General features: G+C 36.9%; 47 protein-coding genes, 2 tRNA genes and 3 pseudogenes (1 of these 52 running past the window's edge). 20 read left to right on the forward strand and 32 right to left on the reverse strand.

The genetic code is table 11. From position 1 onward, the window contains the following. A partial coding sequence (locus ACFINX_RS05560) for a tail protein X (RefSeq protein WP_375668459.1) occupies positions 1–192 on the forward strand: 192 nt, incomplete at its 5' end. Continuing rightward, on the forward strand, positions 189–1,493 hold the full coding sequence (locus ACFINX_RS05565) for a contractile injection system protein, VgrG/Pvc8 family (protein WP_375668460.1): 1,305 nt from the start codon (positions 189–191) through the stop codon (positions 1,491–1,493). The genes ACFINX_RS05560 and ACFINX_RS05565, both read left to right, overlap by 4 nt. A gap of 38 nt (positions 1,494–1,531) precedes the next feature. Here the strand turns inward: ACFINX_RS05565 and ACFINX_RS05570 are convergent, their stop codons facing one another. Then, complete coding sequence (locus ACFINX_RS05570) at positions 1,532–1,855, reverse strand: type II toxin-antitoxin system PemK/MazF family toxin (protein WP_375668468.1); 324 nt, start codon at positions 1,853–1,855, stop codon at positions 1,532–1,534. Next, positions 1,855–2,079 carry an antitoxin MazE family protein gene (locus ACFINX_RS05575; protein WP_012230987.1) on the reverse strand — a complete coding sequence of 75 codons (225 nt, stop codon included), beginning with the start codon at positions 2,077–2,079 and terminating at the stop codon, positions 1,855–1,857. The genes ACFINX_RS05570 and ACFINX_RS05575 overlap by 1 nt, the downstream gene beginning before the upstream one ends. A 143-nt stretch (positions 2,080–2,222) precedes the next feature. Here ACFINX_RS05575 and ACFINX_RS05580 point away from each other — a divergent pair, with 143 nt between their 5' ends. The 4 genes from ACFINX_RS05580 to ACFINX_RS05595 are packed head-to-tail and all read left to right on the forward strand — an operon-like array spanning position 2,223 to position 3,450. Further along, a complete protein-coding gene (locus tag ACFINX_RS05580) occupies positions 2,223–2,885 on the forward strand; it encodes a lysozyme (protein WP_375668461.1) in 663 nt (220 codons plus the stop codon). Next, positions 2,882–3,109 carry a hypothetical protein gene (locus ACFINX_RS05585; protein ID WP_375630023.1) on the forward strand — a complete coding sequence of 76 codons (228 nt, stop codon included), beginning with the start codon at positions 2,882–2,884 and terminating at the stop codon, positions 3,107–3,109. Before ACFINX_RS05580 ends, ACFINX_RS05585 begins: the two co-directional genes overlap by 4 nt. Then, positions 3,042–3,245 (forward strand): hypothetical protein, encoded by a 204-nt coding sequence (locus ACFINX_RS05590; protein WP_375630024.1) that lies wholly within the window; start codon positions 3,042–3,044, stop codon positions 3,243–3,245. The genes ACFINX_RS05585 and ACFINX_RS05590 overlap by 68 nt, the downstream gene beginning before the upstream one ends. Next, on the forward strand, positions 3,238–3,450 hold the full coding sequence (locus ACFINX_RS05595) for a hypothetical protein (protein ID WP_375618855.1): 213 nt from the start codon (positions 3,238–3,240) through the stop codon (positions 3,448–3,450). The genes ACFINX_RS05590 and ACFINX_RS05595 overlap by 8 nt, the downstream gene beginning before the upstream one ends. Before the next feature lie 130 nt (positions 3,451–3,580). Here ACFINX_RS05595 and ACFINX_RS05600 read toward each other — a convergent pair. From ACFINX_RS05600 to ACFINX_RS05615, 4 genes and pseudogenes are all read right to left on the reverse strand, one after another. Further along, a pseudogene (locus ACFINX_RS05600) lies at positions 3,581–4,755 on the reverse strand (tyrosine-type recombinase/integrase). Positions 4,756–5,297: 542 nt separating this feature from the next. Next, on the reverse strand, positions 5,298–6,224 hold the full coding sequence (locus tag ACFINX_RS05605; protein WP_375668462.1) for an outer membrane protein: 927 nt from the start codon (positions 6,222–6,224) through the stop codon (positions 5,298–5,300). Between the two features lie 560 nt (positions 6,225–6,784). Continuing rightward, on the reverse strand, positions 6,785–7,057 hold the full coding sequence (locus tag ACFINX_RS05610; protein WP_375612155.1) for a hypothetical protein: 273 nt from the start codon (positions 7,055–7,057) through the stop codon (positions 6,785–6,787). Beyond that, positions 7,051–9,426, reverse strand: a complete 2,376-nt coding sequence (locus ACFINX_RS05615) for a mechanosensitive ion channel domain-containing protein (RefSeq protein WP_375646841.1) — start codon at positions 9,424–9,426, stop codon at positions 7,051–7,053. Before ACFINX_RS05615 ends, ACFINX_RS05610 begins: the two co-directional genes overlap by 7 nt. A gap of 180 nt (positions 9,427–9,606) precedes the next feature. On the opposite strand from ACFINX_RS05615, the gene ACFINX_RS05620 reads away from it, so the two are divergent. The 4 genes from ACFINX_RS05620 to ACFINX_RS05635 all read left to right on the forward strand — a co-directional run bounded on the left by ACFINX_RS05620 (position 9,607) and on the right by ACFINX_RS05635 (position 15,409). After that, positions 9,607–9,984 carry a hypothetical protein gene (locus ACFINX_RS05620; RefSeq protein WP_375668463.1) on the forward strand — a complete coding sequence of 126 codons (378 nt, stop codon included), beginning with the start codon at positions 9,607–9,609 and terminating at the stop codon, positions 9,982–9,984. 91 nt (positions 9,985–10,075) lie between these two features. Beyond that, positions 10,076–12,589 carry a protein translocase subunit SecD gene (gene secD, locus ACFINX_RS05625; protein ID WP_375620802.1) on the forward strand — a complete coding sequence of 838 codons (2,514 nt, stop codon included), beginning with the start codon at positions 10,076–10,078 and terminating at the stop codon, positions 12,587–12,589. 99 nt (positions 12,590–12,688) lie between these two features. Then, positions 12,689–14,440, forward strand: coding sequence for a YbaL family putative K(+) efflux transporter (gene ybaL, locus ACFINX_RS05630; RefSeq protein WP_375613485.1), 1,752 nt, complete (start codon positions 12,689–12,691; stop codon positions 14,438–14,440). A 15-nt stretch (positions 14,441–14,455) separates the two neighbouring features. After that, on the forward strand, positions 14,456–15,409 hold the full coding sequence (locus ACFINX_RS05635) for a YbhN family protein (RefSeq protein WP_375613484.1): 954 nt from the start codon (positions 14,456–14,458) through the stop codon (positions 15,407–15,409). A gap of 1,101 nt (positions 15,410–16,510) precedes the next feature. On the opposite strand, the gene ACFINX_RS05640 is transcribed toward ACFINX_RS05635, so the two are convergent. Further along, positions 16,511–16,586: transfer RNA gene (locus tag ACFINX_RS05640), tRNA-Lys, on the reverse strand. Positions 16,587–17,022: 436 nt separating this feature from the next. Here ACFINX_RS05640 and ACFINX_RS05645 point away from each other — a divergent pair. After that, positions 17,023–18,591, forward strand: a complete 1,569-nt coding sequence (locus ACFINX_RS05645; protein WP_375612149.1) for a TerC family protein — start codon at positions 17,023–17,025, stop codon at positions 18,589–18,591. 529 nt (positions 18,592–19,120) lie between these two features. On the opposite strand, the gene ACFINX_RS05650 is transcribed toward ACFINX_RS05645, so the two are convergent. The 5 genes and pseudogenes from ACFINX_RS05650 to ACFINX_RS05670 all read right to left on the reverse strand — a co-directional run bounded on the left by ACFINX_RS05650 (position 19,121) and on the right by ACFINX_RS05670 (position 23,157). Next, on the reverse strand, positions 19,121–19,345 hold the full coding sequence (locus ACFINX_RS05650) for a hypothetical protein (RefSeq protein ID WP_375668469.1): 225 nt from the start codon (positions 19,343–19,345) through the stop codon (positions 19,121–19,123). A gap of 213 nt (positions 19,346–19,558) precedes the next feature. Continuing rightward, positions 19,559–19,804 (reverse strand): hypothetical protein, encoded by a 246-nt coding sequence (locus ACFINX_RS05655; RefSeq protein WP_375612148.1) that lies wholly within the window; start codon positions 19,802–19,804, stop codon positions 19,559–19,561. Positions 19,805–21,385: 1,581 nt separating this feature from the next. Beyond that, positions 21,386–22,005: pseudogene (locus tag ACFINX_RS05660) on the reverse strand (hypothetical protein). 377 nt (positions 22,006–22,382) lie between these two features. Continuing rightward, a complete protein-coding gene (locus ACFINX_RS05665; protein WP_375613483.1) occupies positions 22,383–22,550 on the reverse strand; it encodes a hypothetical protein in 168 nt (55 codons plus the stop codon). 530 nt (positions 22,551–23,080) lie between these two features. Continuing rightward, positions 23,081–23,157: transfer RNA gene (locus tag ACFINX_RS05670), tRNA-Arg, on the reverse strand. A gap of 263 nt (positions 23,158–23,420) precedes the next feature. Here ACFINX_RS05670 and ACFINX_RS05675 point away from each other — a divergent pair. Both ACFINX_RS05675 and ACFINX_RS05680 read left to right on the forward strand, forming a co-directional pair. Next, the gene (locus ACFINX_RS05675) at positions 23,421–24,194 is read left to right on the forward strand and encodes an NAD kinase (RefSeq protein ID WP_375612145.1); all 774 of its coding nucleotides are present in this window, start codon (positions 23,421–23,423) and stop codon (positions 24,192–24,194) included. Between the two features lie 145 nt (positions 24,195–24,339). Next, positions 24,340–25,743, forward strand: coding sequence for a DEAD/DEAH box helicase (locus tag ACFINX_RS05680; RefSeq protein WP_273790690.1), 1,404 nt, complete (start codon positions 24,340–24,342; stop codon positions 25,741–25,743). Between the two features lie 59 nt (positions 25,744–25,802). Here the strand turns inward: ACFINX_RS05680 and gltX (ACFINX_RS05685) are convergent, their stop codons facing one another. From gltX (ACFINX_RS05685) to ACFINX_RS05715, 7 genes and pseudogenes are all read right to left on the reverse strand, one after another. Continuing rightward, positions 25,803–27,176 carry a glutamate--tRNA ligase gene (gene gltX, locus ACFINX_RS05685; protein WP_273790689.1) on the reverse strand — a complete coding sequence of 458 codons (1,374 nt, stop codon included), beginning with the start codon at positions 27,174–27,176 and terminating at the stop codon, positions 25,803–25,805. Between the two features lie 10 nt (positions 27,177–27,186). Next, positions 27,187–28,848, reverse strand: a complete 1,662-nt coding sequence (locus tag ACFINX_RS05690; protein ID WP_375668470.1) for an NAD+ synthase — start codon at positions 28,846–28,848, stop codon at positions 27,187–27,189. A gap of 123 nt (positions 28,849–28,971) precedes the next feature. Beyond that, positions 28,972–30,348 (reverse strand): annotated as a pseudogene (locus tag ACFINX_RS05695) (class II 3-deoxy-7-phosphoheptulonate synthase); the annotation flags it as partial. A 68-nt stretch (positions 30,349–30,416) separates the two neighbouring features. Then, a complete protein-coding gene (gor, locus tag ACFINX_RS05700) occupies positions 30,417–31,808 on the reverse strand; it encodes a glutathione-disulfide reductase (RefSeq protein ID WP_375620794.1) in 1,392 nt (463 codons plus the stop codon). 203 nt (positions 31,809–32,011) lie between these two features. After that, a complete protein-coding gene (locus ACFINX_RS05705; protein WP_375612140.1) occupies positions 32,012–32,581 on the reverse strand; it encodes a DUF2059 domain-containing protein in 570 nt (189 codons plus the stop codon). Positions 32,582–32,687: 106 nt separating this feature from the next. Continuing rightward, complete coding sequence (rpiA, locus tag ACFINX_RS05710; RefSeq protein ID WP_375613478.1) at positions 32,688–33,392, reverse strand: ribose-5-phosphate isomerase RpiA; 705 nt, start codon at positions 33,390–33,392, stop codon at positions 32,688–32,690. 482 nt (positions 33,393–33,874) lie between these two features. Continuing rightward, positions 33,875–36,133 carry a ComEC/Rec2 family competence protein gene (locus ACFINX_RS05715; protein WP_375668464.1) on the reverse strand — a complete coding sequence of 753 codons (2,259 nt, stop codon included), beginning with the start codon at positions 36,131–36,133 and terminating at the stop codon, positions 33,875–33,877. A 111-nt stretch (positions 36,134–36,244) separates the two neighbouring features. On the opposite strand from ACFINX_RS05715, the gene gltX (ACFINX_RS05720) reads away from it, so the two are divergent. From gltX (ACFINX_RS05720) to ACFINX_RS05750, 7 genes are all read left to right on the forward strand, one after another. Continuing rightward, the gene (gene gltX / locus ACFINX_RS05720; protein WP_375613476.1) at positions 36,245–37,675 is read left to right on the forward strand and encodes a glutamate--tRNA ligase; all 1,431 of its coding nucleotides are present in this window, start codon (positions 36,245–36,247) and stop codon (positions 37,673–37,675) included. A gap of 261 nt (positions 37,676–37,936) precedes the next feature. Continuing rightward, the gene (gltA, locus tag ACFINX_RS05725) at positions 37,937–39,232 is read left to right on the forward strand and encodes a citrate synthase (protein ID WP_375612136.1); all 1,296 of its coding nucleotides are present in this window, start codon (positions 37,937–37,939) and stop codon (positions 39,230–39,232) included. Between the two features lie 707 nt (positions 39,233–39,939). After that, on the forward strand, positions 39,940–40,692 hold the full coding sequence (locus tag ACFINX_RS05730; protein WP_375612135.1) for a transporter substrate-binding domain-containing protein: 753 nt from the start codon (positions 39,940–39,942) through the stop codon (positions 40,690–40,692). 463 nt (positions 40,693–41,155) lie between these two features. Continuing rightward, a complete protein-coding gene (locus ACFINX_RS05735; protein WP_375612134.1) occupies positions 41,156–41,908 on the forward strand; it encodes a transporter substrate-binding domain-containing protein in 753 nt (250 codons plus the stop codon). A gap of 79 nt (positions 41,909–41,987) precedes the next feature. After that, the gene (locus ACFINX_RS05740) at positions 41,988–42,710 is read left to right on the forward strand and encodes an ABC transporter permease (RefSeq protein ID WP_375612133.1); all 723 of its coding nucleotides are present in this window, start codon (positions 41,988–41,990) and stop codon (positions 42,708–42,710) included. Further along, a complete protein-coding gene (locus tag ACFINX_RS05745; RefSeq protein ID WP_375612132.1) occupies positions 42,707–43,414 on the forward strand; it encodes an ABC transporter permease in 708 nt (235 codons plus the stop codon). Before ACFINX_RS05740 ends, ACFINX_RS05745 begins: the two co-directional genes overlap by 4 nt. 79 nt (positions 43,415–43,493) lie before the next feature. Next, positions 43,494–44,267, forward strand: a complete 774-nt coding sequence (locus ACFINX_RS05750; protein WP_375612131.1) for an amino acid ABC transporter ATP-binding protein — start codon at positions 43,494–43,496, stop codon at positions 44,265–44,267. A 20-nt stretch (positions 44,268–44,287) separates the two neighbouring features. Here the strand turns inward: ACFINX_RS05750 and lpxB are convergent, their stop codons facing one another. The 13 genes from lpxB to ACFINX_RS05815 form a co-directional block, all read right to left on the reverse strand. Continuing rightward, entirely contained in the window at positions 44,288–45,484 is a 1,197-nt protein-coding gene (gene lpxB, locus ACFINX_RS05755; RefSeq protein ID WP_375612130.1) for a lipid-A-disaccharide synthase, read from the reverse strand. Further along, positions 45,477–46,349 (reverse strand): LpxI family protein, encoded by an 873-nt coding sequence (locus tag ACFINX_RS05760; protein WP_375612129.1) that lies wholly within the window; start codon positions 46,347–46,349, stop codon positions 45,477–45,479. Before ACFINX_RS05760 ends, lpxB begins: the two co-directional genes overlap by 8 nt. Positions 46,350–46,351: 2 nt before the next feature. After that, entirely contained in the window at positions 46,352–47,176 is an 825-nt protein-coding gene (gene lpxA / locus ACFINX_RS05765; protein WP_375609506.1) for an acyl-ACP--UDP-N-acetylglucosamine O-acyltransferase, read from the reverse strand. 24 nt (positions 47,177–47,200) lie between these two features. After that, a complete protein-coding gene (gene fabZ, locus ACFINX_RS05770) occupies positions 47,201–47,668 on the reverse strand; it encodes a 3-hydroxyacyl-ACP dehydratase FabZ (RefSeq protein ID WP_375612128.1) in 468 nt (155 codons plus the stop codon). A gap of 1 nt (position 47,669) precedes the next feature. Further along, positions 47,670–48,716, reverse strand: a complete 1,047-nt coding sequence (lpxD, locus tag ACFINX_RS05775) for a UDP-3-O-(3-hydroxymyristoyl)glucosamine N-acyltransferase (protein ID WP_375612127.1) — start codon at positions 48,714–48,716, stop codon at positions 47,670–47,672. Positions 48,717–48,781: 65 nt separating this feature from the next. Beyond that, positions 48,782–51,178: an outer membrane protein assembly factor BamA gene (bamA, locus tag ACFINX_RS05780; RefSeq protein ID WP_375613471.1), complete on the reverse strand. Its 2,397-nt coding sequence runs from the start codon at positions 51,176–51,178 to the stop codon at positions 48,782–48,784. 202 nt (positions 51,179–51,380) lie between these two features. Continuing rightward, positions 51,381–52,529 carry an RIP metalloprotease gene (locus tag ACFINX_RS05785; RefSeq protein WP_375613470.1) on the reverse strand — a complete coding sequence of 383 codons (1,149 nt, stop codon included), beginning with the start codon at positions 52,527–52,529 and terminating at the stop codon, positions 51,381–51,383. Between the two features lie 15 nt (positions 52,530–52,544). After that, positions 52,545–53,360, reverse strand: a complete 816-nt coding sequence (locus tag ACFINX_RS05790; RefSeq protein WP_375613469.1) for a phosphatidate cytidylyltransferase — start codon at positions 53,358–53,360, stop codon at positions 52,545–52,547. A gap of 731 nt (positions 53,361–54,091) precedes the next feature. After that, the gene (gene frr / locus ACFINX_RS05795; protein ID WP_273790667.1) at positions 54,092–54,652 is read right to left on the reverse strand and encodes a ribosome recycling factor; all 561 of its coding nucleotides are present in this window, start codon (positions 54,650–54,652) and stop codon (positions 54,092–54,094) included. A gap of 37 nt (positions 54,653–54,689) precedes the next feature. Continuing rightward, positions 54,690–55,409, reverse strand: coding sequence for a UMP kinase (pyrH, locus tag ACFINX_RS05800; RefSeq protein WP_273790666.1), 720 nt, complete (start codon positions 55,407–55,409; stop codon positions 54,690–54,692). A 157-nt stretch (positions 55,410–55,566) separates the two neighbouring features. Then, on the reverse strand, positions 55,567–56,490 hold the full coding sequence (gene tsf, locus ACFINX_RS05805) for a translation elongation factor Ts (RefSeq protein WP_375612122.1): 924 nt from the start codon (positions 56,488–56,490) through the stop codon (positions 55,567–55,569). A gap of 102 nt (positions 56,491–56,592) precedes the next feature. After that, positions 56,593–57,372: a 30S ribosomal protein S2 gene (gene rpsB / locus ACFINX_RS05810; RefSeq protein ID WP_273788135.1), complete on the reverse strand. Its 780-nt coding sequence runs from the start codon at positions 57,370–57,372 to the stop codon at positions 56,593–56,595. 167 nt (positions 57,373–57,539) lie between these two features. Next, positions 57,540–57,671 carry the final stretch of a cell envelope integrity EipB family protein gene (locus tag ACFINX_RS05815; protein WP_375620783.1) on the reverse strand. The gene runs 705 nt beyond the window's last position, so the window shows 132 of its 837 coding nt (coding positions 706–837); its start codon lies beyond the right edge, outside the window; the stop codon is at positions 57,540–57,542.

Genomic DNA, 57,671 nt, shown 5'->3' on the forward strand with positions numbered 1-57,671 from the left:
ATGGTTGATGCCATTTGCTGGAGATACTATGCAAAGGGTCAACAAGCCCTTGCTGTTGAACGCGTTTATGCAGCAAATTTTGATCTTGCAGACTATGGACCCATTTTAAAAGCAGGTATCACCATAGTTTTGCCGTCCCTCCCCTATCCGAAAGCCACACCAGTGATCAGAATTTGGGGTAGCAAATCATGAAACCTTTTTGCACAGTGATGGCAAATGGAGAGGACATCACAAGAATGCTGATGGACTATGTTTTGTCGATTGAAATTACCGATGAAGCAGAAAACAAAAGTGACCGTATCACTATAGAGCTTGATGACCGCGCACGTGACAGTGATAACGGCTTTCTTGATATTCCTCTTATCGGAACAATCATTTCTGTCACACTTGGCTATGAAGGCGGCAAAAACCGCGATATGGGAGCCTATCTGATTGATGAAATCTCTGTAAGCAGCCCACCACAAAGCTTAAGTGTAACAGGGCGCGCCGCCTCTATGAACACGTCTTACAGAACCCCCAAAAGCCAATCCTATCACCAGCAAACCCTTGGAAGTATTGTTCAAGAGATAGCACAGCGCAATGGCTATACACCAAAAGTTGACCCTGCTCTTGCTAAAATTGTTGTGCGTCACATTGATCAAACTTCTGAAAGCGATATGGCTTTTGCTACGCGCCTTGCAGAAGACTATGATGCGGTAGCAAAACCCGTTGATGGCAAGCTTGTTTTGGCTAAACGGGGGGAAGGCAAAGCCATCACTGGTGAAACACTCCCTATTGTTGTTATCCATGAAAAACATTGCACCTCTTGGGATTTTAAATACAGCGCACGGGATGAAGCAGGTGCAGCAAATGGCTTAGAAACAGATGTGGGAGACGACCAAAAAGCCGCTGCTGATGCACGAGAACCAGAGGAAATTGAGGAAGGCGAAGATGTGATCCATATGGATGAAAGTGACAGAGCATCATCATCTGAATCAGAAAAAGCAGAAAAAGAATCTGAGAAAGAAGAAGACAAAGAGAAGAAAGGCGGTGTTCTCGCAACCTATCATGATATCCGCAGTGGTGAAAAAAAAGAAGTCAAAGTTGGTAATCCGCCGTTTCATGAACTCAAATACACCTACCACAATCAATCAGAAGCTGTTGCGGCCATTGCTGCTTATCGCAACAAATCATCTCGTGGCAAATCTTCTTTCTCATGTGATATTGGTGGTGATCCGTTTGTGCAAGCAGAAGCAAAGCTTGTTCAAGAGCCCCCTTTCCGCCCCTATATTCCAGCAGAATGGCGCATCAAGAGCGTTAAGCACAAACTTGATAAAACGGGTGGTTACACCACAAAAATAGAGTGCGAACTTTTTGATAAAGCGCAAGAAGATGCGGCTGGAAACGTTGCAAACACCACACCAGACAAGGATGATACCCTTGATCCAAACGCCCCACCAGACGCATGCGACGAAGGCGAAGGCGTCATCCATATGGATGAAGAGGATAGATAAACAAAGCTATTTTATGATGATAAAAAGAAATACTATTTTTATTTTACTATTCCTAAAAATACAGCTAAACAGCGTTCAATTTCTACCATTTTATCTGCATGAATGGAGCCGAAAGCTGGACTAATTTTTTCACATCTTACCGTCATAATCTTATCAATCATGACTTGCGAAGGTTTTTGCAAACCATTTTTAGCGTTTGGCTGAATCGTAATGCGGAGTAATGGCGCATCAACAAGTGTGCTAGTAATGGGTAAAACTGTTACACTTGTATGTTCATTGAATTGATTAGCTTGAATGATTAACGCAGGTCTTGGTTTACCAAAATCGCCTTGCATAGCTATTGTGACGAGAGATCCACGCATCATTCTGTCCAGCCATCAATATCCATTAAAGATTGATCCATCAACAACTGCATAGATGTATCTGTTTTATCCATTTTTGCGACTAAGCGACATTGGCGTCGGCACTCTTCTGCAAAGTTCGGTTGACGCGTATCTGGTACCCAAATTTGCATTAAACGCAAACCTGCTTTTCTTTGTGCGTTGCGATGTTTTTGAACGCGTTCATTAACGTGCATTGTAGCCATAACAAAATCTCCATTATGTTTCATGTAACGTATAACACAGAAAAAAGTTACATGAAACACTACTTTTAATAAAACGCAATAATTACAATTTTAATCTATCAATCTGCCCCACCTTTTGTGGGGCTTTTTTATAGGAGCAATACATGAGAACAATATCACCAGAAGGGTTAGCACTGATTAAACAATGGGAAGGTTTACGTCTCAATGCCTATAAAGATGCCATTGGAGTGTGGACCATTGGTTATGGACATACAAACAATGCTGGAAAACCTTTTGTTCATAAAGGCATGGCAATCACTGAAAAGCAAGCAGAAGAACTTCTTTGCCAAGACTTAAGACAATTTGAAAATGCTGTTGAACGCGCTGTTACAGTTTCATTAACAGATGAACAATTCGCGGCGTTAGTGTCCTTTTGCTATAATGTAGGAACAGGAGCCTTTTGTAACTCGACACTGTTAAAAAAGCTCAATCAAGGTGAATATGAAGCTGTCCCTGCAGAGCTACAGAAATGGACCAAAGCAGGCGGAAAGCGTCTTGAAGGTCTCGCACACCGGCGTGCAGCAGAAGCAGGCTTATGGGCGAAAGGTGCTTTTGTTTCCTCTAACTACCAAACCGTAGAAACGCAAGCACCAACGGGACTTTTTAAAGCTGAAGCTCTTGCACCAGTTATTGGTTCTTTTTCTGGGCTTGGAGGCTTATTAGCAGGCAATGGTCCAGTACAATGGGCATTTGCTACCATTATGGTTTTAGCCGCATGTGCTGGCATTTTCTTTGTTGCTAAACGTTTTCAGGAACACCGTTTATGATCTTATGGATGAAAAGAAATCTGCTGTTAATAGGCGCGGCTCTAGCCGCTTTTTTTATGGCTTTGGCAAAAGCTTTTACCCTTGGAAAAAAGGCAGAACAGCAAAAGCAAACAGAAAAAACCTTAAAAGCAGCAACAACACGGCTGGAGGTGGAAAATGAAGTTAATCAGAAAAGTGATACTGATGTGCGTACTGCTCTCTCTCGTTGGTTGCGGGACAAATAAGTATGTCTCTTGTGTTGGTTGGTTGCCAATTTATTTAGAGAGGCAAGATGTTAACGTCATCAGTTCCAATTTAGCAAGAGATATCTTAAAGCATAACAAGCAGGGCGAACGTGTGTGTGGGTGGAAACATGGCTAAGAAAAAAACAAAAGACGATACAGAGCTTACAGAAGGAGAAAAAGAAATCCTTCAAGAAATTATCATGACCTACAAAAGTATAAAAGTGATGTCACGTTATACGAGATGGATTGTACTCATTATACTCTTGCTAGCGCTTGATTTTTCACGTCTTATAGATGCATTGGTAAATATTTTTACACAAAAACCAAATATCCGACTCTAAATACATTCTGAGATGTGCGAAACTGTTTAGCAAATGAATTATCAATTTCGCGCATCTCGCAGATGCAAGAAATAATGTCGTTTTACACATCTCAAACAGTGGTTTTCAAAACATTAACAATTTGATCCCCTTAGGTCGCTCCTGTTATAAATGCAGCCCACTGTTCCATAAGGGTATGTCGTTGTTCTAAAAAATCTGTCCGCATATAAGCTTTTGTCACTGAACTCCCAACGGAATGCGCAAGAACAGTTTCAGCAATCTCAAATGGTGTTGACGTTGTTTCTGCTATCCAGTCACGAAGACTAGATCTGAAACCATGGGGTCTATAATCAAAACCTTTGTCTTTCATGAATTTAGAAAGTGTTACATCAGATATAGGCTTTCCAGAACTCCCAGCAAATAAAAAACCATTTTTTTCAAAGGGGAGAGATTTTTCAATCACTTTTAAAGCTTCATCACTCAATGGCACGCGAAAATCTGAAACCTTTCCTACAATGCCCTTCATATTTTCTTTTGGTATCGTCCATATATCTTTATCAATTTGTTCAAGACGCAAATAGCGCAATGGATACGACCGTACTCCAGTCAAAATAAGCAACTTCAGTGCTAAATTTGAAAGAATCTTATCATCCAAGCTTTGATAAAATGCCGGAACTTCCTGCCATGGCATAGCAGGAATATTTTGAACATTTTGAATAAATTTTCCCAATAAAGCTTTTGCTTTTGGTACCAATTGCATGTCCACATCTATACCACGTGCTGCGGCATGTTTTATAGCAATATTCAAACGTGATAAAGCCTTGCTCGCTGTTTCATTTTTTGTTTTCCAAATAGGCAACAAACACTCTTTTATATCAAATTGCGTTAATTCAGTAATTGCTATATCCCCAAGTTTAGGAAAAACATGCAATGTAAGAGGTGCTAACCACCTTGCTGCTTTACCTTCATTTTTCAATTCGCTTTTTTTGGCTTCAAAAGCACTTAAAACTATTTTTTGTAAAGAAATACTATCAACTGCCTGCCGTAATTTTCATTTTTCCTTTTACGAATCGGGTCAATACCTTGGTGCAAAAGGTCACGGCAAGCTGTAGCTTTAAGCCTCGCTTCTTTCAAAGATACAACGCTACAAGAGCCTAATCCCATTTCACGACGTTTTTTATTGAAATCAAATCGAAAAATCCAACGCCCTTGATTTTGGGCTGTTTTGATAAGCCATAGCCCAGCTCCATCAGCATATTTTCCTTTAGATAGATTTTTTACAGATAAGACAGACAGTCTATCACGTGTTCTCGTTCTGCTAACCACCTTCTGAACCACCTTTTGAATCGCACTTGGAGCGATTTCATTTGATAGCAAGATTATATACAAAAGGCAATTTTATAAATAAAATCAAATAAAAACAGTTAGTTATAAATATAGAAAAAAGTAAAACGCGCAATCAGGTGATAGCGTAGAGAATTCTAAATAAAGAAAAAATAGGTGCACGCCGTCCGCACCACTCTATGTAAATTTTCTTTATTTTCTCATTACTTAGATAGTAAAAACTCTCTTTAAGTTTACTGTTTGCAACTCTATAACGGTATTATAAAGTGATAACTGTAATAATATGAAAGACGAAGCAATCCTTCTTTGCCAATAAATGTTTCAACCACACCTCGTGAACTAAAAATTTTTTATTCTTAACAATTAAGAATCTGAGTAACTCTTCCTTACCTCCTCATTCTCACTCAAAGTCAAAGCCCCCTTTTTTTACCATAAAATAGTGTTTACAATGCATAAAATTAAAAAATAAAGGCCCTATCAAAGAAATAGGACCTCTTAAATTTAAGCTCCTTTATCCTACAAAATTAGAATTTGTAAGCTATTCCTGCGCGAAAATCATTCGTCTTATACTTAACTTCAATCTCGTCTTTAAATTTCCTTTTACCAAAATCTGAGTAACGATATTCCGCACGCACAACAAGATGGTCTGTCATTGCAAAATCAACACCACCACCGAGAGTATAACCAATCATCGTTTTTGTTACATCCGATGTCCTATTAAATGGCTCACCTCCCGTAATTACTGTCGACAAAATATCCTGAAACTGTCCATAAGCAACACCACCAGCAATATAAGGCATCACACGCCCTGCAGAAAACCCAACACGCACCCGTGTAGCACCTGTCCATTTTTGTTTTAACGTATGATTAAAAGTTAAACTGTCTTTCTCTTCTTTATCCTCTGCAGAAGAGCGAGAAAAGCCTCTGCCCTGTCTCCTGACAATTTTTGCCTTTTTTCGACTTTTTTCTTCTGTATCTAATTCCTCAGTATCACTACCCGATCCTTCAGTGCCCAATCCTTCAGTTCCACCAGCACTCGATTCATCTGCATGAAATCTTGTTTTTGTATCCTTTTTTTCCGTTAAAATGATATCCGTATCAATCCCCATAATAAAATTATTACCGAGATCAAAATTAACACCCGCATAAAAACCACCTATAAACCCAGAAAGATCGGGCATATGCTGTTTCTCGACAGGTATCCATGGTTTACTTTGACTCCCCTCATCAGGATAGAGAGGAATATTAACATCAGGCACTGTTGCAGAAATCTTACTTGAAAAGCCACCAACTTGCCCCCCGAAATAAACACCTCCCCAAGAAAAAGGTGAAGAAGCAACAACTTCTGAGGCAACATGTACTGGCTCTTCGTGAGCCACCACATCTGCAGCCTGTACTATAGAAGGTGAAATCAAAGAAAAAACAGATGCTGTTATAAATTTTGTATTCATAAAATTATACCCCATTGCTAAATTTAAATATAATCAAAAATCACATTTAGAAAAACAAAGTTTTATAAAATCTTATGCTGCAAAATCGCATATACTCCTTTATAGTTACATTTAAATCTATTACTATATTAATATATCATTACATCAAAATTTAATATTATCAAATAAATTTTAAAATATTATAATAATGATTACTTCAAATAATAAATATTTAATAAAAATACCTATTATCTTGTCAAAAGGAGGAAATATAAAACATTTTGTATTAAAATTACCGCAAAAAAATCACAAAATAGTATATTTTATGCCTTTTTTTATGAAAAAATTCTAAAAATGATGTAATTATTTTTAGAAAATCGATGTTCATTAACAATACTATAAATACCTCAATATTCTTACATCCAAAATGCATACTGTAGATTCTACATAGTATAAAAAAACATCCATTTTATACTAAAATCATACTTTTTTTTACCATTTTCTAAAGGATGAGATTATTAATTACACACAATATCATTATCCTTCTAAATCTTGTCCCCAAACAAAAATTCTCAATCATTTTATTTAAAAATTGCTCTTCCCCTACTGATTTCTATATTATCATCTGCCTTTATTGCAAAACGGTCTTTATTAGGAAAAGTTATAAAACATCCCTTCATACAAATTGTAATTGTTTGATGAGTATTTAAAGAAATTTTTGAAGGTATACTTCCTTCAACAACAATAAGAGATTGTATCTTTAAATCAGTATTCTTCACTGTTGCAGCAAAAGCTGTTATGGTAAAAATACTTAATAGAATAACTGTAATCAAAATATAAGTATATTTCAGCATTCTAAGATTCCTTCCTCAGAAAAACGCTTATATAGGCTAAATTGAAGAGCATTGGTTACATGAGAAGATGAGGTAATATTAGGCACATAAATAGCCAAATTAAAGGAAAAACTCTTACGATCAAATGCTGTAAAACTCACCTGTGGGATAGGATTTTTTAAAACGCCTTCTGTCGCAGAAGCAATCTCTAACAAAATTTCAGCAACATGCTCTGGAGCAACCTTAGATGATACAGTAACTGGTATATCAATTCGTCCTACTTTATTACGTCGTGTCCAATTACTAACGTTGTTATTAATAAGGCTTGAATTGGGAATAATAATCGTCTTACGCTGAATTGTCTCAAGTTCCGTTGCACGCACACTAATACGCTTAACAACACCCCCTACTGATCCAGATTCTATATAGTCCCCTATTTTAAATGGTCTTCCAACTAAAATAATAAGTCCAGAGACAAAGTTTTGGACAATATTCTGTAAACCAAAACCTATACCAAGTGAAAGTCCTCCAGCAATAAGAGCGAAATTTCTAAGATCCAAACCTGCCATTGATAATCCGGTCAAAGAAGATACAACAACGCCTCCATAACTTATCACTGTTTTGATAGAATTACGTATACCAGAATCGAACTCTCCATGAACCAACACCACATTATCTAACCAACCAATAAATCGGCGAATAAGAAACCAGCAAACACAAAAAGAAATAATTCCTGTTACAAGAGAAATCAAAGAAAGACTAATATTTCCAATCTGAAAACCGGTCACCGATTGCCACAAAACTGCTTTTAAATCAGAATAGGAAAATCCAAACTGTACAGCAATTGGCATTGCACAAAATATAACAACAAATAAATTGAGAAAAACGCTCACAAAAACTCCCAATTGATTCATCGTTTTTTCTTCTAAATGAAACCTCTGCATCAAAAGATGACCAACCGTTGTTTTCATAAATTGGTCTTTAGTTCCAAGTGCTTGAGCGCTTTGTATTCCTAAATACATGAGAACTAAAAATGCTCCATCAATCATAATTTGCTGCGTAATAAAACGCGCAAGTCCAACGTAACCTAAAAAATTCAATACAAAGAGCAGTAACCCCAAGCCAATAAGAGGAATGCGTATATAAAATGGCCAAAAGTATGGCTCTTTTTTTTCTTCTTGAACACGCCTACGTCTAAACCGCAAAGGTACAAATGATATTATAAATAGCAATATCGCTACAAGAAAAACAGCAATAAAACTTTTAGCAATTGTTAAAGATAGAGGCGCTGAAATGATTTGATAAATACTATCAAGAACAGCGTCAAATGCCAAAATACCCCCTAAAGAAGTGAGTAAAATCACTAATTGATAAGCAGACGATGATGTAATCTTGAGAAGACCTACATGGGGCCTATTCGATGATAGAAGAACAACAGCTAATCGATTGATTAAAAATAATAAAATAATTTGACAACCTATCATATCAAAAACTGTTGTAAGCTTACCTGGATCTAAGTTAAAACTACGAAACAAAAACAACACAAGATAAACGCAAAGAATACATACAAGTGAAGGTAAGAGAACTGAAATAAAGGCGATCAATAAGCGTTGTAAATAAGATATTTCCTCATTAGACTTCGTAAAGTGGCAATACACATGAACAAGAACTTTTTGAGAAAAATACGAAAGTCCCAAAGTAATAAAAAGTGGAATTAAAAAGCAAAGAAATAGTTGTAAAAACTTGAAGTAAAATATAAAATTCCACCAAGAATTTAACAACACAAGAAAATCTGATGAAGCCTCTTTTGTTTTTTGGACGAGATGTTTAACCATCGGAATCGAAAACTCAAGCCTATACGTAAGCGTGCGTTTAAAAAGCTCCCGAGATTGAGAAATAGAAAGTTCAGCTATTCTATTTGCCGCTAAGAAAATTGCTTCAAAACGAAGCATGATACTGTTAATTTTAGCTTTTTGCTCTATCAAATAGGAATATTCCTTCACAGAGCTTTTCAGTTTTTTCACGTCACGATGGAGCTCCATTAATTGATCAAGAAGTGTATTAATCTCATTAAGAGGAGGACGCAAAACAAATGCTGCCTCAATAGCACGTTCACTGATATCTTGTGCACGTAACCGTAATTCTTCTAAAGCACGCTCATCTTCTGGCTTTCTGTCAAAATCTCTTTTTAAAGTTTCAGTATTTTCTTCAAGAGTCTTAATAATCAACTGTTGTTGCAGAATAATTTCATCAACTGAATAAGAAGCTATCGTTTGTTCGACAATTGTATTTTGTGCCCCCCTATTACCCCATGCACCAGAATTAAATACAAAGATAATCCCCAAAAGAAGGAAAAGTATGTGGATGTTTTTTCTACAAAATGAATACATATCTACCTTATGAGCACAAAAGGGATTTTATTTTTCTCTTTTAAATATGGTATAAAGTAGATATTTTCAACTTTTATAGAATAATCTTATAAAAGCTTTCCCTTATCCTATAATACTGGTAATAAGATAAAAGAATGATAAATAAGCTGAACTCAATAAGATTAAAGAAGGCACTCTAGCATGTTTTTTTTGCACCTTTATTGCAAAAAAGAAGATTTTCTTCCTTTGACAACCTGGATTTTTCTATCCAGTTTAGGTGTATTCTTGACAAGCAACCTAGAAACGCGTGCTTATTTAGTCAAACAATCACACACCAATAATGTCATTAAAACGAATAGATTTGATTTACATCATAAGTGTGATCAGGTGAATGTTACCACAACTGAAAACAAAAAACTTGTAACACTCCATACAGAATCTATTTTTATGAGGACCTTTCAAAAAATCCTAACATTGGATTTCTTTTTAATAAAGATTCCAGCTGTTGACACACGATTTCGTAACGTTAAAACACAATATTTCTCAAATAAACGCGCTCCTCCCAATGAACATACTTAATTCTCTTCCTTGAATATAAAAACGATCATCTTATTTTACTTGTGCTTTTAACTTTGAATAACTGTTAGATTGCCTATTTACGGAATATATCATGCGTACACCTGGTTGGTTAACTACCCTTTATTGTTTTATTCTTTTAAGCAGCATTTATGTTGCCTTACCCAATTTATTTTCACACGAACAAGTTAAAAACTCGAAATTCTTACCCGACACCCGTGTAGCACTTGGTCTTGACCTTCAAGGAGGCTCTTCTCTCCTGCTCGAGGTTGATAGCAAAACGTTAAAACGCGATCAGTTACATATAGTTTTAAGCAATGTGCGCAATGTATTGCGTGAAAAACAAATCCGCACCTCAAGTGTGCGTATCGTTGAAGATAGCGTTATTGCCCTTATTTCTGACCCATCGCAAACTGAAAAAGCACTCTCTGCTTTGAAAACATTAATAACCCCCATACACAGTAGCTTTGGCACAACAGAACATAACATCACGATCAGTGCTCAAAATGAAACTCTCCGCGTCACATTAACAGAAGCTGGTATAAAAGACCGTGTCAGCAATGCTATTGAACAAAGCTTAGAAATCATCCGTCGTCGTATAGATCAAGTTGGTGTTTCAGAACCAGCCATCCAAAAGGTCGGAAATGATCGTATTATGGTCCAATTGCCTGGACTACAAGATCCAAAACAACTGCGTGATCTTTTAGGAACAACCGCTAAGATGAGTTTTCATCTTGTTCCTTCTAATGTGGACCCCAATAACCCCCCTATAGGTGTTTCTATTCTCCCTGGATACACTGATGCAACACAACATTATGCAATTTATGATCAAATTGCTTTAGATGGAAATGTCCTGAAAGATGCCCGTGCAGGTTTTGACCCCCAAATACCAGGACGTTCCATTATTTCATTTACGCTAGATTCCGCTGGTGCAAAAATATTTGCCGATATAACACGACAAAATATTAACCGTCCTTTTGCCATTGTTCTGGATAATAAAGTTTTAACCGCTCCGACCATCAATAGCGTCATTCCCAATGGACAAGGTCAAATTACAGGAAACTTTGACCCCAAAGAAGCCTCAACTCTGGCTGCTCTGCTTCGTGCTGGTTCCCTCCCCGCACCACTCACGGTCATTGAAGAGAGAACCGTAGGTCCAAATCTTGGTGCTGATGCTATCCAAATGGGACTTTACACCGGCATAATTGGCTTTATTCTTGTTGCAATTTTTATTTTTCTTCTCTATCGTATTTGGGGATTAATTGCCAATATAGCACTAGCTCTGCACACGATTTTAACATTTGCTGCACTGAGTCTTTTGGGAGCTACGCTTACGCTGCCTGGTATTGCTGGTATTATTTTAGGCATCGGTATTGCCGTTGATGCTAATATCCTTATCAATGAACGTATCCGTGAAGAAAGTCGAAAAGGTGTGGGTGCTTTTGCAGCCCTAGATCGTGGATTTAAACACGCTTTTGCAACCATTGTTGATGCAAATGTTACAGCAATTATAGCGACCGTCTTACTATTTTGGTTCGGGACCGGTCCCGTTCGTGGTTTTGCCGTAACAATGTTGCTTGGTATTATCATCTCCATGTTTACAAATATCACCATTGTACGCATCATCATGATTTGGATCGTTCGTAAATGGAAAATTAAAAAATTGCATATTCACTCTGCTTTCAACATCATGCCACAAAACACAACTTTCCACTTTATGAAAGCACGTTTCATTGGTATTGGCGTCTCAATTGTTTTATCAATGGCTTCAGTTTTTCTCTTTTTTAAGCCTGGATTGAATTTTGGTATTGATTTCATTGGCGGAAGCCAAATGAGTATTACCACGAAAGGACCAGCAGATCTAGCAACTCTGCGTTCCAAGCTTTCTACTCTTAATATTGGTGAAGTTACCTTGCAAAATATTGATAACGAAAATACCGTATTAATTCGCATGCAGAAACAAAGCGGTGGCGAAGCACAACAAACCACCGCCATTGATAAGGTCAAAACAGCTGTACAAAATATCTATCCCGATACCACATTCGATCAAATAGAAGTTGTTGGTCCCAAAATTTCAGGTGAGCTTGCCACAGCTGCTTTTACTGCTGTTATTCTTGCGGCTATTGCCATGTCTCTCTATATATGGTTACGCTTCGAGTGGTTCTTTGCCATTGGAGCAATTATCACTCTCATTCTAGACACCACAAAAATGATTGGCTTTTTTGCTTTATTTCAATTTGATTTTAATTTAACGGCTATCGCCGCACTCTTAACAATTGTTGGATATTCTATAAATGATAAAGTTGTCGTCTATGATAGGATGCGCGAAAATATGCGTCTTTATAAAAAAATGCCGTTGCGCGAGCTGATTGATCTGTCAATTAATCAGGTTCTTGTACGTTGTTTTTTTACATCAGCCACAACAATTCTTGCGATGCTCCCCATGGCGATATGGGGTGGAAGTGCTGTTCATAATTTTGCATTACCCATGGTCTTTGGGATTATTATTGCAACATCATCCTCTATCTTTATTGCTGCTCCTATTTTACTCCTGCTAGGAAATTGGTGGCGTGAGCGAAATAATCGTGCAAATATCAAAGTGAAATAAAAATGCCCTTTAATGCGTATGGTACATCTCGCCTCTCTTCTCATAGAAATATAGTCGTTTTCATTCATTCGCTTTTTGATCAAGAATAGTAAATAATCCATGCTCCACGACACACCACTTATCACAACTATTGTTGCAGGCTTATGTTTAGCATTTCTCTTGGGAATGATTGCTAGCCGTTTACGTATTTCACCCCTTGTAGGCTATTTGTTAGCTGGTGTTATTGTGGGACCCAATACAGGCGGATTTAAAATAGATTCCGTCATCATTAATCAACTTGCTGAAATTGGTATTATTTTGCTGATGTTTGGTGTTGGGCTCCACTTTTCATTAAAAGACCTTTTATCTGTCAAAGCTATTGCTGTCCCCGCTGCTATTGCACAAATGGCATTTTCTACTTTTCTAGGTTTGTGCCTTGGTCTGATTATGGGATGGGGCTTTAGTGGTAGTTTGATTTTCGGTCTTGCTTTATCCATAGCAAGTACCGTTATCCTGCTACGTGCTTTGCAAGAGCGTCATCTTATTGAAACAGAAAAAGGACGCATTGCCGTTGGATGGTTGATTATTGAGGATTTAGCAATGGTCCTTATACTTGTCCTCATCCCTTCCTTGGCAAGTGCCCTCAGCAATACCAAAAAAGAAGCGTTGGATCCTCTTGTTCAATGGTTGGATTTAAGTATTTGGGGTATTTTTGGTCTCACCATCCTGAAGGTAATTGTATTTATTGCACTTATGCTCGTCATTGGGCGACGCGTTATCCCATGGCTTTTAAAAATGAGCGCACAATCGGGATCACGTGAATTATTTCGTCTTAGCGTCTTTGCTATTGCATTAGGAGTAGCTTTCGGAGCCGCTCATTTATTTGGAGTTTCTCTTTCTCTTGGTGCTTTTTTTGCTGGTATGGTCATGAGCGAATCAGAATTAAGCCACCGTGCCGCGGAAGAATCTTTACCACTGCGCGATGCTTTTTCTGTTCTCTTTTTTGTTTCTGTAGGCATGTTATTTGACCCCGAGAAACTCTTAACTCATTTTTTCCCTCTCTTAGCAACCTTATTCATTATCGTAATCGGAAAATCTGCTGTTGCCTTTTTCATCGTTAAAGCTTTTCGCTATTCTAATGCAACAGCTTTGACTATTTCTGCAAGCCTTGCCCAAATCGGAGAATTTTCCTTTATCCTTGCTGGTTTAAGTTTAAGCTTAGGACTTTTAAACAATGACGCTCATGATTTAATTCTTGGAGGAGCAATTTTTTCTATTTTGCTCAATCCTCTTGTTTTCATTGCCTGTAATAAAATTAAAAAACGTCTAGAAAAAAATTCTGCATCTTCACAAAATACCCAAACAATTATTGATATTGATCCACAAGATCCTGACCAAGATTTTTTACCGATGACCTTAAAAAACAACCATATCGTAATTATTGGCTATAGTCGTATCGGTAAGTGTGTTGCATTATCTTTAATAAATAGAGGTGAACCTATAGTGATCGTAGAAGAATCAAAACGCCTCTCTGATAAAGCGATTGCAGATGGCTTTGAGGCTATTTGCGGCAATATCATTCAACAAGAAATAATGAACGCAGCAAATATAAATAATGCACATAAAGTTGTTATTACAATGCGAAGTACCATTGAAGTAGGAGAATGTATCGTGAATATCCGTGATATGAAGAAAGATATCCAGATAATCACACATGCATTATCCGACACAGAAACAACATATCTCATTGATTTAGGTGCTGATGTTGTAGTAACAGATGATGAAGAAATTGCCAATGGTATTATAGAGTATATAACAGAACGAAGATCTGTAAGGAATATGCTCAATCATGAAAATTTACAGAAAACATAAAATGGATACAGAATCGTGAAAATAAAGCAATTTATATGGCCATTGATTGGTATCTTAGCAATGCTGGTATCTATTCGAATTCTTTATATGAAGCTCTCTGCCATTTCATTTGGGGATGTATTGGAGCGCTTGAGCAATTTAAATGCACAGCACTGGTTATTAGCCTGTTTATGTTCTCTCCTAGCTTATGCTGCTCTTGCTGGATATGATCGAATTGCCTTGCAACATCTAGGCCATAAAATTTCTTGGATTTTTATCGCTATATGTTCATTTACAACCTACGCTCTTTCACACAATATCGGTGCTTCAGTTTTTTCTGGTGCCGTTGTACGCTATCGCGCCTATAAAATGAAAGGATTAAACGGAACAGAAATCGCAATATTAGTAGGTTTTTGCTCTTTTACTTTTGTAATCGGCACAATCTTACTTTTGGGAATCGTTTTGGTGCTGCAACCCGAAATTATCACCCTCATTCATAAAGAACTTCCTGAATGGCTCGGAACAACGGCTGGAGCAATTTTACTCAGCTGTATAGCACTTTATACGTTTGGCAGCTGGCTTCAGTTAAAGCCCTTACGCTTGGGGAAGAAAATTCAACTTTCCTATCCACGACTGAAAATTGTTATTCAACAGCTTCTCATTAGCCCTCTAGAGCTTTTAGGAGCAGCAGGAATTATATATGCTGTTCTCCCACATAACGCAGATATTCATTTTATCTCTGTTCTTGGTGTTTTCCTAGCGTCTTTTACGATAACTCTTCTCTCTAATGCTCCAGCAGGAGGAGTAGGAGTTCTTGAAGCTCTTTTCATAACAGGCATGCCCAATATAAATCCAACCGATGTTATTGCAGCACTTATTGTCTTTAGAATGTTTTATTTGATTATACCGCTCATCCTTTCATTATTTGTGGTCGTCATTTTTGAGGCGCAACAATATTGGAAAAGAGCCCCCAAAACACCACCTGAATAAATAAAAGGCTATCAATGACTTCTTTTTTTATGTACCTATAAAAGAACAAAACACCATCGTGTTGCCAATTTACATATCTTTTTTAAGAAACCTCTTTCAACGCTCTTCTCCATTACACAACAATACCCATAAATGGTATAATAGTAAAGCTATTGTTGCACCATCATCTTTATACTTAATAAAAGAGCAAGCCTGTGCCATTATACTATTTTTCCAATGTTATGATAACTTTTAGCACTTAAGAACATTAATAAGAATTATTTTTATGCCTTTCTTCAATAGTCTTTATCCACACATTAATCCCATTTATGATGCAAAAATGAATGATTTTAATTAATTCATTATAAGAGGGATTGAAACAAAAGAAGTTTATGATAGTAAAGTTTTTTTTAAATAAAGAATAATCAATTCTTTATAAATCAATATATTATAATGAATCTGTGTGGCTTTCTTAATATTTATATTTTTAGAGGTTTAGCTAACGGAAAGACAGCATAGCGTAACCACACAGCTTAATATTTTAAAACTTTAAGCCTCATTAAAGTTTATTGTCTTTCGTTTAACAGGTATTAGCTTTAAACAATTAAACTGATCTAATTTTATTACTTGTATGTCCAGCTAACTACTTTATTTTAGCTTGATTTACCCTCTTGGAATACTGATGATTGTTACAGAAGTTTTTTGTTTAAGCGGGAGAGTTATCAAAAAATATCCACGCTGCTGACACAACTAAAGTGTAAAGTTTCTTCTGTCTTTAAACAATATGCTAAAAATCCAAAAAAAATTTAATCAATTTATATTAAAAGAAGTGAAAACTGTTGATTTTTATACCCCTTTAAATAACACAATTGTCGGTAAGAGGCTTCTCCTTACCAATTGCAACTTCAAAAAAGAAACAATACGCATTAAAAGATCTTTAAATGTCCTTTGGAAGTTCTTTGAGTCCCCTAAAAAGTACAAACACCGATGACTAAGCTATATCAACAATCTTCACTTTTAAACAAACAGATATGGGGAAATCCTACTGCCCAATTTTATTTAGCAACTCGTACCTTAAAAAAAATTACGCAATCAATAAGTTATTTACGGTATAAAATAAAATGGTGGGTGATGAGGGGATCGAACCCACGACCCGCTGATTAAGAGTCAGCTGCTCTACCGACTGAGCTAATCACCCATAAGCTTCTCAAAAGACGAGAATGAGCGTTTCTATAACGCTCCTAAGGATAGATGTCCAGATATTTTGTTGTTTGTTATATAAACTCATTGTCTGTAAGGTTAAAAATATGATATTCACCACTTGATCTTATATAAAAATAAACCCATTATAAGAAGCTTTATAAATAAATGTTCTGATTGTTATACAGAACCTATAGTTAGAGGATTATCGAGCATAATGCCCGAGCGAAAATTAGAGGAACCTTCTTGTGGTTGTAAGCGGGATGGGGCATCATTTTGTTTTATCAACAATCACATGCATTCAAGCAATATTGTGCTGTTTTTTTCTTTGAATATAAGTTTTTTACATTCAATGTTCATGATCCAATATACGAATAAAAGACTATGAATTTTTTTTGTCAATCGCGCGCTTTTAAGCTTCTAAAAGGTAAGGAATGATGGAATGGATCACTGATCCCCATGCGTGGTTTGGTTTGATCACGCTGGTTTTTCTCGAAATTGTTTTAGGAATAGATAACCTTATCTTTATTGCAATTTTAGCTGAAAAATTGCCACTGCATTTGCGTGACCGCGCACGCTTTATAGGTCTTACTTTAGCATTAATTATGCGGCTTTTCCTTCTTACCGTTATTGGATGGGTTATGAGACTCGATAGGGTCATTCTTTCACTTTCATCTTTTGTATTTAGTTGGCATAGCTTTATTTTAATCGGTGGTGGAGCCTTTTTGCTCGCAAAGGGAACGCTAGAATTACATGAAAGGTTAGAAGGAGTATCACATGAAAGAAAAACAGGCGTTGGTTATGCTGTTTTTTGGCAAGTAATCGTCCAAGTCGTGGTGCTGGATGCCGTTTTTTCACTAGACAGTATTATTACCGCAACAGGTATGATTGCAAAAGAGCAGGCAGCAGTTATGTATATCGCAGTCATAGCTGCTATGGGAGTAATGATGTGCGGATCTGGTGCTCTTATGCGTTTTATTAATCGTCATCCCACTATTGTAATCCTTTGTCTTGGTTTTTTGATGATGATTGGTTTTACTCTCATTGTTGAAGGATTTGGTTTTCATATTCCAAAAGGGTATTTGTATGCTGCTATTGGTTTTTCTGTTCTCATCGAAGCTTTTAATCAAATTGGACGTCGTAACCGTGAAAAAATGATTAAAACGAATGATCTACGCAGTAGAACAGCTGATGCTGTTTTGAGGCTCTTAGGAGGAGGAAGCAAAGATAGTCACCTTGCTGAGACTGTAGATGTTATTGCTGAACAGGCCGCAGCTTCTGAGTTGTTTAGACCAGAAGAAAAGGAGATGATTCGTGGTGTTCTCGATTTAGCTGATCGCCCTGTTCGCTCTATCATGTCGCCGCGTAATGAGATTGAGTGGTTAGATTTAAATGCTGATGAAAATGAAATGCGTGAAGAATTACAAAAGGTTAAACATAGCCGCTTAATTCTTGCGCGTGAAAAAGTGGATGAATTTGTTGGCGTTGCGTTGACAAAAGATCTTCTTTTGAATTTGGCTGAGGGGAAAAAGATTAATTGGAAAAAAGCTATGCGAGAACCCCTCGTTGTTCATGAAAATACAAGTGTTTTACGATTGATGGAGCAATTACGTCATTCTTCGATTCAGCTTGCAATTATTGTTGATGAGCATGGATCTTTTGAAGGAATTGCAACACCAACCGATATTCTTGAAGCTATTGCAGGAGACTTTCCTGATGACGATGAAGAACTCATGATCGCAGAACAACTTGAAAATGGCAGTCTTCTTGTTGAGGGATATGCTGATATCCGCCGTTTAAGTGGTTATCTTGGGCGTAACCTTGTGGATGAAGCAGATCGTTATACGACTCTGGCAGGCTTTATGCTTTGGCAGTTTGGTCATTTACCAAATGAGGGAGAAAGCTTTGAAACTGATGGTTTACACTTTAAAGTGATTGAAATGGAACGCAGAAACATATCTAAAATCCTTATTTCTCCACTTGTATCACCAGAAAAAAGCTAGTTCTTTTTACAAGCAAAATGAATAAAAAGATTTTTTTATGATTAAAAATTGAAAAGAATAAGCAGTTGATAACTCAATTGCATTTCATTATTTTTATATTTTTTTAAGCGTAAAATAATGACATACAAAAGTTATATTATCAATGAACTTTCCATTATAAAAAATTTTCATTGATGATTGACGAAAAGCTGGGAGAGAGAAAATGGTGCAAAATTATTTGTCAATGGTCATTAATCTCAAAACAATGAATATATACAATATATTGATTTATAATAATTATTTATTACAATATTACCTTCACATCAAGAAAGCCTCTTTCAAACATCAGATTTCCGCCAATGGATAAAACTCCACCATTGTTGAGTTCACTCAACTGATGATGGCATCTTTAAACCAGACTCTGGCTCCTATAATCTTTTTAGATCTTCTTGATATTTCTTAAGGAGCTATTCCTTAGCTTTTGTTTCGATAAATTTAGCTATTTTTTTCCTTGCAAGAATGAAACTCCACCTCTCTGGAAAGGCCCTTATTAAGAACTTTGTTTTTCTTCCAAATGGTTCATATTTTTTACTACTTTTGCAATGAAAGCGTAGCTGTGTTGCTTAGATTTGACTACTTCTTTGACTAAAGCCAATGCACATTCAAAATGAAGCTGTTGGGTATTTTCATCAAAGCCTAAATGATCCTCTGCACCGAAACTTTGATAATAAGATTGTAAGGTTGCAACATCACCCAATAAAGCCAGTGCACCAATATGAAGTAAGCTATAATCTGCATCATATACCTTGAATAACCTTTATGTGCCTCCAACTTCACTCTATCGCCAAGGTGGTGCTCCATATCTGGAATAAAAGCATTTATGAAGATCAATTTTTTCTATCGCCTATTTCAAGACATAATCAAGCTTAATTCCAACCAATCTGCATATATTCCTTCTTCACAAACTCTCAACCCCTTTTTATAAAAATCAAGTTGTAGATCTTGTAAGTGCTGAGAATTGATAGGGATCAATTACCATACAGGCAGCAGCTAAAATACCAGTACTAATCGAAACTCCAACATCAAATTGCGAATAATCTTTGATAATTGCGTCATTATAAAGAATTTGTACTTCACAATCTGGGAGTTGATAACATGCTGAATAATTATCTAACTCTTTAATTTTTTCAACAGACCAATCAAGATTTTTGAAGAACACTGTTGCACTCTCCATGATTAAAAAATTCTTTGCTCTACCTCAAAAGAGGTTGTATCCATATCAAAAGTCAAAAGCAAAGCAGATTTTTGCAAACAAAAGTGATAACGCCGTGTAAGAGAAGAATCTTATCAATAAGGTCTTTGGTGATTTCTTTTGCAACGTCTAAACGAGATGGAATCTTATTCCCTAAAAAAATATAATAAAGTCAATAGGTTGTGTGCAATTATTCTATATGAATCCCATTTAAAATCTACACTTTTATACGTGATTTAATTAACCATTTTTCATAAACAATTACCATGTATGGATAGACCATAAAACGCATGTAAACATTCAAATGAAGTGAACGCAGCTATCATTCATAACAGTTCATAAATTTTATGATACGTTTTTATCACACACAAATCGCATTATTAAAAACGTAATCGTTTGAAATTATCGATAACATAAATTGCATGCGTTTAAAAAATGGTATGGGGTTTACTCTTTTTTTGAGCTAAACCTTAAAAGAAATAATCATTTGAAACTATCATAGAATAGGTTTTAATTCATTAAGGGCACATAAAAGGATTTAAAGACAAGTCGATTTTAAAGCGCCGCTTACTAAAAAGTTAGTCAATAATAAGCAGACATTATATAGATATTATCATCACAACAGGTAATGAAATTGATAATGTTATGTCGTAGAAATCAAAAGATTTTTAATGATATAACGCAGGCAAACAAGCAAAAAACGTTTTAAAAGTTACAGTTTAAAAATACGAAACCAAATGAAGTCCCCTCAAATTTGAGTATACTTATTAAGATAAAGATAAGTAGATAAATTTCAAAAGGATTGCAATCATATTACAAAGGCATGGTGTTTTACTCAATTTTGAGTCAAAAGCGACAATATTAAAGACTGCTCTACTCTAAAGTTAACGAGCTCAAATTTGGGCTGATTAATTTTGCCAGCCCAAATATGGACCGGCTTATTTGCAGAGAAATTAAGTTTAAATGCAAAGTGAAAATACGCTTATGAGAACCTCACTAAATGAACGTTTAAACGTTTAGAGACATAAAATGATATCTCTATAAATACGTTTGAAACCTAGATTTATAACAGTTTAAAAGCCTTAGATTTTATAAAAAGCGGTTGTTTATTATCTTATGAAAAGCTACTTTTAAAAACCAATGTTCGTAAATGTAAACAACGGGTTTTGTTACAAATATTCACTTAATACGCATTTTCTCTTGAGAGTCTTGATATGAACCTACCAAGCATTGAGACATTTTGATAATGTACTTTGTGTCAAATGACCACTTCAAAAATGCGAGCGTTATTCTTAATACGCTTTATAGCCATACATAAAGTGTTTATAGGTTCTGTAATTCAAATGAGTGATTAAAGATCATATCTGTCATTTACGTTCCTTTTGATCAGTTTTAATCAATAGAATAGAGCGTTTGCAATATGATACGTTTTGTATACATGCATTCATTATTGATTTCTTTTGTATGATCTGTAGCACCTCTATTTACAAGCAGCGTCATATCAATGGCACAGCTTTCTTTTATGATGCGTTTATAACCATCAAAAAAGCGCCCCTACATCTGTCATTTATTCTGTTTATCAATCTTGATAACGTTATTGCTTTCATAAACCTCACAATTTATGGGAACCGAATATAAATCGCTATGTCTTTTTATTCTTGCATTGCCATATACATTACCTCTAATCACGATATAGTCAGGGAGATCTTGGCATTGCCATAAACAGAGCCGTAGAGACCTTAGTATGACACCCCACGCTAGCATTGCCGTAAACCTTGCCTAACAACCGCATGATCATAAACTGCGGCATTGCTATGAATACGTGCACTACCGGATAATTTTGCATTCCCATAAACCCGCGCTTAATGATAAACTCAAACGTTATAAGAAAGATGAGCATTGTCATAAACATGAACACCAAAATACACATGGGTTTTATCACATATAAGGGTATTGCCATACACATAGCCACCAATGGCAGCATTGCCATAGCCCCTTATATTTTCATAAACACAACCAGATTTTACAACACAGACATTATCAGCAACCCAGCAATTACCATCATGAGAGAGATTGCTTTCATTTTCAATAAAAGCATCCAGATCGCCTTTTTTTACATCACCAAAATCGTTTAAAGCACGAATGCGATAATATATATATACATGACCAGTCACGAAATCCATTTGATTGATCTATTCATATTTTGGATGGTTTTTTCTGATTAACAGGAGCGGTTTCATTTGCAATGAAAGAAATAACGGAGGTGTTTTTTGATATAGTTATCATAATTAAACCTGTATGTTTTTAAAAGTTTTGAACAGACATTAAGCCAGCTCCAAACCAAATGTTTGTTGCATCAAGCGCTCTGTTCAACTAATAATAACATATTCATTACCTAGTAGTAGAATACCAACTCCTACACCTGCATAAAGCGAAGCAATAATCCGCCCATATGGCTATGCTGCATGACCATAATAGAACCCAAAACCATCATTGCTACACTCGCAACACCAGCAGCAAAACGGATCAAAAGGACTAAGTGTTAACGCCATGAAAATAATTAAGTGCACTCATTACTATAGCTGCACAAGATAGTATGCGAGGAGCACGAGATATAATCCCAATTACTGCCAAACGTAAAGAACATACTCCCAACTAAATAACCACCATAATTAGTGTTCGGTATATAAGAAAGTTGATTAAAGCTAAACAATCCTTCATCCAACATAACTGGCAGTATTGGTGTATAGAGAAATCACCAGATACCCATATCAAAACCATATCGAATACAGCATTTTGAAACAATTCAAATCTTGACGGTTGTTTTTTCCCCCTTATTATTCCTTTAACTGGTGATATTCCTCATCTGCGTTCCATATCACCATAACAGCCTTTAACTCCAAAAATAGAATAAAAGCAAATTTAGCTATCTATTTTAATGCTCAAAACAATATATTTAGCGATCTACTATCAACATCGCCAGATCAGTTGTACAATAACATATTGAATTAAATGTACTTTTTAAATGTTTATAGTTAAATTGAAAGCATATTTAGATAACCTTGCTTTTTTATCTCGATATTCAAAATGACTAACCGAAAAATTATATACGCAGCCGTAAATTTTACTTCTCTTAAAATCATTTGCTTCTTCGCTGCAAAACTTAATAAACAACTCAAATAACCATTTTCATAAAAGAGGAAATTGGCTTCTTTTTAGGTAATCTTGTTATTTAGGATGATATGAAGTTGAAGAATTTGGTGCACCCGACAGAATTCGAATCTGTGACCTCTGCCTTCGGAGGGCAGCGCTCTATCCAGCTGAGCTACGGGTGCTTCACACTGATTATTAAAATCAGTTATGGTCTTTTAACTAATCATACTCTTAGCTTCAATGCTAAATTATCATTCTAATAAAAAAATTACTCGTTTGTAATTTATCTAACAACGCATTCCTTTTACTTTTTAATGATACTTTACCTTGAAATAACTTCTCTTTATTCAATGCTCTTTTTATTATAAAAAGAGCTTTTATTACAACTTCAAAACTCTCAAAAATAAGTTACAACATAAATTATAAGTATCAGGATAATTTTTAAATGGCTACATTACCAAGTCGCTTTCATTTTATTTCCGCAGAAACTGAGGAGGCTATCAAAGCTACCCATAAATTAATTTCCGTTTATGGTCATTCTTCTCTGGAAGAAACTGATATTGTTGTTGCAATCGGTGGTGATGGGACAATGTTACAAACCGTACGAGATGTCATGAACACAGGCAAACCTATTTATGGTATGAATCAAGGTTCTGTAGGGTTTCTTATGAATGAATTTCATGAAAAAAAATTGCCCAATCGTATTGCTGCCGCACATAAAAAAGAAATCCATCCCCTGCGCATGATTGCAAAATCTGAATGTCAAGATTCTATCGAGGCGCTTGCAATTAATGAAGTATCCCTCTTTCGGCAATCTTATCAAGCGGCAAAAATTCGCATCACCATTGATAACAACGTACGCATGGAACAATTAAGTTGTGATGGTGTCCTCGTCGCTACACCAGCTGGATCAACCGCCTATAATTTATCAGCACAAGGACCTATCTTACCTCTTATGGCTCCCCTTATGGCCCTCACTCCCGTTAGCCCTTTTCGCCCTCGGCGTTGGCATGGAGCTTTGCTTCCCGATACAGTAACAGTGCGCTTTGATATGCTTGAACCTGACAAACGCCCTGTAAACGCTGCTGCAGATAATATTGAAGTTAAATCTGTCCATTCAGTTACTATTTCAATGGCAACAGAAGTAACAGCTTCAATCCTTTTTGACTCAAATCATTCATGGGATGAGCGCATTTTATCAGAACAATTTCGCTATTAATGATTGTATTATGCGTTTTATATGTATATGATTGTTATAGTTAGTTTTTTTGTGAAAACATCTTAACACTTTTAAAGAGTGTAGAATATTGGTTATAATCATCATTAGATAGCGCAGTTAAAATCACAGAGCAGTTGATAAAAAAATGATACCATCTTTAAACAGTTTTGATGATTTAGGTCTTTCCGCAAAGGTTATTAATGCGGTGAAATCAGCGGGGTATACAGCTCCGACACCTATTCAAAGTGAAACAATTCCGCATGTCCTTCAAAGAAAAGACGTTTTAGGAATCGCCCAAACGGGAACAGGTAAAACCGCCTCTTTCGTATTGCCTATGCTCACTCTCCTTGAAAAAGGTCGTGCAAGAGCACGAATGCCCCGTACACTCATCTTAGAACCAACAAGAGAAATTGCAGCTCAAGTTGAAGAAAATTTCGATAAATACGGCATAAATCATCGTTTAAATGTTGCTCTTTTGATTGGTGGCGTTTCTTTTGAACTCCAAGATCGCAAACTTGAACGGGGAGCTGATGTTCTTATAGCAACACCAGGGCGCCTTCTTGATCATTGCGAGCGCGGTAAACTGCTCCTGATGGGCGTTGAAATCCTTGTGATTGATGAAGCTGATCGCATGTTGGATATGGGCTTTATTCCTGATATTGAACGCATCTGTAAACTAACCCCTTTTACGCGTCAAACTTTGTTCTTTTCTGCAACAATGGCGCCAGAAATTACAAAGCTAACGAAACAATTTTTACATTCTCCTGTATCTGTTGAAGTTACAAAAGCTTCCTCAACAGCTACCACAATTACACAACGGCTTGTCAAATCTGGAAATAAATCATGGGATAAAAGAGCGGTTTTACGAGAGCTTATCCAAAATGAAGGTGCAGAGCTTCAAAATGCAATCATTTTCTGTAATCGAAAGAGAGATATCTCTGAACTTTTTAGATCGCTTATCAAACATAACTTTAATGTAGGGGCACTTCATGGAGATATGGACCAATATTCGCGCATGAACACCCTAGCTGATTTTAAAAATAATAAACTTACACTTCTTGTTGCTTCTGATGTTGCTGCCCGTGGACTCGATATTCCAGCTGTAAGTCATGTATTTAACTATGATGTTCCTACACATGCTGAAGACTATATCCATCGAATTGGTCGTACAGGGCGTGCAAATCGTAGCGGAAAAGCCTTTACAATCGTTACAAAAGCTGATCAAAAATATATCAATGCCATCGAGGAAATGAGTAATGAAAAAATTGAATGGCTCAATGGAGATCTCTCAACTTTAATAGCCGATGATCAAACAGAAGATATTGTTGTAAAGAAAAAATCTTCAAAACCATCAAAGAAAACTGCTCCAAAAGAGCCTGTTGTTCACACTAAAAAATCTGTAGAAGAGAATAAAACAGAATATATCAAAAATGCAAATAATAAGGAGAAGCCATCTGAGCAACAACGCTCACGAAAAAATAAGAATTACACACCTATTGGATTTGGTGATGATATTCCTGCTTTCATGCTTATAAAAACGTGTAAATAAACCCGTTCTCTACTCTCTTTTAGAGTGAAATGAACGAAATACTTTTAAAAAATCCGCTCTTATTTCCTAGAGAGCCTTTCCGTTACCTTTTCACGCCCTAAAAGCTGCAAAATTTTTCCCATTTCAGGTCCATGATCCATGCCCGTAAGTGCCTGACGTAATGGCATAAATAAAGCTTTTCCTTTTCGACCTGTTTTTTCTTTTAATGCTGTTGTCCAAATTTTCCAACTTTCCTCATTCAAAGCACCTTCAGGTAAGAAATCGAGTGATTGGTGCACAAAAGCACGATCCTCTAGTGCTACTGTATCAAAATTCTGTTCATCATGAATGATTTTCCACCAAAAAACAGCATCATTGACTTTATTAATATTGCTTCTTATCGCGTTCCAGAAATATTCCGCCTTATCTCCCTCAATAGAAAGTTTTTTAAGGCGCATTTTTACTTCCTCATAGGTTAACTCATGGACAAGATGACTATTCAAAGCAAGAAGATCAGCAATATCAAATTTTGCAACGGATCTTGACGTATCTTGGAGATTAAAATGCTCTAAAAGCGCAGCTTGATTGGGATAGGGATGCACATTTTGCGATGTCCCAATCAAAACGGCAAGGCATTGAACAGCTATAGATTCAAATCCTTCTTCCCGTAGAGAACGAATAGAAAGATCATTATTACGTTTTGAAAATCCTTTTCCTAAAACTGTCGCCAATAAATTGGTATGAGCAAAAACCGGTAATTCTGCATTAAGAGCTTTAAAAAGAGCAATTTGAGCGCCTGTATTTGTAATATGATCATCCCCACGAATAATATGCGTAATAGCCATATCTACATCATCAACAATAGACGGCAATGTATAAAGATAGGTTCCATCTTCACGAATAAGAACAGGATCTGAAAGAGAAGCTAAATCAATCGTCTGCTTTCCCTTTATTGCATCATTCCAGCAAACTTCTGTTCGCTTTGTGTGTAAAGGATCACTTTCAAAATTAGGAAGAAGAAAACGCCAATGGGGTTTACGACCTTGTGATTCAAAGTTTTTTCTCTCTTCTGTTGTCAACTTCAATGCTGCACGGTCATAAACAGGAGGCAATTTGCGTGAAAGCTGGATTTTACGACGCCGCTCTAATTCCTCTGTTGTCTCATAACAAGGATAAAGAAGGCCACGTTGTTTGAGAATTTCTGCCACTTCATCATATCGATTAAATCGCTTGGATTGGTAATAAATTGCATCTGGTTGAATACCAAGCCATTCAAGGTCAACAGCAATAGCATCGATATATTCTTGTTTAGAACGTTCAATATCTGTATCATCATAGCGTAAAATAAATTCTCCCTTATACGCTTGCGCATAAAGCCAGTTGAAAAGCGCAATACGGATATTGCCAATATGAATATAACCTGTTGGAGAGGGAGCAAAACGAACTTTAACCATAAAATAATACTCAATTTTTATCGCGAAAATGATTGACTATAGGATAGCGACGATCGCGTCCGAAATTTTTGTAACTGATTTTTACACCAGGCGCAGATTGACGCCTTTTATATTCGGCACCATAAAGAAGCTGTTCAACTTTCGCAACAGTTTCTCGTGAATGTCCACGTTTAACAATATCACAAATACTCATGTCATTTTCTACAAGATATTGTAATATATCATCTAAAATAGGATAAGGCGGAAGAGAATCTTCATCTTTTTGATTTTCCCGCAGCTCTGCAGAGGGTGCTTTTTCTATAATATTGGATGGAATGATCATTCCTTCTGGTCCTCTCAAATTGTGCAAGTGATTTTTATTGCGCCACTCCGCTAATGCATAAACCTGCATTTTATAAATATCTTTAAGAGGATTAAACCCGCCATTCATATCCCCATACAGTGTTGCATATCCCACAGCCATTTCTGACTTATTGCCTGTCGTTACCACCATTGAGCCGAATTTATTTGAAAGCGCCATTAAAAGTGTACCGCGTATACGACTTTGAAGATTTTCCTCTGTGACGTCAGAGGGTAACCCTGAAAAAACAGGTGCCATTGTCTTTAAAAAAGCCTCAACAGGTTGTGCAATCGGTATGATTTCATAACGACATCCCAAAAGATCAGCACATTCTTTGGCATCTTTTAATGATTCTTGCGAAGTATAATGATAGGGCATCATAATGGTGCGAACCCTCTCAGCACCAAGAGCATCCACCGCCATTGCCGTACACAGGGCTGAATCAATTCCTCCTGAAAGACCAAGAATAACATCCTTAAAGCCGTTTTTATTAACGTAATCTTTCAACCCCAAAACACAAGCTTGATAATCAGCCGCTAATCCATTGAGAAGTCTTTCATTAGGACCTGAAATACAGTGCCATCCCGTCGTTGTTTTTTGCCAATGGCTTAAAGCAATATGGCTATCAAAGTGTTTCATTTGAAATATCTTTTTGCCTTGTCCATTCAAGGCAAAAGACCCACCATCAAAAACGAGCTCATCTTGACCACCTACTTGATTAGCGTAGATAATTGACACTCCAGATTGTAGAGCCTGTGTATGAACAACGTCTATACGTTTTAATGTTTTATTACGATAATAAGGAGATCCGTTAAGGACAAGAATAATTTCCGCTCCTTTATCTTTAAGCTCTGTACTAAGAGAGGAATCATTCCAAAGATCCTCACAAATGACTATTCCTAATTTAATTCCATGATAGACAATAGGCTGAGGACGTGGACCTGAAGAAAATAAACGCTTTTCATCAAATTCAGCATAATTAGGTAAATCAAACTTCAAACATTCGGCAATGACTCTCCCTTCATCAAGAACCATGACAGCGTTGTAAATATTACCATTGCGCCTTAATGGAAGACCAATGACAATTCCTGGTCCGCCTACGGTTATCTTTGCTAATTTCTCAACAGTCTCTTCACATGTTTTTGTAAAAGCAGGTTTTAGAACAAGATCTTCCGGCGGATAAGCACTTATAAAAAGTTCCGTGAATAAAACAAGATCAGCCCCCTCTTCTTTGGCCTTTTGATGCGCCATGACAGCTAAAGAAAAATTCCCCTCAATATCACCGACAATAGGATTTAATTGGGCAATTGATACCCGAAAATCATTTTTCATAAGCCTTTGTATCATTTCATCAGTTTAGCAACCACAACTTTATTCTTCATCATCGGAAACATCATTTTTTAAAATTCTTTTCTGCCATAATGACCTAAAAATATTAGGCAAATTTTTGCCTACCCCCCCAGCAGCAATTGCTAACGATTCAGTCACGCGATTTTTTTTAAGGAGTTCAGCAACAAGAAAAGCCAATTCTAACGCTTGATCTGCATTTAACCGTGGATCACATTGCGTATGATAACGATCAGATAAATCGTCCACAGAAATGGCGTGCGCCCCTCCTGTACATTCAGTAACATCACGACCTGTCATCTCAATATGAATGCCTCCTGGATAAGTTCCCTCTCCACGATGCACTGCAAAAAAATTCTCTACTTCTTTTAAAACATAATCAAAAGGACGCGTCTTATAACCATTGGCAGTAATTGTATTGCCATGCATTGGATCACATGACCATATAACCGCACGCTTCTCGCGTTCAACAGCACGGATGAGTTTAGGCAGATAACTTTCAACTTTATCATAACCAAAGCGCGTAATGAGAGTAAGCCGCCCCAACTCGTTTTCAGGATTTAAAATATCAATTAATTTTAAAAGCTCATCAGGCTCAATGGAAGGACCACATTTTAATCCTATAGGATTCTTAATGCCGCGACAATATTCAACGTGAGCATGGTCAATCTGACGCGTACGGTCACCAATCCATAACATATGACCAGATGTTGCATACCAATCTCCTGAAGTTGAATCAATCCGAGTCAAAGCCTCTTCATAACCAAGCAACAGTGCTTCATGACTGGTATAAAAAGATGTTTCACGCAATGAAGAATGTGTTTTGGATGTAATCCCTATAGAACGCATAAAATCAATTGCTTCAGAAATACGCTCTGCCAATAATTCATAACGTTCTCCCTGCGGACTGTTAGAAACAAAACTCAACATCCATGTGTGAACATTTTCTAAATTAGCATAGCCACCTTGTGAAAAAGCACGCAATAGATTAAGTGTTGCCGCAGATTGGCGATAAGCCATAGACATCCGTTGCGGATCTGGAATACGAGAACCGGCTTCAAATTCAATGCCATTAATAATATCCCCACGATAAGCAGGAAATTCAACTCCCTCTTTTCTTTCAATATCAAAAGAGCGAGGCTTTGCAAATTGACCAGCAATACGACCAATTTTAACAACCGGTTTAGAACTACCAAAGGTCAAAACAATCGCCATTTGCAAAAATACACGAAAAAAATCACGAATATTATCAGCTTCATGTTCTGCAAAGCTTTCGGCACAATCACCACCTTGCAATAAAAAAGCTTGGCCTTTCGCAACGGCTGCTAATTCATTTTTTAAATCACGTGCTTCACCGGCAAAAACTAAAGGAGGATAGCTTCTCAGTTTTCGCTCAACATCTTCTAACATAGACTTATCCGGATAAATCGGAACTTGTTTAATTGGCCTTGTTCTCCAAGTGTCAGGCGCCCATTCTTTTATCATTACACTCTCTCTAAAGATTAATCTTACAGATTAGCATATCAAAAGCTTTTTACCGCAATATATGCTGTTTAACTTTCTATTTTCTTCCCATTTTCATATATATAACTTGGTTTATACATCGTTACCAATTCTTCTGCCATCGTTGGATGCACTGCCATCGTCTCATCAAAGATATCCTTCGTCAGCTTACCCTTGAGAGATATCCCTATAAGCTGAGCCATCTCACCAGCATTTTCCCCTAAAATATGAGCGCCCACAACAATACGGCTTTCACCGTCAACAATGAGTTTCATAAGCATTTTCTCTGAACTACCAGAAAGAACATTACGCATAGGACGAAAAACTGTACGATAAATTTCAAGACGCTTATAACGCTTTACCGCCTCCTCTTCTGAAAGACCAACCGTTCCAATCTCTGGCTGTGAAAAAACTGCTGTTGTAATTAAATCATAATCAGGTGTTGTTGGAATATTTTCAAATGCTGTCTTAACAAAACACATTGCATCATGAATCGCAACGGGTGTTAATTGAATATGACCTGTTACATCACCAACAGCCCAAATATGGGGGATATTTGTTGTCATTTTCTCATCAACAACAACTGCACCAAATTCATTCACCTTAACACCTGCCCGCTCAAGTCTTAAACCCGTTGTATTTGGTACACGCCCCGTAGCCAACATAATCTGATCGGCTCTGATTATTTTCCCATTTGATAAAACAACTTCATAACAATTTTCTGCAGCCTGCACTTTAGAAATTGTTATGCCATAAAGAATAGAAATCCCTTTTTCAATCATTGCATCGCTGAGCAATTGCCGCAAATCATGATCAAAATTACGAAGGATTAAATCACCACGATGAAGGAGTGTTGTTTTTACACCTAATTCATGAAAAATATTAGCAAATTCAACACCAATATACCCTCCACCAACAATCACTATTGATTTTGGGAGTTGATTAAGGTCAAAAATCTCATTAGAAGTAAGGCAAAATTCACCGCCTTCTATGGACGTATTTGGTGCAAGTTTTGCCCCTGTTGCAATCAAAATTTTTTCTGCACTTACCCGCTCACCCGTGGCAGAAAGCTCTAATGTGTGATCATCTATAAAAGTAGCACGACTTTCATAAATATGCACATTGTTATTTTCTAATCCCTTACGATACAACCCTTCTAACCTTGATATTTCTTTATTTTTAGCTGCAACCAACTTTTCCCAGCTAAAAATTGGATCCGCATATTCCCACCCAAAACCAACACTTTTCTTAAATTCTTTTACATATTGTGATGCATAAACATAAAGTTTTTTGGGAACGCAACCACGAATAACACAAGTGCCCCCTATACGATATTCCTCTGCTATAGCGACCCGCTTGCCAAGACCTCCAGCAAGCCGTGCTGCACGCACTCCACCAGAACCACTTCCAATAACAAATAAATCAAAGTCAAAAGAGCCCACGAATTATTCCTTCTTATACATCTGCAAGAGTAGGCTAAGATCTTTTATTATCAAATGAAAGTCTTTTTTTCTTTTGAAGAAGCCTTTTTTATAAAGCAGTATTCTAAAAAGACTTATTCTCATTAAAATATTTAAAACGGCGGGAAAACCGCCGCTATAAAAAAAATCAGAAATTGCCCATTGTTGTCATGATATCGATCAAGCTATTTTTTATTTTCTGAAGATTCTGATTTTATAGGCATATTTGTAGGCATAGTAGAATTATTCAAATTAAGTGTTTCAGACATCTCTTTTTTCACATTTTCTACAAGATCCCGCATAAGAGCAGTACGCCATATATCAAATGCTGAATAAGAATCACGTGCAATATTGGGGACTTCTGTCAAAAACTTTTTACCGGTATCAGAATTATAAAATGTTGTTATCGCATCAAGCTCTTTTTGAGTAAAATATTTTGCATATACGTGAGCAATCTCTTTTTCTAGATCAGAGCGCCTTTTAATTAAAGCAAGCGCCTGCTTATCAACAATATCAGAAATAGCTGTTGCCAAATTCGGATCATCGCTAATCAGTTCATTTTTGAAATCATGGACCGCATTTGGTAAAAAGCTATCAAATTGATCCGTTGCATGAATAGCTCTGATTGCCTTTCGCGCTGAATCTAAATGTTGATCACTCACACCTTGTGCATAAGCCATGCCAACATTCACAACAAAAATAGCAATTGCACTAAAATATACGACAAAACGCTGAAAAGAAAATATTATTTTCATTTAATGATTACCCCGATCGCTAATTATAATTTTAATTCGTTATTCTACCTAAAATCTTTAAGACCCTTTTTTACTGTGCTAACATATCATCATGTAAATGCCTTTTCTAAAAATCAAACGGTTCTAAAACTTTTATTTGACCATCAGCCATAGCGACAATTGCACGTGAAGCCAACCCCAAAAAAAGGCCATGCTCAACAACACCAGGAATAGCAAGAAGTGCATCCGATAATGGTTTTGGTTGCAAAATGCAGCCCCAAAATGCATCAAGAATAAAATGGCCACCATCTGTTTCAAAAGGATTTTTTCCATTCATTCGCAATGCAATTTTTCCAGAAAGCCCTAAATCATCAGCGACTTTTTCAATGGCTCTGCATGTTGTGTGGATACCAAATGGATTAACTTCAATTGGTAGTGCAAAAGCACCAAGTCTTTTTACCACCTTTGTTTCATCCGCAATGACAAGCATTGCACGAGATGCCGACGCTACAATTTTTTCATACAACAATGCTCCCCCTCCCCCTTTAATGAGCATCATCTCAGGACCAATTTCATCTGCTCCGTCAATATCAAGATCCAGCTCAGGTATTTGTTCTAAAGTGCTAACAGGCACTCCAAACTTATGACAGAGTTGTTCAGAATATTTTGAAGTAGCAACACCAGTCACCCGCAAACCATCCGCAACACGCTCACCTAGAAGATGAATAAATTCATTGACTGTCGAACCAGATCCGATACCAAGCCGCATACCATCTTCAACAAACTCAAGCGCTTTAATAGCTGCCATTTTTTTTAACTGCTGAACATTCATGAATGACTTTGCCTTCTATCCGTATAAGCAGCATTTATCACCCCTATTACCACCGATAATAATGATAATAAAAGATAACCTCTTGACGCAATCTATTTAAATTGACCATCATCTCTTGCTTGAAGAGATGTTACTCGTTATAGAAATATATGATAAGAATAAAATAGAATAATCAACAATTATCTTTTTTATTTCTTTGAGAATATTTGTTAGCATTTTTCTCATTCAATAAGAATTTTTGATTTATTTTGTGCTATCAATAGGATGCACAAAGATGCACATATCAATTTTTTTGAAAAAATTAAAATGATCAGATATAAAAAATCATCTATTTCTAGAAAACTGTAGATTATTATCTCGTTTCAATGACGTTGATAAACTTACGAATTTAAATACCGTAAAATATTATGAGAAAAGTCTTCTGTTATTTTTTGTTTTGTCATTATCCAAATGTGAAGCAAAATATGACTGATTATATGTTTTTATGAATGCTGTCTGTGCATATTCCATGGTCTATGAAACCCTAGCGAAGACCAAATAATATCTCCACCTTTGGTCATCATAACGCTTCCTCGTGATAACAATTGTTGAGGTATAAATACTATTTTTGCCTTCTTGTAACAAGTTGGATTATGCATCACAAATGTCTGAATGAGAATATCTGCCTCTACACATTGATCTGTTTCTCTCTGTAAAACGATCACTTTTAATCCATTATCCAATAAAGATGTACATACATGATAATCACAAATAAATTGTCCGTGTAACGAAGGACCATATTTTGTTGGTTTAATCGTTTCATTCACACGAAATGACTTTTTCCATATGGATGTCGTGAACTTAGAAATATGGTAACGATCAATATATAATTTTTTATCATGAATAACGCCCACGAGGCGCATATTATCTGCTATAATCAGTTGTACAGGTGAATGCAATACACAAATAGAAACACCTGCCAAAATAAACAAACTAAAAAAGAGCCGGATGGGTGTTTTGCAAAAAGTCAGTCCAACCAAGCCTATGCTCAATAAAACTAACGCTGATAACGGCATAAAACCAGGATTCAAATCAGGAGAAATAGCCTTGATAGCATGTGCAATCTTTATTACAAGATCAACTCCAAAACCCATAATTTGAAGAGGAAGCCATTCGAATCCTCCTAACATTGCAAGAACTGCGATTAATCCAAAGGGAATGACAAAAATTGAGATGACAGGCAAAGCAAAGGCATTACTGATAATGCTCAAAGATGCCATATTAGAAAAATGATAAGCAGCATAAATTCCACTTGCACTCCCTGCAACAAAGGAAGAAGCACATGTTGAAAGAATCGATAAGAAAACAAAATTTATCACTCCCCCTCCAACATAAGAGGGAGTTGTTTTTCTTTTACGAAAAAATGATCTTCCACTCCACCAATCAAAAAAAGCGATCAAAGCAGCAGTCGCAGAAAAGGACATTTGAAAGCTAGGACCTAATATTTCATGGGGTGTCATCGCCAGAGTTATCAACCCTGCAATGGAAAAATTACGCATTGTTATAGCAGAGCGATTACACAATATAGCAACCAACATAACAGCAATCATCACAAAACTTCTTTGCGCTGATATTGCTAAGCCCGACAATAACAAATAAAAAGCTGTTATCATAAAAGCAACGATAGCAGCAAATTTTTTACTGGAATAATAGGAAGAAAAAACTGGAAAAAATGCTAAAAAACTACGGATACTCAAAAGAACTATGCCGCTTAACAACGCCATATGTAAACCTGATATTGATAAAATATGAGCTAATCCAGCTGTACGTAATGCTTCATTTGTCTCATTTGAAATACCAGCACGCTGCCCTGTTATGAGGGCAGCTGCAACACTCCCCTTTTCTCCTTCAAGGGCTATACGGATTCTTTGTGTCATCTTCGTGCGTAAATTTTCAATTTTCTGTAGAATGATAGCGAATATTCCATCAGGCTGCGAAACGGATATTTTTCTTGGTTTTCCTAAATAAACGCCTTGTGCTCCAATTCTTTTAAAATAATTATGAAAACTAAAATCGTAGCCTCCTGGACGCACCGGCCCAGAGAATGCACGAATCTTAACTTTTCCATGCAATCCATCACCAATCGCTAAGCCAGATGGCAAATATCTTGCCGATAAACGAACACGATGAAGACTATGGCGTAATACGGGATTTTCTGTATTCAAAATATCCAAAACTAAACGAAATCCTCCTTTGGCACCTGACTCAATAGAAACAATTCTTCCCGTCAATGTAGTGACAATGTCACTGCTTAGCATGGGTGTTGCAATACGCCACGTTTCTATTTTTGCCGCTAAAGCACCCAATATAATACAAAACAGAAACCCCACGGGAATCCATATTTTTCGATAAAAACGTGCACCATAGAATATTGCGAGAAAAATACTGACCAACGCCCCCAATTGTCCCCAAGTTGGTTCCCACTCTAAATGAAAATAGAAAATGATTCCTAGGGCAAAAAAGACTAAAATCAGCGAAAAAAGGATACCAAAAGAAACTTCTTTATTAATACAATCTTCTAACCATTTGCGAAAAAAAATGATTACTTCTTTTAAGAGTGTCAATAAAAAAAGTTTTTGTTGATTATAGCTACTGTTCTTTGCATCATCATACCTAGAAAAAACACTCTGCCCTATCTGACATGGCTTTTTTCTTTCTGTAACAGATTTTTCGGATAAACCCTCTTTACTTTTATAAAACATCAGTCCCCCACTTTAACTCGCAATACGGCTATTGCACGCCCCATCACTTATGCTAACATGACTTTTCTATAAAATTCCATAAGTAATATCTTAGTTTAAAGGAAAATATTCGTGTCTGTTATTACTCGTTTTGCCCCTTCACCCACTGGCTTCCTTCACATTGGTGGTGCTCGTACTGCTCTTTTTAATTGGCTTTATGCAAAACATACCGGTGGAAAAATGCTTTTACGAATTGAAGATACAGACCGAGAGCGTTCAACCGAAGCAGCTGTAAAAGCCATTATAGATGGCTTGCACTGGATGGGTCTTAGTTATGATGGCGCCCCTATTTCGCAATTCGAACGAGCAGAACGTCACCGCCAAATCGCTGAACAGTTGGTCAAGAATGGCAAAGCATATTATTGTTATGCTTCACCTGAGGAGTTAGCTGAAATGCGTGAAAAAGCCCGTTCAGAAGGGCGCCCACCACGTTATGATGGACGTTGGCGTGACCGTGATAGTTCTGAAGCTCCTAAAGGTGTTAAGCCTGTTATTCGCATCAAAGCCCCTCAAGATGGAGAAACGATTGTACATGATCGTGTTCAAGGTGATGTCCGTTTTCCTAATAAAGATCTCGATGACTTCATTATTTTGCGTTCTGATGGTTCGCCTACCTATATGCATGCTGTTGTCGTTGATGATCATGATATGGGCATCACACATATTATACGTGGTGACGATCATCTTACCAACGCAGCCCGACAAACGATTATCTTTAAAGCAATGGGATGGGACATTCCTGTTATGGCCCATATTCCTCTTATCCATGGTGAAAACGGTGCAAAATTATCAAAGCGACATGGTGCGCTCGGTGTTGATGCCTACCGAACAATGGGATATCTTCCTGCTGCTTTGCGCAATTACCTTGTCCGTTTAGGTTGGAGTCATGGTGATGACGAACTGATGTCACTTAAAGATATGATTTCTTGGTTTGATATTGAGGATATTAACAAAGGTGCTGCTCGTTTTGATCTCAAAAAGCTCGATTCCATCAACGGACACTATATGCGTATGAGTAATGATCAAGAACTTTTTGATGCCGCTCTTAATATTCTACCAGAAACCGATAGGGGAGCACAAATTATTGAAAGACTTGATGAAAAACGCCGTGTTCAATTTTTAAAAGCAATCCCGCATTTGAAAGAACGTTCAAAAACACTGTGCGAACTGATTGACAATGCCTCCTTCATTTTTACGCAACGACCTTTACAACTTGATGAAAAAGCTCAAATGCTCTTAGATAAAAATGGACGAACCATTTTAAACGATCTTTATCTTGCTCTGAAAGCGTGCCCCTCTTGGGATACAAAAACTCTAGATGAAACACTTCGCTCTTTTGTCCAAACACAGAATCTCAAATTTGGATCTATCGCCCAACCACTTCGCGCAGCTCTTACAGGATGTGCAACATCACCAGGTGTTTTGGATATTCTTATTTTATTAGGACGCAATGAATCCCTTCATCGCATCAAGGACCAACTTATCACAACAATATGCCCATGATGTGCACTGAGTATATTTCCTCAAATAAGGATCTATACAGATATCTCAACGCGCCCTAAAAGAGTTTTTTATGTTATATCATTGAAATACATTTCTTATTGAGTAATAATGATCAATAAGGAAATATTTTTAGATTGCATGTACTCACTTTTAGAGGCAATCTACCCTTAAATAAGTAAGAAAAGCTTCAGTTATACATCCCCCACTCTGATGAAGCAGAGTCTTAATTTTTAGAAGTGAAGGATCTGAAAGGAATACCGAATGTCTGAGAATAACGCATATATTATTGTGAATGATAAAAAAGTAGAGCTTCCCTTGCGTAAAGGCACGAGTGGACCTGAAGTCATTGAAATTGCTTCTCTCTATAAAAAAACCGATATTTTTACTTATGATCCTGGTTTTACTTCAACAGCTTCTTGTGAATCAAAAATTACTTATATCGATGGTGATAAAGGCATATTGCTTTATCGTGGTTATCCTATTGATCAATTGGCTGAAAAAGGAGACTTTCTCGAAAGTTGTTATCTTTTACTTTATGGTGAACTCCCAACACAGCAAGAAAAAAATGAATTTGATCGATGTATTATGCAGCATACCATGGTCCACGAACAATTTGCACGCTTCTTCCATGGCTTCCGTCGTGATTCTCATCCTATGGCCGTCATGGTTGCCTGCCTTGGCGCTATGTCTGCGTTCTATCACGACTCTATTGATATTACAGATCCTCACCAGAGAATGATTGCTTCTGTTCGTCTTATCTCAAAAGTTCCAACGCTTGCTGCTATGGCCTATAAATACAGTATTGGACAAGCATTTGTTTATCCACGTAATGATCTTAGTTATGCTGCAAATTTCCTCCATATGTGTTTTGCTGTTCCTTGTGAAGAATATAAAACAAACCCTGTGCTTGCTCGGGCGATGGATCAAATATTTACCCTTCATGCAGATCATGAACAAAATGCTTCTACATCTACGGTACGTCTTGCTGGATCCTCAGGTGCTAATCCGTTTGCCTGTATTGCAGCAGGTGTTGCATGCCTTTGGGGACCAGCACATGGTGGTGCCAATGAAGCATGCCTAAAAATGCTACAAGAAATAGGTTCTATTAAAAGAATTCCTGAATTTATTGCACGTGCAAAAGATAAAAATGATCCTTTCCGCCTTATGGGCTTTGGGCACCGTGTCTATAAAAATTATGATCCACGTGCAAAAATCATGCAAAAAACCTGTCATAAAGTTTTAAAAGAACTCAACATTCAAGATGACCCTCTTCTTGATATTGCAATAGAGCTTGAAAGAATTGCCTTAAGTGATGAATATTTTATTGAGAAAAAGCTTTATCCCAATGTTGATTTCTATTCCGGCATTACATTAAAAGCTCTAGGTTTTCCAACTGAAATGTTTACTGTCCTTTTTGCATTGGCGCGCAGTGTCGGGTGGGTGGCACAATGGAAAGAAATGATTGAAGACCCTGCACAAAAAATTGGTCGTCCTCGACAACTCTACACAGGCTATGCTATGCGTGACTATGTTCCTATAGATGAACGTGCAAATTAAAAAAAGAAATCAATAAAGCTTCAATTTACTGAAGCTTTATTGAGAGTAATCAAAAAACATCCTTTAAAAATTTTTATAAAACGTGATTTTAAAACTCTTTCTACAGAGATAACATCATCATAAAAATTTACTAAAAAATTCTAAGTTTTAGCTCTGTAAAGAAATTGAGAATACTCTTCTGCAAATTAGCCAAACATTTAGCAAAAAGAAATTGAAAATTTTACCTTATAATCCTCATTATCTTTAATGGAAATGTATTCCCTATCATTCCCCCATGTTTAAAAGCCTTATTACATATTAAAATCTAGCAATGTCAGAATTTTTCTTTCTATCTTCTTCAGATAAAATTGCAAAAAGCTTACATTAAGTGCTTCTCTAATTAGAATAAAAACACTTTTACATTTTGTCCTGTTAAAAGCTGAAATTTTCTTTGTATTTAAGTTGATAGTTTTTCTTTTAAAGATAAATTATTGATTTTTAAATAAAATTATTAAAAATCACCCTATAACCAATAAGAGGTGACTTTCTTTCCTATATTTTTTATTCCCATACTTTATAAAAAGAAATTATTTTTTTGATAATGATATTCAGCATAATGATAGCAAAATGAACACAGATAAATTTTTTACATTGCTCCAAAAGAGCTTACAGATTATAAAAATTCATGATGGTTTCATATTTGCCAGCTTATCTAATAGGAGAACATAATGAAATTATTAGCAGGAGCTCTTATAATAAGCGCGACACTGTTTACCCTATCGGCCAATTCTCAAACGCTGAAAATTGCAAGCGATGCTTCTTATCCGCCATTTAGTTATATTGACTCAAATAACAAACTGCAAGGGTTTGATATTGATATATCTTATGCGCTTTGTAAAAAAATGAATGTTGAATGTACTATTGTCACACAAGACTTTGAGGGGATGATTCCCGGTCTTCTTGCCAAAAAATATGATGCTATCGTTTCTTCCCTTTCTCCTACAAAAGAGCGCTTACAAAAAATTGATTTTACAGATCCTTACTACAACACAGCACTCGCTGTTATCGTTACCAAAAATTCGGAAATTAAAGAAATCTCAACACAAGCCTTTAGAGGTAAAAACCTTGGTGTACAATCAAATACAACACAAGCTGCATATGCGGAAGATCATTATGCCTCTGAAGGAGTTAATATCAAACTTTATCCTACAGCAACAGAAGTTAATCGTGATCTTTTAAGCCATCGGCTTGATATCATCATCTTTGATAAATTAAAAGCATTAAATTGGCTTGAAAATGAAGGAAAAGACTGCTGTCTCCTCTTGGGAACTCTAGAAGAAACAAATTTTCCTATTGCAATTGCACTCCGTCAAAATAATAATGATCTTAAAAACAGTTTTAATAAAGCAATAGAAGAAATCCGCGCCGATGGAACCTATGAGAAAATTATGAGAAAATATTTTACTTTCGATATCAATTAGATAGTACTATGAATTAAAACTCAATCTGTATATTTAAGGGGTATCTTTAACTCTTTATTGAACATGCAGGTATAATTGGAAATTCGGCATTTTTATAAGAAAATTTACATTTATCAAAATAACTTTTAATTGCTCCTTGAGATCTAAACATTTTGTAGAATCTAATGACAACAATAAGGTTGTATTTTTACCGTATCAAAATCTAATTTTTTTATGTTCAAATTTAATAGCCTTATTTTCAAGAAAAATCCTCAGTTTTTACTCATGAAATGATTCAAATCAATCATTTCGTGAAAATTAAGCTATCATACAAGCAATAAGATATTTATTCTTTTTTATCAATAATGCCCAACATAATGATCTAAAATAAACATCAATAAATTTTTGAATTGCTCCCAAAAAGCTTACAGATTATAAAAACATAATGATTTCATATTGCCCGCTTATCCAATAGGAGAACATCATGAAACTATTAGCAGGAGCTCTTATAATAAGCGCCGCACTATTCACCCAATTGGCTGATGCGAAAACATTAAAAATTGCGAGTGAAGGCACCTATCCTCCCTTCAGTTATATTGACTCAAATAATAAATTGCAGGGACTTGATATTGATATATCTTATGCACTTTGTAAAAAAATGAATGTTGAGTGTACTATTGTTACACAAGACTTCGAGGGAATGATCCCTGGACTTATTGCAAAAAAATATGATGCTATCATTGCTTCCCTCTCTCTCACACAAGAGCGTTTACAAAAAATTGACTTTACAGATCCTTACTACGATACAGCACTGGCTGTTATTGTTACCAAAGCTTCGGGAATTAAAGAAATCTCGACAAAAGACTTTAGAGGTAAAAATCTTGGTGTGCAATCAAATACAACACAAGCTTTCTATGCAGAAGATCATTTTGCCTCTGAAGAGGTGAAAATAAAACTCTATCCTTCCACAATAGAAGTGAATCGTGATCTTTTAAATCATCGACTTGATGTGATCATTGTTGATAAATTACAAGCATTAAATTGGCTTAAAAATGAAGGAAAAGATTGTTGTCTCCTCTTGGGAACTCTAGAAGAAACAAGATTTCCTGTTGCAATTGCAGTCCGTCAAAATAATAATGATCTTAAAAATAAGTTCAATGAAGCTATAAAAGAAATCCGTTTGGATGGAACTTATGAAAAAATTATGAGAAAATATTTTACAAGTGATGTTTATTAAATATCAATATGATATTTTAATGAAACCCGTTGGTTATTGCTAAAAAATATTATCTAACTCTTTCATGAGGAATACAAGAATGATTGAAAATTTAGCATTGCTATCATTTAGCAATGGTGGATGGGGAGCAGTTATACTTTCCAGTGCAGGAATGACTTTGTCATTGGCATTATGTTGTGGACTTCTAGGATTTCCTCTAGGGCTTCTCAATGCAGTGATGATTCGATCCAATATTAAGATGGCCAAAGCTATGGCACGCCTTTTTTCAACGATATTTCGTGGGCTACCAGAGCTTTTAACTTTGTTTTTAGTTTACTACGGATTACAAAGCCTTATTCAAAATTTATTTGACTATTTTAGTTTTGAAATCATGTTCAGTATCAATGCTTTTGTTGCTGGTGTTCTTGCCCTTAGTATGGTTCTTGCAGCTTTTTCTTGTGAAGTTTGGCTTGGAGCATTTAATATTTTTGATAAAGGTCAATATGAAGCAGCTAAAGCTTTAGGACTTTCACGGTCAACCACATTTTTTCGTATTGTCTTCCCTCAGCTCATCCGAAATGCCTTGCCAGGACTTTCTAATAATTGGCTTACTTTACTGAAAGATACATCCCTTGTTTCTACCATCGCGCTTGTTGACCTCATGCGACAAACGAATCTAGCTGTCGCTGCTACCAATAAACCCATGCTATTTTATTTTGTAGCATGCTTACTCTATTTGTTATTTTCAGCGGTTTTTACTGCAATCTTACGCCATTTGGAAACATACACTCAAATAGGCTATAAAAAGGTGCTAAGTCAATGATTCCTGAGTGGCTTTATTTTCTTTTTAATCCTGATCTTTTAAGTCATTATGGACCCAAATTTATTAATGGCTTTATTGTTACTGTTGAACTTGTTTCTATTTCTTGTTCTCTAGGCCTTTTTCTTGGTATGATTATCGCTTTTGCACGTCTATCAGAGAATACATTTTTACAATATTTTGCAAATGCTTATGTCTATTTTTTCCGTGGCTCTCCTTTATTAGCTCAACTCTTTCTTTTTTATTATGGGCTTGGTTCAATGAACAGTTTTTGGCAACAAGTGGGGCTATGGTGGTTTTTTCAAAACGCGTGGTATTGTTGTCTTTTTATTTTTACACTCAATTCTGCTGCCTATCAATCTGAGATCTTTAAAGGAAGTTTTCTATCCGTAACAACTGGACAACGCGAAGCATCAAAAGCTTTAGGTTTAAGCAACTCTGTCACATTTTTTAGAGTTATTCTTCCACAAGCAATGATTGTAGCATTACGCCCCTTAGGAAATGAGTTGATTTTAATGATTAAATCCAGTGCTGTTGCCTCACTTATTACTGTTTATGATTTAATGGGGGTTGCTAAACTCGCTTATTCACGGACTTTCGATTTTCAAGTTTACGTTTGGGCTGCTCTTATCTATCTCTTTATCGTTGAACTCATTCATCGTTTTATTGTTTTTATCGAGCAGCGCCTCACTCGATATTTACGGTAAATAAAATGATCATAAAAAACAGTATCAAATCAAAATGTTGAATTAATCAAGTTCTTCATCAATGAAAGAATAAAATAAGATGAATTTGAAAAATAATAAATCGATCTCTCCCAGTAAAAACCCTGTGATCTCTATCCAAAATCTAAATAAATGGTATGGAAACTTTCAGGTCCTACATGATATCAACTTTAATGTTCAAGCTGGTGAACATATCGTTATTTGTGGACCATCCGGATCAGGAAAATCAACGTTAATTCGTTGTATTAATCAATTAGAACAAGCACAAAAAGGTTCAATCTGTATCCATAACGTTGATATCCATACTGCACCTATACAACAGCAAAAAAATGTTCTTCGTAAGATAGGAATGGTCTTTCAGAACTTTAATTTATTTCCCCACATGAGCGTTATACAAAATTGTATTTTAGCACCTATGACCGTTCAAGGGCTTTCCAAACAACAAGCACAAGAACGGGCAATTCGTTACTTAACGCATGTTGGTATTGAAAAACACTGTGAAAAATATCCTTTACAACTTTCTGGTGGGCAACAACAACGTGTTGCGATTGCCCGTGCACTTTGTATGGAACCCGAAGTCATGCTTTTTGATGAACCAACCTCTGCTCTTGATCCAGAAAGTGTGGGAGAAGTTTTGGAAGTGATGGCTCGATTAGCCGATACAGGGATCACAATGCTTTGTGTTACCCATGAAATGGGCTTCGCACGTAAAGTCTCAGAAAGAATACTCTTTCTAGAAAATGGAAAAATTGTTGAAGATGCAGCCTCTGAAGAATTTTTTACTAATCCTAAAAGCCAACGTGCTTGTAATTTTCTTGCTAAAATTAAATATTAATCATTAAAATATTGCTTTATTTATACAATTTTATTCCTGCTTTTTAAAAGAGTGATAATTGTTTGTGCGCCAACAACCCCCGATGGTACTTCAGTTTTCATTTTCTGTTCTACCATCTCAAAGGAATCAAGTTGTGCCTGTCGCAATAAAGGATTAGCCAAAAGTTGTTCTACCTGTCTTGCTAACATGCCAGGACGGATTAATTCATTCAAATATTCCGAAACAATAGGCTTATCAGCAATAATATTTGGAAGAGCAGCACTCCATAACATCATTTTAGGAAAAATAAATAATTTAGAAAAGAAATCAAGTTTATAGCAAAGAACCATAGGAACTTTTGCTAAGGCTAATTCAAGTGAAACAGTTCCATGTGCAGCAAGAGCAACATTTGCTTGTGCAAAAGCACGCCATTTTTCATCTTCACCAACTACAATTTCTATCTTGCTTTTCCAGCCCTGCACAAAGTCCCGGATTCTATCTACCAAATGAGGTAAGGTTGGTAAAATAATACGTAAATGAGGAATACGTTGTACAAGAATCTCTACTGTTTCTCGAAAAATAGGCATTAAGGAACGAATTTCTGAATTGCGTGATCCTGGCAAAATAACTAATGTAGGCGATAATGTTTGTGTATCGATCAAATTTCTTTGTTCTAATTGGCTTTTTTTTTCTGACTGAACTCTCAAAAGGGGAGGATATGTCAAAAGACGATGTCCAACATAAGTCGTGGCAGGGCCTCCCAAATCTTGCATAATCTTTTCTTCAAAAGGAAAAACCGCTAAAACATGATCAACAAATCCACACATAGCTTTTGCACGCTCTGGCCTCCATGCCCAAACGGTTGGTGCAATATATTTAATGATAGGAATAGAAGGCGCTAAAGCACGTACCTTTTTTGCAATACGATGCGTGAAATCAGGACTATCAATAATAATTAAACAATCAGGTTGTTCTTGTGCAATAAATTTGGATAAATTGCGAATATGTAGCAACAACAATGGTAGTTTTTTCAACACCTCCTTTAAACCTATTAAAGCAATATCATGGGAATCAAAAAAGCTTTTTAAGCCTAATGCCTTTAAATGGCTCCCCCCAACACCAATCAAATGAATATTGCATCCTATCTGTTGTGATAAACAAGAAATTAGATCGGCCCCAAGTAAATCACCAGATTCCTCACCTGAAACCACTGCAATCTTTAAGAAACAATTATTCATGACCAAACTTTTCAAATGTCTCTATAAATAAAGAATATTTGTTGGCTTTTTCTATTGTTGTTTTCACTGATAATATTAGACTTCTATTTGCCTCCACCGCAACACCAGATAAACCACTCTTTGCAATATTCATTATTGTCGCGGGCCCAATTGATGGCAAATCAACGCGATTATCCTGTTGTGGTTTTGCGCATTTTACAAGAATGCCACCTTTAAGGGGAATTTGCCCTCTTTCTCGCATTTCACAAATACGCCACAACATATTATCAGTTCCCTCAGCGCCCTCTAGAGCAACCACCCTTCCTTGGACAACGACAACGGCTTGCCCGATATCTAATTGACCTAAAAGCTTTGCTGCTTCTACTGCTAAAAAAATATCTTTTTTCTCTTTTGGAGTAGCGCGCCGTACTGTTAAATTAAATTCTATGGGAGCTAAAAGATCTGGGACTATTTCGTGAGCACCAATAACACAAAAACCGTGTGCTTCAATAACCCGTATAAAAGCTTTTAATAACGCATCATCTCCCCTCTTCAAAGCTCCGATTAACTTAGGAAGAGCTAAAAATGTTGTCCAGTCCAGTCGCAATTGTTTAAGAAGTGGACGCTTTTTCACACCACCTGCCAAAACAACATTATATACACCAGCCTCTTTTAAAATTTTAACGAGTCGTGCTAGCTCTACAATTGATAGCTCGCAATGCTCATAGCGATAAAGAACAGAATCTGCCTCACCATGCAAAAGCACAAGAAAAGGATTTTCTCCATTCTTCTCAAGAGTCTGCGCAACAGTAATCGGTAGAACACCATTTCCTGCTATAATAGCAGTACGGCCGGAAAGAAAACTTCTGGCTCCCCAAATAGGCATTTTTAATCCTTATGTTCTTTTATTCTAACACCTTCAAATTTTGGTGTGCAATAAAAACGCTTTCCTTCTTCTTTAATAAAATTAACAACTTCAGAAACAGACTGAGAAGAAGAATAGAAAGAAGCAACATCACTGACACGCTCTTTAAATGGTTTGCTATGATCAAAAAGCATAGCAACCGCATGACGGAGTGCATGAATATCTTGACGCTCAAGTCCTGCACGCTTCATGCCAATAATATTGAGTCCAGCAAGTTTTGCCTGCACACCAACAGCTGTTCCATAAGGTATCAGATCACCAACCAGTGCAGATACGCCGCCGATAAATGCATGATGTCCAACACGAACAAATTGATGAACAGCAGCACCACCACCAATAATCACATAATCACCAATAGTAACATGACCAGCAATCATTGCGTTATTGGCAAATGTTACATGATTGCCTACATAACAATCGTGAGCGATATGCGCATAACAAAAAAATTGGCAATTATCACCAACAACTGTCATTCCTACACTCGAATCGGAACCCCTATGCATTGTTACACCTTCACGAATCGTACAATTCTTACCAATAAAAAGAGTTGTAGCCCCTCCTTTATGTTTATTATTTTGCGGATCTGCCCCCAAAACGGCATGAGAAAATACTTTACTCTTGGCTCCTAACGTTGTCTTTCCCATTATTACAACATGACTTGTCAAACTACATTCATCACCAATAACAGCCTCTGAACTAATATGGCAAAATGGTCCAACGCGTACATTCTCACCAAGCTGCGCTCCCTTCTCCACAAGAGCAGTTGGATGGATTTTCGTACCGGACATTTTTTAATTCCCATCAAATATCGTTTATGCTTCTTCGACAATCATCGCAGCAATTTCTGCTTCAGCGACGCGAACATCTTCTACTTTTGCAACACATGAAAAACGTCTCATACCAGATCTTTTTTTCAAAAGCTGAACATGGATTTTTAGCTGATCACCAGGCATAACCGGCTTACGAAATTTCGCATTATCAACCGTCATAAGGTAAACTAAATTTGTTTGCTTATTGCCTAAATTTAAAAGTGCTATTGCTCCTGCCGTTTGTGCCATAGCTTCTAAAATCAAAACTCCAGGCATAACAGGCTTTGAGGGAAAATGTCCCATAAAATGTGGCTCGTTAATCGTTATATTTTTAATACCAATCGCTTCTTGTTCACCATCAATATCAACGATACGATCAATTAATAAAAATGGATAACGGTGCGGTAATATTGATAATAGTTTTTCAATATCGACAGCCTCTAAGTTTTTAGTTTTTTCACTGCTGATCATATCAGCGTTTCTCCTTTTTAACTTTTCCCATACTGCGCAATGCCGCTACTTCACGAAACCATTGTTTAAATGGTCGCGCTGGACTACCTCCCCATTTTTCGCCATCCGGAATGTCATTCATAACACCACTACGAGCAGCAATCTGAACAGATTTACCTATTATGATGTGATCCGCTACTCCCACACTTCCGCCAAGCTGAGACATATCCCCTATAGATGTACTTCCCGCAATGCCACATTGAGCGGCAATAAGACAATAGCGTCCAATTTTGACATTGTGGGCAATTTGTACAAGATTATCAATCTTGCTTCCTTCACCAATAACAGTATCTTGAAATGTTCCACGATCAATTGTTGTGTTCGCACCAACTTCTACACCATCCTCAATAATAACGCGACCAAGCTGTGGAATTTTCTCGATTCCAGAAACGCCCCCAACATAACCAAAACCATCTTGCCCAATGCAAACACCAGGATAAAGCTGAACCTTATCACCTATTATAGAACACTGAACTGTTACCTTAGGAGCAATATAGCAGTCACATCCAATACGGCAATTTTCACCGATAACAGCTGTGGATGAAATAAGAGTTCCTGCACCAATCTCAACATTTTTACCAATAACAGCTCCCGCTTCAATACACACATCATGTGCCAACTTAGCCGTTGGATGAATATGCGCATGCGATGAAATCCCCTTCTGCCCCAACCAAGGCATTGGCTTGACAGAATCTGGAAACAAAATACGACCAATCTGAGCAAAGTCACGCTGTGGTGTGGATGTCACCAAAATTGCCATAGTTTCGGGAACTTTAAAAACAATCTCATTCGTACACAAAACAGCAACAGCAGAACTGTCCAGTAAAGCATCAGAAAACTTCCGATGCTCTACAAAAACAAGCGAACCTTCCACAGCACTCTCAAGTGAAGAAAGAGTATTGATAACTTTATGAGAAAACTCTGGATTAAGAAGCTTTGCACCCGTCAACTCAGCAGCATTTGCAACTGTCAATCGTCGGGACGGCGTAAAAAAAAATGTATCCGCCATCAAAACACTTTCTCTCCCAGCTTAAGCTATTCTCTTCAAGTTTTTCCTTCTTAAAATCGCTCAAATCAGAACTTCGTAGAAATACCAAAGTTCAATTGTTGCAAACGATCACCTTCCTGCTTCGTTATTGGCCAAGCATAATCAAAACGCAAAGGACCAAACGGAGAATCCCACATCAAACTCACACCTGCAGATGAACGCCAAGCACTTTTGGTATTGGTAACAGACGGTTCACCCTTAAAAACGGCTTTATAATTATTGCCATAAAGCGTGGCAATATCCGCAAATAAAGCACCGCGCAACCCAAATCCTTCAGGCACGACAGGGATAGGGAACTGTACTTCAGCAGTCGCATTCATATATGTCGTTCCCCCCAAGAAATAAACCTCACCCTTACTGGAAACCTGACGCGGACCTATTCCATTATATTTGAACCCTCGAATCATATCAGAATTTACTTTAAACATATCGAAAATACGAACACCATCTCGGCCCATTCCGTGGATATAACCACCCCCAAAGGAAAGCAAACCAACGATATCCTTCTGGTCAGAAAGAGTCTTGTACATCATCGCCTTACCCGTGGTCTTCAAGAACTTTGCACTCCCACCAAGCCCTGCATATTCCTGAAGCAGATGCACGTACCACCCATCATGGGGGGATCTCATATCATCAATCGTATTATAGGTGAAACCATAACTAATTGATGAACGTTTCCAAGGGCTGTGTTTTGCAGCTTGAACAATCGCACCAGAATATTTCCCATATAATTCTATTATGTCACTCTCTTTGTCAAAATCATACTCTCCGCCAAAATCATATTCTTCCTGCACATAAGAATAAGCTACATTAGCAGATAATTGATTATTAATAGGTAACGAAAACCGCAGCGATCCACCTGTCTGCCGTACATCATAGGCTTTATCAGCACGATAAGTACTACGAAAAACATCAACACCAGCAGATAAACGATACCCTAAGAAATAAGGATCAACAAATGATAAATTATAATTACGAGATTTTTCTTGCCCCGCACCTAATCCTAAACGAACATATTGACCACGTCCCCCAAGATTACGTTCAGTAACAGAAACTTCAAGTGACATACCAGGACTTGTTCCCCCTGTTGTATACCCTCCAGAAAGAGAAAGATCTCCTGTTGAAGCTTCAACGACATCTATTACCAAAACAACTTGGTCAGATTGATCTGTAGGAACCATTGAAATATTAACGGCTTTGAAGAAACCTAAACTTTCTAGACGACGTTTTGCCCGCTGTAATAAAGTTTGATTGTAAGCATCTCCTTCGTTTAAATCAATCTCACGGCGAATGACGTAATCACGCGTTTTCTCATTGCCACGTATATCAATACGTTGAATATAAGCACGTGTACCCCGTTCAATATTATATAAAATTGAAATTGTATGATTTGCTAAATTACGATTTCCCCGCGGTTCAACTTTAGCAAAAGCATATCCCGAATCAGCAACTTTGTTATTAATAGTTGCAACAGACTGTTCAATATCTTCTGCACTATAAACATTACCTGGCTGGGTTTTAAGCATCCTTTTCACAGATTGAACGTCAATTCCATCAACATCACTTTCAACCTGAATATCGCTAATTTTATAGAGCGCACCCTCATCAAGAACGAAAGAAATTTTATACGTATTGCTTGCTGCATCAAAAGTTGCTTTAGAAGAGACTACACGAAAATCTGCATAACCACGGTTATAATAAAAGCGACGTAAAGCTTCTTCATCAACAGCGAGGCGCTCTTCACTGTAAACATCACCTCCCAACAACTTCGAAAAAATTCCTGAAGTTTTTGTTGAAATCACATCACGCAAACGACGACTTCCAAAGACATTATTTCCCTTAAAAGTGATATCACCAATCTTTGTTTTTTTCCCTTCAACGACATTAAATACCACATTAACCCGCCCTTTTCCAAGGTTAATCGTTTGAACGTTAACAGTGATATTATTACGACCAAGAGTTTTATAAGCCTCACGAATTGTATTTATATCAGCAGAAAGCTTAGCAGAATTAAAAGGCTCATTCGGTTTTAAAGAAATAAACCGCTTAAGATCTGGGTCTTTAAAAGATTTATTTCCTTGAAACAATATTTGATTGACAACCTCATATTCTTTTACGAATACAACCAATTTATCACCCACCGGATTTATTTTAACATCATAAAATAAACCCAATTCGAAAAGGTTCTTCACAGCACTATCAACATCACCACTGGAAACACCTTGCCCAACCTTAATCCCCATATTGTCTCGAATCGCCTGAGAACTTACAAACTTATTCCCACGAACCTCAATAGAGCGGACTACAGACGCTTGTATTTCTCCGACCGCAGCAATTGACATAAAAACCGTTGCTGGGGCAAACATCCCCATCTTTAACACCAATACAGATGCTGCATTTAAAAACTTTGAATTCGTAGTCATTGGCTTTTTTACCTTACTCTCGTTCCTTGGACATGATGCCTTAAAAGCTAACTGCCATAACAACCTTTTTACAGCGAGACTTTTCATTCCTTAATTACTCATTATAATGTACAACGCCACAACATTTTGTAGACATGGTAAACAACCTTCAATTTGTTTTTGCTATTATTACTTAATTTATAAAGCGTTTTCCATAATTTAATTAGCTAAACCAACAAAAATAATCATTAAAAAAGACAAAGATCATAAAAAGGAGAAGAATGGAAAAACCTAAACGAAAAACGATTCCCTGAATTTTAGCAGATATTTTCCTCCCAGTAATGACCTCAATGACATGCAATAAAAGATGCCCACCGTCAAGCGGTAGAATCGGAAAAAGGTTAATAAGCCCAACACTTATTGAAAGAAAAGCTGCCAAATTCAACAAAGAGATAAAACCTGTCTCGCTCACTTTCCAAGCAATTTTAACGGTTTTAGAAGGTCCACTTAGCCGACAACGATCCTCTTTGCCTCCTATTAAACGACTCATAAAAAGAACGGTTTGAGTGGCGATAAACACAGTACGGTCTGACGCTTTTCTTACAGCTGTTACAAAACCATAGCGAATATGTTTTATATAAGTTGGATCTAAACGTGCAGGATTATTTAAATCAACAGGAACACCTACACCTATCATAGCACTTCGTGTTCGATTACCAAATCCATCATCTCGCTCAACGACTTTCGGGGTAATCATCGTTGTAAAGACTCGCCCCATGCGTTCTATTTTAAACTCTATGGGTTCTCTTCCGTGAAAAGCTACATAATTCATCAAATCTTCAAAGCTTTCAACCCGTCGTCCATCCATTTCAACAAAACGATCACCTAATTCCAAACCGGATTGAAGAGCAGGGCTATCTTTTACCAAAGAACCAACAACGGGCTCAATGGCTACACGACCATAGATAAAGAAAAAAAATGTTAGAATAACAACAGTAAAAAGGGCATTGAAGAAAGGACCGGCAAAAACAGTTGCTGCTTTTTTCCAAGCATGCGCACTAGCAAATGAACCATCGACAATCAGAGATGATTGGGATGATTCCGTATCGATTTTTTCCTCATCCCCAACAAATTTTACATAACCTCCTAAGGGGATAAGTGCTAAACGCCACTTCGTGCCATGCTTATCTGTATAACTCGCTATTTCTGGTCCAAATCCAAGCGAAAAAATTAACGCCTTAATACCACACCACCGACCAATGAGATAGTGCCCAAATTCGTGCACAAAAATGATAATCATAATGATGAAAAGAATACTCAAACTTCTTAAAAGAAAATCACCCATAGTGACGATATGATTTAAAAGTTCCAAACTATCTTCTCCCAATTAGATCATACTAAAAAGATTAAAAGGCGCATCCATATCAGACATAAATGAACCAATTAAATAAAGAAGAAAAGCTGCCCCTACCAATCCATCTATACGATCCATAAAACCACCATGTCCAGGCAATAAAGAACTAGAATCTTTAACAGAAAACCGTCTTTTGAGCCATGATTGCCCTAAATCACTCAATTGTGAAACAATTGACAAAACAAGTGTAAGGAGTGGCACAAAAAAACTGGCTAAATTTATATCAAAAAATCCAAAAGCAACCCATATACCACCGAAAACTCCGACAAATGTACCACCAAGTGCTCCTGACCATGTTTTATTAGGAGAAAATTGTGGTGCTAATTTAGGGCCCCCTAATGCACGTCCGATAAAATAACCACCAATATCTGTTCCCCACACTATCGTAAATAAGAAAATAACAACTTGGAACCCCAACATTTCATGATCCCGTAGAAAGCATAAAGCAACAACAGGAAAAGATGCATATAAAAAACCACAAAAAACCCAACCACTCTTTTTTATAGATATAATAGCTAACACTGTAGCTAAAACGATTAAAACACAAAAAATCAATGAAGCAGATACACTCAATACTAAAAAAAAGCCAAAGATTAAATAAAAGATACTTGCTAATATTTTTTGTAAAATACACCATTTCTCTTTAGTAATACTCATCCACTCATAAAGAACAAAACCGCCAATACACCATACAAATAAAAAAAAGAAGTTTCCTCCCAACCATGTTAGATACAACGCAATAATGCCAAAAACAAAAGCTGTCAGAATACGATAAACCAAATTAGACAAAACAACATCCAAACAATAAAAATAGAAAATACAAGCTCTAAAATTAACGCAAGAAAAATTCCCCTACGCAGTATTTTTATCTCATACCTGTATAATTTCTCTTATAATTTATCATAAATAATTCAGTCTACTAAGATAGCGCTTATGAAACTAATAATCAATGAAAACAGCTTCAAAAATCTCCGTCAAAATTATAAAATATTTTTTTAATATTTTCTCAATATAAAATGAAAAAGCAGTTACCTCTGCCCCATACAAATTAACTAATATAGGTTTCGTATAAAAACACTTTTCTATCAACTATTCGTCATTAAAAAATGAATTACGCCACATAACATCTGCTTGATCAATTATACTCACATGTTTTATAATGAGAAATAAGAGAAAGGTTAGACTTGTTTTTTTGCATTATATTCTTTCCTCAACCTTCATCTTAGAATATTTGAATAATTTCTAATAATGCTTTCATTATGCATTTTAACAAAGACGTGCTCAACTAAAAACCCGCACCATGCTGTTAAATAGTGTCTCCCAGCAAAGGGCATGATTTATCACGCAGACTAAAAAATTAAAACATCTGCCCTTTCAAATCAGTCTCTCCCATATCAAAATGATAGAACACCTTCCTGCATCACACCTTGCTACCACAGAGCACACCACTCCCCACAATTATCCCTAGAAACAATTTACAGGCTGGGAGTAAATATCCTTTTTCTAGTGACAAAATCGTCTTAAACGTGCATAATTTCAGATTCTTTTACGGCTAAAATTTTATCAATATCAGCAATAGTTTCATCCGTGAGTTTTTGAACTTTTTCAGACAAACTATGGGCTTCATCTTGTCCAATTTCACCATCTTTTTCTAACTTTTTCAAATTGTCCAGACCATCCCGACGAACATGACGTGTAGCAACACGCGCTTGCTCTGCATAGTGATGCGCAATTTTTACAAGTTCTTTACGGCGCTCTTCATTCAACTCAGGCAAAGGAATACGTAGATTCGTACCATCAGTTATGGGATTTAAACCAAGACCAGAATCGCGAATAGCGCGCTCTACAGCTCCGACCATCGTTTTATCCCATACAGAAACAGAAAGCATCCGAGGTTCAGGAACAGAAATATTAGCAACCTGATTTATATGCACAACAGAACCATAAGATTCAACGGTCAACGGCTCTAATAAACTAGCCGATGCACGTCCAGTCCGTAAACCACCTAATTCATGTTTAAAAGCCGTAATGGCACCATCCATGCGACGTTTCAGATCATCCATAATCGATGTAACATTCATATTTCTGTCTCCTTCAATTGTCCTTTGAAGCTTACCCTTATTCCGATACTATTGTAAAGCGTCCTGTTCCATTCAAGACCTTAGCCAAACCGCCTTTTTCATGAATGGAGTACACAATAATCGGTACATTGTTCTCACGTGCTAAAGTGACCGCCGTTGAATCCATAACAGATAATCCCCATTGCAAAACTTCAACATGTGTTAATTGGTCAAAACGCTTAGCCGTAGGGTCTATTTTTGGATCTGCTGAATAAATACCATCAACTTGTGTTCCTTTAAGAAGGACATCTGCACCAATTTCTGCTGCACGTAAAGTAGCAGCAGAATCAGTGGTAAAAAATGGATTTCCTGTACCACCTGCAAAAATAACAACTTTTCCCTGATTCATATAAGCTATTGCTTTACGTTGCGAGAAACTTTCACAAATTTGTGGCATAGCAATCGCAGAGAGTACAACAGTTTCAACCCCTAATTTTGTCAAAGATGTTCGCAATGCTAAAGAGTTAATAGCAGTTGCAAGCATTCCCATATGATCACCTGTCACTCGGTCCCCACCATGCGAAGCAACAGCAACGCCACGAAAAATATTTCCCCCACCTATCACAACCGCAACTTCTATCCCCATTGTGCGCACTTCTGCAATATCAGCGGCAATACGGTCTACAACAGAAACATCAATGCCAAAATTCTGCCCTCCCATAAGAGCTTCACCAGAAGCCTTTAAAAGAATACGTTTATACGGAAGTGCTAATGCCATTAATAATCTCCCCAAAAGCCCATTTACTTTTTGCTTTTGACATCACGAAGGGCACCACTTTTTTCACGTGACGCCCTCTCAACAATTACATTATTCCCCTCAGAGATTCTACAACCAATGATATGCCTTTAAATCTCTGATCAAGAGTTTGCAATAACTAGCCTTTTACAGCAGCAGCAACCTCTGCAGCAAAATCAGACTCCTCTTTTTCCACACCTTCACCTAATGCAAAACGAATAAAGCCTGTAATTTTTGCTGGAGCACCAATTGATTTCTCAGCATCCTTTAAAGCGGCCTCAACAGTTATATCAGGATTCATAACAAAAGCTTGAGAAAGCAAAACAACCTCTTCAAAAAACTTACGCATACGTCCTTCTACCATTTTTTCAATGATATTTTCAGGTTTTCCAGACTGACGTGCTTGATCTGAAAAAATTTCTTTTTCTCGCTCAACAGCAGCAGCATCAACATCTTGTGCTGTAAGTGCTAATGGATTGGTTGCCGCAATATGCATCGCGACCTGCCGACCAAAAGCAAGAGCAGCCTCTTTATTTCCTGTTGTTTCAATCGCAACCAAAACACCAAGTTTTCCAAGCCCATCAGCCACACTATTGTGTATATAAGTCGCAACAACACCATTCTCAACAGACAATTTAGCGGAACGACGAAATGTCATATTTTCGCCAATTGTACCAATTGCATCTTTAATCGTAAGCTCTACAGTCTTCTCAGAACCTGGATAAAGAGAAACAGAAACAGATTCAACATCCCCTAGCGTATCTAAGGCAGCAGTTGCTACTTTACGCACGATGTCTTGGAATCCATCATTGCGCGCAACAAAATCTGTTTCAGAATTAATCTCAACCAAAACTGCATGTGAATCTTTTGATACGACTCCGATTAATCCCTCAGCTGCTGTACGACCAGCCTTTTTATCTGCTTTAGCTATTCCTTTTTTACGAAGCCAATCAACAGCAGCTTCCATATCACCATTGGTCTCTGCTAGGGCGGCTTTACAGTCCATCATACCAGCGCCAGATAGTTCTCGAAGTTCTTTTACTTGTGCAGCAGTAATGCTCATATTTGCCTCTTTATTTTATAACAGTGAAAGCGTGCAAAATCCCTCTGCACGCCTATAACTTCTTCTTTAGACAATAAAAGTACCTTAATTAGGCATTTTATATTATTCAGAAACTTCTGAAACTGCATTTTCTTCCAAAATAGGCTCCACAGGTGCATCAACTTGAGCTCCTAAATCGATACCCATTGCTCCTTGCTGGCGTGCAATACCATCAAGAGCAGCACGGGCAAAAAGATCGCAATAAAGAGAAATTGCACGTGAAGCATCGTCATTACCTGGTATTGGATGTGTTACGTCATCGGGATCACAATTGGTATCAATAATAGCAATCACTGGAATACCTAAACGCTTTGCTTCTTGGAGTGCAATATTTTCTTTATTCGTATCGATAACAAAGATAAGATCTGGAACAGAACCCATATCTTTAATACCACCAAGCGCACGATTAAGCTTTTCACGATCACGTTCAAGATTTAAACGTTCCTTTTTAGTAAAGCCTTGCGCTTCAGCAGCAAGAATTTTGTCAAGCTTCCGCAAACGATGGATCGAATTGGAAATCGTTTTCCAGTTTGTGAGCATGCCGCCAAGCCAACGTGCATTAACGTAATACTGAGCGGAACGATTCGCCGCATCTGCGATAATGTCAGATGCTTGCCGTTTCGTACCAACAAAGAGAATACGACCACCACGCGCTACAGTATCTGAAACAAGTTTAAGTGCTTGGTGTAAAAGTGGAACGGTCTGAGCAAGGTCAATAATATGGATATTATTACGCTGGCCATAAATATAGGGAGTCATTTTGGGATTCCAGCGATGAGTCTGGTGACCAAAATGCACACCGGCTTCTAAAAGCTGGTGCATAGTAAAATCGGGTAGTGCCATAAATCTTATCCTTTCCGGTTCAACCTCCGCGGAAAAAGCAGGAAGACCTGCTACCGGCGGATGCTTGCTAGAAGTTTCTCACAGATCATTTGCAAACACCCAGACTCCGCGTGTGGAATAGCGCAAACATACTAATATTTGATTCTTTTTCAAGTTATTTTCTTTAATCATTTAATATTTGCATTTTCACATTGATTAAGATCTTTTCCAAGTTCCAAGAATTCGAGACTGTTCAATTTTGCACGCACTGAAAAAGTTCCATAATCTATATGAAGATCACGCATGACACCATTCTCATG

Source organism: Bartonella sp. AP36NXGY, from assembly GCF_042195865.1.
Classification (GTDB): Bacteria; Pseudomonadota; Alphaproteobacteria; order Rhizobiales; family Rhizobiaceae; genus Bartonella.

Bases quoted from the DNA above. Each gene is read 5' to 3' on its own strand.
- ACFINX_RS05565 (WP_375668460.1), top strand. From the start codon at position 189: ATGAAACCTTTTTGCACAGTGATGGCAAATGGAGAGGACATCACAAGA.
- ACFINX_RS05570 (WP_375668468.1), bottom strand. From the start codon at position 1,855: ATGCGTGGATCTCTCGTCACAATAGCTATGCAAGGCGATTTTGGTAAA.
- ACFINX_RS05575 (WP_012230987.1), bottom strand. From the start codon at position 2,079: ATGGCTACAATGCACGTTAATGAACGCGTTCAAAAACATCGCAACGCA.
- ACFINX_RS05580 (WP_375668461.1), top strand. From the start codon at position 2,223: ATGAGAACAATATCACCAGAAGGGTTAGCACTGATTAAACAATGGGAA.
- ACFINX_RS05585 (WP_375630023.1), top strand. From the start codon at position 2,882: ATGATCTTATGGATGAAAAGAAATCTGCTGTTAATAGGCGCGGCTCTA.
- ACFINX_RS05590 (WP_375630024.1), top strand. From the start codon at position 3,042: ATGAAGTTAATCAGAAAAGTGATACTGATGTGCGTACTGCTCTCTCTC.
- ACFINX_RS05595 (WP_375618855.1), top strand. From the start codon at position 3,238: ATGGCTAAGAAAAAAACAAAAGACGATACAGAGCTTACAGAAGGAGAA.
- ACFINX_RS05605 (WP_375668462.1), bottom strand. From the start codon at position 6,224: ATGAATACAAAATTTATAACAGCATCTGTTTTTTCTTTGATTTCACCT.
- ACFINX_RS05610 (WP_375612155.1), bottom strand. From the start codon at position 7,057: ATGCTGAAATATACTTATATTTTGATTACAGTTATTCTATTAAGTATT.
- ACFINX_RS05615 (WP_375646841.1), bottom strand. From the start codon at position 9,426: ATGTATTCATTTTGTAGAAAAAACATCCACATACTTTTCCTTCTTTTG.
- ACFINX_RS05620 (WP_375668463.1), top strand. From the start codon at position 9,607: ATGTTTTTTTTGCACCTTTATTGCAAAAAAGAAGATTTTCTTCCTTTG.
- secD (WP_375620802.1), top strand. From the start codon at position 10,076: ATGCGTACACCTGGTTGGTTAACTACCCTTTATTGTTTTATTCTTTTA.
- ybaL (WP_375613485.1), top strand. From the start codon at position 12,689: ATGCTCCACGACACACCACTTATCACAACTATTGTTGCAGGCTTATGT.
- ACFINX_RS05645 (WP_375612149.1), top strand. From the start codon at position 17,023: ATGATGGAATGGATCACTGATCCCCATGCGTGGTTTGGTTTGATCACG.
- ACFINX_RS05655 (WP_375612148.1), bottom strand. From the start codon at position 19,804: ATGGAGAGTGCAACAGTGTTCTTCAAAAATCTTGATTGGTCTGTTGAA.
- ACFINX_RS05665 (WP_375613483.1), bottom strand. From the start codon at position 22,550: ATGTTGGATGAAGGATTGTTTAGCTTTAATCAACTTTCTTATATACCG.
- ACFINX_RS05675 (WP_375612145.1), top strand. From the start codon at position 23,421: ATGGCTACATTACCAAGTCGCTTTCATTTTATTTCCGCAGAAACTGAG.
- ACFINX_RS05680 (WP_273790690.1), top strand. From the start codon at position 24,340: ATGATACCATCTTTAAACAGTTTTGATGATTTAGGTCTTTCCGCAAAG.
- gltX (WP_273790689.1), bottom strand. From the start codon at position 27,176: ATGGTTAAAGTTCGTTTTGCTCCCTCTCCAACAGGTTATATTCATATT.
- ACFINX_RS05690 (WP_375668470.1), bottom strand. From the start codon at position 28,848: ATGAAAAATGATTTTCGGGTATCAATTGCCCAATTAAATCCTATTGTC.
- ACFINX_RS05705 (WP_375612140.1), bottom strand. From the start codon at position 32,581: ATGAAAATAATATTTTCTTTTCAGCGTTTTGTCGTATATTTTAGTGCA.
- rpiA (WP_375613478.1), bottom strand. From the start codon at position 33,392: ATGAATGTTCAGCAGTTAAAAAAAATGGCAGCTATTAAAGCGCTTGAG.
- ACFINX_RS05715 (WP_375668464.1), bottom strand. From the start codon at position 36,133: ATGTTTTATAAAAGTAAAGAGGGTTTATCCGAAAAATCTGTTACAGAA.
- gltA (WP_375612136.1), top strand. From the start codon at position 37,937: ATGTCTGAGAATAACGCATATATTATTGTGAATGATAAAAAAGTAGAG.
- ACFINX_RS05730 (WP_375612135.1), top strand. From the start codon at position 39,940: ATGAAATTATTAGCAGGAGCTCTTATAATAAGCGCGACACTGTTTACC.
- ACFINX_RS05735 (WP_375612134.1), top strand. From the start codon at position 41,156: ATGAAACTATTAGCAGGAGCTCTTATAATAAGCGCCGCACTATTCACC.
- ACFINX_RS05740 (WP_375612133.1), top strand. From the start codon at position 41,988: ATGATTGAAAATTTAGCATTGCTATCATTTAGCAATGGTGGATGGGGA.
- ACFINX_RS05745 (WP_375612132.1), top strand. From the start codon at position 42,707: ATGATTCCTGAGTGGCTTTATTTTCTTTTTAATCCTGATCTTTTAAGT.
- ACFINX_RS05750 (WP_375612131.1), top strand. From the start codon at position 43,494: ATGAATTTGAAAAATAATAAATCGATCTCTCCCAGTAAAAACCCTGTG.
- lpxB (WP_375612130.1), bottom strand. From the start codon at position 45,484: ATGAATAATTGTTTCTTAAAGATTGCAGTGGTTTCAGGTGAGGAATCT.
- ACFINX_RS05760 (WP_375612129.1), bottom strand. From the start codon at position 46,349: ATGCCTATTTGGGGAGCCAGAAGTTTTCTTTCCGGCCGTACTGCTATT.
- lpxA (WP_375609506.1), bottom strand. From the start codon at position 47,176: ATGTCCGGTACGAAAATCCATCCAACTGCTCTTGTGGAGAAGGGAGCG.
- fabZ (WP_375612128.1), bottom strand. From the start codon at position 47,668: ATGATCAGCAGTGAAAAAACTAAAAACTTAGAGGCTGTCGATATTGAA.
- lpxD (WP_375612127.1), bottom strand. From the start codon at position 48,716: ATGGCGGATACATTTTTTTTTACGCCGTCCCGACGATTGACAGTTGCA.
- bamA (WP_375613471.1), bottom strand. From the start codon at position 51,178: ATGACTACGAATTCAAAGTTTTTAAATGCAGCATCTGTATTGGTGTTA.
- frr (WP_273790667.1), bottom strand. From the start codon at position 54,652: ATGAATGTTACATCGATTATGGATGATCTGAAACGTCGCATGGATGGT.
- pyrH (WP_273790666.1), bottom strand. From the start codon at position 55,409: ATGGCATTAGCACTTCCGTATAAACGTATTCTTTTAAAGGCTTCTGGT.
- tsf (WP_375612122.1), bottom strand. From the start codon at position 56,490: ATGAGCATTACTGCTGCACAAGTAAAAGAACTTCGAGAACTATCTGGC.
- rpsB (WP_273788135.1), bottom strand. From the start codon at position 57,372: ATGGCACTACCCGATTTTACTATGCACCAGCTTTTAGAAGCCGGTGTG.